Below are 53,149 nucleotides of genomic sequence, written 5' to 3'. Positions count from 1 at the left end.
CGGTGATCGCCTCCAGCCCGGCCACCGCCTCGGGGACGCCGGTGAAACCGGCGGTCAGGTCGGTGCGCACCACCCCGGGCTCGACCGTGTTCACGGTGATCCCCCGCCCGCCCAACTGATGGGCGAGCGAGGGGGCGAGTGCCGCGAGCGCCGCCTTGCTGGCGGTGTAGCCGATCTGCATCGGGGCCGCGATCCGGGTGGCCGCCGAGCCCATGTTGACGATCCGCCCGCCGTCCCGCAGCAGCGGCAGCGCGCGCTTGACCACGAAGAGCGGCGTGCTCAGGTTGACCGCCAGCAGCCGCTCGAACTCCTCCTCGCTGAGCTGCCCGATCGGGCTGACCGAGTGGATGCCCGCATTGTTCACCAGGATGTCCAGGCCGTCCGCGCCGTGCTCCGCCAGCCCGGCGGTCAGCCCCTCGAAGAGCCGGTCCACCGCACCGCTCTCGCCGAACCGGGCCTGCACCGCGAACGCCCGGCCCCCGGCCTCCCCGATCCGCGCCACGGTCTCGGCGGCAGCCGCCTCGTTGCCCCCGTAGTGGACCACCACCAGCGCCCCCTCGCCCGCGAGCCGCAGCGCGACCGCGCGACCGATCCCGCGCGAGCCGCCCGTCACCAGCGCAGTCCTGCCGTCCAGTTCCCCCATGATCGCCTCTCCTTTCGTGATGCCCCGGCCGAATCCGGGCTCCGATCACCATAAATGACGAACGGTCAGCCCGGCCCCCGCCAAAAGTCCACAGCAAGGAGCCCGCCGCGACAGCGTGTTGCCGACCCACCGGAGCAATCGGCAGCACCGGCCCCGCGCCGGACCGGCCGAGGAGCACGCAGGGGAACGCCGTGGCCTACGACGCCGTCGAGTACGTCTTCACCACCGACCAGCGCCACGTGGGGGTTCGCCCTCCGCACCGCGCCTGTCCGGCCGGGCTGCAGACCGAGGCCGGCGTGATCAGCCGGTTCCAGGTCCGGCAGTGGAGCCCCGCCTTCGGCTTCCTCGCGGAGCACCTGGCGGACTGAGCGCCCGCGCAGCCACTGGCGTCGAACGAGCTCCGCGGGAAGCCCGGTCTCGCCGTCGAGGACCTGGATGTGCACGCCCTCGGCCGGGACAGGAGTTTCGCCGCCACCCTCCACGATCAGCGCGCCGACGTGTGGAGCGGGCCCAAGGAGAAGGTCGTCCACAAGGGACCGGGCTCCCCCTTCGGCCGCGATCCGCTCGCCTACCGGACCGACGTGCCATCCCGCTCCGGCGTCGCGGCAGCCGCCACGTGGCGGAGCACCTCCAGGTCCATCGGCGTCAGCTGAACGTTGATGGTTTCCCCGATCCAGACCGTACTGGTGGCCTTCAGGGTGCGGGCTGTCGCTGTCGACCGGACGCCGGCCAGCTCCGTCACCGTGTACGGGGCCGGGATCGTCTCGACGGTCCTCCCCTGGTGCCAGCGCAGCACGGCCTGCCCGTCGGCCGGCGCCTCGAAGAGCAGCACGCCGAGTGCGGGGCGCGGTCCATCGATCCGCACCGCTCGCGCGTACAGGCTCGCGCCGCGGGCGAGGGCCGCGACATCCGCGCGCGCCGAACGCGCCGGAATGCCGCCGATGGCGACGAGCAGCCGGTCGACCCGACGCCGCATCATCGCCGAGGTGGGCTGTGCCCCTGCCACCTGCTGCTGCAGCCGACGCGGCAGCGCTGCCATGACGACGCTCAGCACCAGCAGACCGGTGACGAACTCGATGAGCGTCAGCAACAGCCTGCTCACGTCGTCCACGCCGAACAGGTTCCCCACCAAGGTCCCCACGACGAGCGCCGCCAGAACAGCGCCGTAACCCAAGGTGATCAGTAGTCTCATTGCCACACTCTTCATCTCGTCCATCTGTCAGCGAGCAGTGATGGTAGACGATGCTGGAGCGCGCGGCGTTCGCGCCGGGAGGCCTGGCACTGACTGCCCGTAGCCTGCTGACCTGCCGCCAGAGCGGCGGCCACCAGCGGAAACCGGTTGGCCGGTCGCACGATCCGACTGGAACAATCGCCGCCGTGACAGTGCAAGCGCCCCTGACCTACCGGGCCTTCGGCGCCGCCGGGACGGTCGGAGAGTTCGAGACCCACCTGACCCTCGCCGCGACGGACGCCGAAGCCCTGCCCGACACCCGGCCCGATGCCCTACCGGCCCTCGCCCGCTGGGCGCAGGCGCACGGGCTGAAGTACACCCACATCGTGCTGGCCCGCGGGCAGCACCCCTCGCAGCCGATGCTGTCCTGGAGGGCGGCGGGCACGTTCCAGGAGCAGCTCGACCGGGCCGAGCGGCTGACGGCCGCGCTGCGCACCGACGGCTTCACCCCGGTGCGGGTGAAGTGCGAGGCCGCGCCGTGGGCCCCGGGCGTGCCGTGCAGTGACAGCGAGGCCGAACTCCTCGGCCCGGAGCACTACTTCGAGCACCACCTCAAGGTGCTGCTGGCGCCCGGTGAGCGTGCGGCGCTGGTCCGGGCGGTGGCGGGCCACTGCGCCCACGTGTCCTGGAACGCACGCCGCACCGATCCCACCGGGCGCGGCCAGCAGTTTGTCACCCAGCGCTGCCACGGCGTGGGACGCCGCACCGCCGAGCACCGGCTGGCCGCCCTGACCGACACGCTCGTGGCGGCCGGCCATCCGCCGATCGCGGTGGAGCGCGAGTTCGTGGTGCACGACAGCAACCTCGCCGTGGACGACGGCTGGATAGCCGCCGACGGCTCGACGCCGAAGGACCCGACCCCGTGAACGACCGCTGGCAACTCCTCCCCGACGGCAGCGTGCCGCAGCTGCGGCCCGTCGCGGGCGGCCGCCCGGCCCCCGGCGTGCCGCTGACCCTGCGTCCGGTCCAGGACCCGCGCGCCACCCAGGCCGGCGTCTTCGACCCCGCGCTGAAGGCGCACCCCTACGCCTACCGCGCCGCCGATCCGCGGTTCACCGACCCCGGGCTCGGCGCCGCCTGGTACGCCGCACGGCGCCGGGCCATGGACCTGCTGCTCGCCGCGATCGCCGACTCGCCCTGGGCCGAGGCCCTGGTGCTGCGCGGCAGCGTGCTGCTGCGCGCCTGGTTCGGGGCACAGGCCCGCGAGCCCGGCGACCTGGACTTCGTGGTGGTCCCGCCGCAGTGGCGGATCGAGGAGCCGCGGACCGCCGAGATGCTGGACGGCATCGCGCGGGCCGCCGAGGCCGCGAGCCACGGCCCGGTCCGCTTCACCGCCTCGGAGGCGGTCAGCGAGGACATCTGGACCTACGACCGGGTGCCCGGGCGCCGGTTGCTGCTGCCCTGGCGGGCCGACGGGCTGCCGGACGGCGCGATCCAGCTGGACTTCGTCTTCAACGAGCCGCTGCGGGTGCCCCCGCAGCCGGCCCTGCTGCCCGCCGCCGAGGGGCCCGCCACCGGGACGGCCGGCGCCCGGCTCAACGCCGCTTCCCCCGAGCTGTCGCTGGCCTGGAAGCTGATGTGGCTGGTCAGCGACGCCTACCCGCAGGGCAAGGACCTCTACGACGCGGTGCTGCTGGCCGAGTCCACCCCGCTGCGCTACCAGGTGCTGCGGGACGTCTTCACGGACGGCGAGGCCTTGTACGCCGAGCACCCCGTCGAGGCGTTCACCATCGCGGAGTTGGGCCACACGGTCTCGGTGGGCTGGGAGCACTTCGCGAGCGAGTACCCGCACCTGGCCCGGCCCGCCGAGGACGAGAACGAGAACAACGACAACGACAACGACAACGACGCGGACAACGACGCCGACGACGCATACGACGACGTTCCGTACCAGCTGGTCGACCGCCTCGCCGCGGCGCTCGCCCCCACCTTCGCCGAGGTCGACCCGGCGGCGCTGGCCGATTGGTGGGCCGAGGGCTGGCTGGAGCAGCTGCGCCCGGTGCTGGCGGAGGGCGGGCTGCCCGCCCTGCAGGAGCGGCTCGCCAAGGCGCAGGCCACCTTCGCCCTGGCCCACCGCCTCACCAAGCGCCTCCTCGGGCCCGGCGGCCCCGACGACGCCGCACTCGCCGAGCAGTTGCTGTCCTGCCCGGCCTGGTCGTACTGGGCGGGCCGGCTGCGCGAAGGCGCCCTGACCATGGAGTGGCTGCTCCGCTGAGCGCCGCACCAGGAGGCCCTGGTCACAAATCGCGTGCCCGCAGCCCGCGGGCGCGCTACCCTCGCGGTATGAACGTCACCGGCCGAAGCACCAGCGCGACCGCGCGAGCGACCAGCTCGCCGGTTGCCGCCGCCTGACGTACGTCCCACCCCCACCGGCGACCGGAAACGGTCCGCCGGTGCGTTCATGCCCGCTCCACGCTCCGGTTCCGACGCTCGTGCGGACCGTTCTCCGGTGCCTCCCCGCTCGCACCCGCGAAGGAGCACCCCATGGGCACCGACATGAACACCGGCCTGAACACCGACGTGAACACCAGCATGAACACCCACCTGGACACCGACCGGATCGTCCGCACGTTCGTCGAGTACTACGAGGACCGCGGCCACCGCAGCATCACCGGCTCGACCCTGCTCCCGCCGCCCGGCGACCCGGTGCTCTTCACCACCTCGGGCATGCACCCGCTCACCCCCTACCTCGAAGGCCGCCCCCACCCGCTGGGCCGACGGCTGGTCAACGTGCAGCGCTGCCTGCGCACCACGGATCTCGACGAGGTCGGCGACCGCACCCATCTGACCGTCTTCGAGATGCTCGGCACCTGGTCGCTCGGCGACTACGAGGGCCCGCAGAGCCTCGACTGGGGCTACGGGCTGCTCACCGAGGGGTTCGGCATCGACCCCCGACTGCTGCACGCCACGGTCTTCGGCGGCGACGAGCGGACGGGCCCGGACACCGCCTCCCTGGAGGTGTGGCAGCAGCACGGCGTGCCGGTGGAACTCACCTGTGAGGACAACTGGTGGTCCAACGGTCCCACCGGCCCGTGCGGCCCCGACTCGGAGATCTTCCTGTGGACCGGCGACACCCCGCCGGAGTCGACGCCGACCGGTGACGACCGCTGGGTGGAGGTGGGCAACCACGTGATGATGCGCCACCGGCGGCTCGACGACGGCTCGCTCGTATCGCTCCCCCAGCGCAACATCGACACCGGACACGGCCTGGAGCGGCTCGCCTCGCTGCTGCAGGGCCGGCGCTCGGTGTTCGAGTGCGACGTCTTCGACCCCTGGCGCCGGCTCGTGCCGCCGCTGTGGGAGCTGGACGAACCGTCACTGCGGCTGGTCTGCGACCACCTGCGCTCGGCCGTCGTGGTGATCGGCGACGGGGTGCGCCCGAGCAGCACCGGCCGCGGCTATGTGCTGCGCCGGCTGGTGCGCCGGGTGCTCACCGTGCTGCGGCGCGACGACCCGGGGCGCACCCTGGCCGATCTGCCGCAGGAGCTGGTCCGGCACACCCTGGGCCGCTTCCGCCAGGACGAGGACCCGGAGCTGGTGCGCCGGACGCTGCTCGACGAGGAGCGCCGCTTCGGCCGCCTGCTGGAGCGCGGCCGGCAGGTGCTGGCCCGGCCCCGGTTCCGCGGGCCATTGGGCGAGGAGGACTTCCACTACCTCCACGACACCCACGGCCTGCCCCGCGACCTCGTGCTGCACCTGCGGCCGGGCGTCAGCTGAGCAGGGCCCGCCCATACCAGTCCTGGGCGTCGGCGACACCGGGCAGCACGAAGAAGTAGCCGCCGCCGAAGGGCTGGACGTAGTCGATCAGGGGCTCGTTGACCAGCCGGGTCTGGACGGTCTCGAACTGGCGCTTCACGTCCTGCTGGTAGCAGGCGAAGATGTGCCCGGACTGGATGTTGCCGTTCTGGTCCAGCCCCAGGTCGTAGTTGTAGGAGCGGCGCAGCAGGCGCTGGTCGGCAGTGTCGGGGGTGCGGGGGTTGGCGAGCCGGATGTGCGAGTCGAGCGGGATGACGTTGCCCTTGGGGTCGGCGCCGTAGTCCGGGGTGTCGAACTCGTTGGTGCCGTCCAGCGGTGCGCCGGTGTCGCGGCGGCGGCCGAACATGTTCTCCTGCTCGCTGATGGAGACCCGGTCCCAGAACTCGACGAGCATCCGGATGAGCCGGACGACCTGGTAGGAGCCGCCCTGGGCCCAGGCGGGCTCGGTGGGGTCGTCGACCCAGATCAGCTGCTCGGCGGTGCCGCCGGTGGGGTTGGCGGTACCGTCCTTGAAGCCGAGCAGGTTACGGCCGGTGCCGGAGGGCCGGGGCGGGGAGTTGTAGCCCTCGATCTTCCAGCGCAGCTGCATGGCGCCGCGGGTGTGCTTGGCGATGTCGCGGATGGTGTGGTGGACGGTGTCGGGGTGGTTGGCGCAGATCTGGAGCAGCAGGTCGCCGTGCAGCCAGGCCGGTTCGGGCGAGTCGTTGGGGAAGATGCGCATCGGCGTGAGGTTCTTCGGCTTGTGCCCGCCGAGGCCGAAGCGGTCGTCGAAGAGGCTGGCGCCCACCGAGGTGGTGACGGTCAGTCCGTCGGCCGGTATGTCCGGGCCGAGGACGTCGCTGTCGGCCGGGGGCTGGCCGACGCCCAGGTCCGGGGCCGCGCCGCCGGTGGTGAGGGCGCGGGCCCGGTCGGTGAGGGTGTGCATCAGGTCGGCGAGTGCGCCCTTGTCCTTGGCGGTCACGTCGAAGGCCGCGTAGCAGGAGGCGTTCTGCTTGCCGGACGGGCCGGGGGTGAGGATGCCGGACTGGTGGGCGCCGTGGAAGGGGTAGGAGTCGGCGGCGGCCTGGCCGCCGGCCGCCGCGTGGGCGTCGGCCTGGGCGCCGCCGATCAGCATCCCGCCGGTCAGTGCGGTTCCGGCCGCGCCCGCGGCGGCACCGGAGAGGAATCTGCGACGGCTGACGTCCATGGTTGAGGGCCCGCTCTTTCTTTCGTCTCGTCTGCGTGCTGGTCTGTGGTCCGGCCGCCCGGTGCCCGGGAGGGTCACTGGGCGGAGGGCGGAAGGCTCACTGGGCGGAAGGCGGGACCTCGAGCAGGTCCGGAACCTGGTCGAGCGTTTCCAGGAGGGTGCCGATGGCGGCGTCGACGCGCTGGCGGGCCGCGAGCGGGATCTGCTGCGGGGCGGTCCAGTTGCCGTTGGTCTGGGTGGCGAGCAGCGCGGAGTCCAGTGCGTCCAGCTGCTGGTCGGTCGTCGCCAGGAGTTTGGGGGCCCGGGCGTTGATCAACGGGGTGAGTTCGGCGAGCACGGTCCGGGTCACCTGGACGTCGGCGGAGGTCTCCGGGTAGGCGGCGCCGGCGCCCTCGTCGTCGATCCCGGAGAGGTGGTCGCGCAGCGCGTCCTCCAGGATCTCGTGCGCGCGGGTCGGCAGGTTGGTCGGGTCACCGGCCTCGTCGTCGGTGGTCAGCTTGGCGCTGACGGTCGCGACGTCGGTGGTGAGGGTGTTCGCCACGGGCAGCAGGTCGGCGGCGCTCTGACCGTGCCACAGGCCGTACTCCAGGCGGTGCAGGCCGGTGAAGCCGCTGTCCTGCACGCCGCCGGGCAGCCCGTCCGGGAGGCCGTCGACGGCGGTGCCCTCGTCGCCGAAGCTGTCGTAGGAGGCGCCGACCTTCTCCCAGTCCAGCTGGGCGGTGAGCCAGTCGGTCTTCGCCTTGGCGAGGTCGTTCGCCCGGAGGTCCGCGGTGATGGCCGCCACCGCGCCGGACAGTTGGGTGAGCACGCCCGCGGCGTACTGCTGGTAGGCGGTGTCGGGCGGGGTGAGGTCGTCGACGCTGACCGGCTTCACGGCCAGCGGCGCCGTCCGGCCGGTGTGACCGCTGACCGCCACGGTGGCGGAGGAGGTGGTCCTCCCCGACATCAGGCAGTTGATGGTGTAGGCGCCGCTGCCCAGGGTGGCCGTCATCTGAGCGGTGGTGGCCGGGCCGATCGTCTCGATCTCGGCGACCACCGCGCCGCTGGAGTTGACCAGGTTGATCTCACCGGACTGGCCGGACTTGTTGTCGACCGAGAAGGTCTGCGTGCCGGTGTGGCCGGAGGTCCACTCGTCGGCGCACGTCTTGCGGGTCACCGTGACCGCTTCGACGGCCGCGGCGCTGCCGTCGGGCAGCAGCGCGATCGCGGTCGTGGCGGCCAGCGCGGGCACCACCACCAGCACCCCGGCCACCGTCCACAGGCGGCCGCCGGCCAGGCGCTCCCACCGGTCCGCGCGGGCCGGCTCCGGGGTGGCGGCGGCCGGCTCCGGCGCGGGGGTCGCAGCGGCCGCTCGCGCCGCGGGGGCGGGCGCCGGGCGGCCGGCCCGGACGAACAGCGGGACCACCACGGCCAGGTACACCGCCCAGGCCACGACCTGCAGCACCGTCATCCTCGGTGCCAGGTCGGTGAACCCGGTGATGATCGAGACCCACCACGAGCCCGGGTCCAGGTGTGCGCTCAGGTCGAACGCCACCCAGTGGCTGCCCGGCAGCAGCCCCGCGTCCTGCAGGTCCCCGAGGCCGTAGGAGAGCACCCCGGCGGCGATCACCACCAGCGCGAGCGCGGTCCGGCCGAAGAAGACACCGAGGTTCAGCCGCACCGCCTGCCGGTAGAGCAGCCAGCAGAGCGCCACCGCGCCCGCCAGCCCCAGCCCGGCGCCGACCAGCGGGGCCAGCGTCGAGCCGGAGGCCTTGACGGCCGTCCACAGGAACAGCGTCGTCTCCAGGCCCTCCCGGCCGACGGCGAGAAAGGCCGTCAGCGCCAGGGCGCCCGCGCCGATCGCGCTCGCCCGCTCCACCTCCCCGCGCAACTGCCGGGCGAGATGGGCGGCGGTGCGCCGCATCCAGAACACCATGGCGGTCACCAGGCCGACCGCCAGCACGCTCAGCAGTCCGCCGACCGCCTCCTGCCCCGCGCTGGACAGCACGCTGGTGGAGAACGTCAGCACGGCCGCGAAGGCCGCGGCGACCGTCACCGCGCCCAGCACGCCCAGCCAGACGGGTGCCCGCGACACCCGCCGACCGCCGTCCGCGGTCCGGCGCAGCGCGGCCAGCAGGATACTCACGACGAGCCCGGCCTCAAGGCCTTCGCGCAAGCCGATCAACAGGTTTGGTACCGCCTCAGCCCAGTTCACGGCCGATAAGGTAAGCCATGCCTAACCAGCGCGTCCAGCCTCCGGCAGGGGCAGTCGGAGCACGACCCCGCGCACATTCAGACTACTGCCAACTTGGGCTTCAATCCTGGACGTTGACCGATTTCCCCACGCGCGAACCGGTCACTCGCGAGCCGGATCACCCCACCCGCACCGGCCACCTTGACCGCGACCCGGCGGAACTTTGGGGGAATCTTGAAGATTGAGGTTAGGCTAACCTAACTTCAGGGTCTCGGGCCTGCCGAGCCGCCACGTCCGCCATGGGAGGAGACCGGCATGGGTCACGGCTGGGAGGGCGTCGTCCTCAAGCTGATGCGCGGCAAGGACTACGAGTTCACGGTGACCGGGGTCGAGCAGATCACCGAGCACTACCGGCGGGTGTCCTGCACCGACGGCGGGATGCTGGCGGCGACCGGGGTGCACCCCACGATGTGGGTGCGCCTGTGGTTCGACGACAACGGCCGTCCGCACCAACGGGCCTACACCCTGGTGGAGCCGGATCCCGCGACGGGCACCTTCCACCTGGAGTTCGCGCTGCACGACGGCTGCGCGAGCCGCTGGGCCCGTGCGGCACGACCCGGCGACCGGATCCAGGCCACCGTGCAGGGCACCGGCTTCCCCCTGCCGCACCCGCCGCCGGGACACCTGCTGGCGGTCGGCGACTGCGCCTCGCTGCCGGCGGTCAACTCCCTGCTCGCCGCACTGCCCGGCACACCCGCGCAGGTCTGGCTGGAGACCCAGCACGACACGGACGCCGAGCTGCCGGTCGGGCCGGACGACGGCTCCTGCCGGGTCCGGCGGGTGGCCCGGCGCCGGGGCGGTGCGGACCTGGTGGCCGAGGTCCGCAGCGCCCTGACGGCCATGACGCCCGCCGAACTGGCCGACGCCTACCTCTGGTTCACCTGCGACACCGCCACCACCCGTGCGCTGGCCCAGCTGGCCCGCAAGGAGCTCGGCCTGGCCCGCGGCCAGTTGCACGCCCTCGGCTACTGGCGGCCCTGACCACGGCACCCGGACCGGCCTTCGGGCCGATATCCGGGCCGATATCCGGGCCGACCCCGGCGGCGGTCACCGGCAGCGGTCACCGGAAGTCGCGGCTGCGGGTGCCCGGGGCGAGGGTGAGCGGGGTCAGGCGGCTGGCGACCAGGTTGGCCGCGCCGTCGCGGCGCTCCACGGTGCCGTGGACCAGCAGGCCGGCGTTCTGCAGTGCGGTGCGGCGCTGACGCTCCCAGACGTGCGGCTGGCAGACGACGTTGATCAGGCCGGTCTCGTCCTCCAGCGAGATGAAGAGCACGCCACCGGCCGTCGGCGGGCGCTGGCGGTGGGTCACCAGGCCGCCGACGGCGACCAGGGTGTCGGCAGGGGCGCTCTTGAAGGCGGCGGCGGTCAGGGCGCCGCAACGGTCCAGGTGGGAGCGGGCGTGCTGGACGGGGTGGCTGGTGGCGGAGACCCCGGTGGCCCACAGGTCGGCGATGGTCTCCTCGATCGCGGTCATCGGGGCCAGCTCGGGGGCCCGCAGGCCCGGGGCGGTGCCGGGCAGCATGCCCTCGCCGGTCCGGGTGAGCAGGCCCGCGGACCACAGCGCCTGACGGCGGCTCAGGCCCAGGCTCGCGAAGGCCCCGGCGGTGGCCAGGGCTTCGAGCTCGGGGGCTTCGAGCCCGGTGCGGCGGGCGAAGTCCTCCAGGTCCGTGTACGGCCGGCCCGCGGCGATGGCCTCGGCCTGCTCGGGGCCGAGGTTGCGCACGCTCTCCAGGCCGAGCCGGATCGCCGGTTCACCGGCCTGCGAAGGGCCTGGCTCCAGGGTGGGCGGGGCCGCGCTCCGGTTGATGTCGACCGGGCGGACCTCCACGCCGTGGCGGCGCACGTCGGCGATCAGCGTCTGCGGGGAGTAGAAGCCCATCGGCTGGTTGGCCAGCAACGCGCAGGTGTAGGCGGCCGGGTGGTGCAGCTTGAGCCAGGCGGAGGCGTAGACCAGCAACGCGAACGAGGCGGCATGCGACTCCGGGAAGCCGTAGCTGGAGAACGCCTCGATCTTCCCGTACACGTCCTCGGCGGCCTCCGGCGGGATGCCGCGCTCGGCCATGCCGGTCAGCAGCCGCTCGCGCAGTTCGGCCACCCGCTCGTGGGAGCGCTTGGCGCCCATGGCCTGGCGCAGCCGGTCGGCCTCGGCCGGGGTGAAGCCGGCGCAGTCGATGGCGAGTTGCATCATCTGCTCCTGGAAGAGCGGCACCCCGAGGGTCTTGGCCAGGGCGCGCTCCATGAGCGGGTGCGGGACGGTGGCGGGTTCGCGGTGGTTGCGGCGGCGGATGTAGGGGTGGACGGAGCCGCCCTGGATCGGTCCGGGCCGGATCAGGGCGACCTGCACCACCAGGTCGTAGAAGCTGCTCGGCCGCATCCGCGGCAGCGCGGACGCCTGCGCCCTGGACTCGACCTGGAACAGGCCCACGGTGTCGCCCCGGGCGAGCATCCGGTAGACCTCGTCGTCCTCGGGCGGGATCGTGGCGAGGGTGTAGCGCACCCCGTGGTGACGGGCGATCAGGTCGCAGGCGTCGTGCAGGGCGGAGAGCATGCCGAGCCCCAGGAGGTCGATCTTCACCAGCCCGGCGTGCGCGCAACTGTCCTTGTCCCACTGCAGGACGGAGCGGCCGGGCATCCGGGCCCACTCGGTGGGGCAGACCTCGGCGATCGGCCGGCGGGTGAGGACCATGCCGCCGGAGTGGATGCCGAGGTGGCGCGGCAGCCCGCGCAACTGGCCGGCCAGCTCGCGCACCTCCTCGGGCACCGCCTCGGACGGCGGCGTCTCGTGCCAGCCGGTCTCGCGGCTGAAGCGGTCGAGGTCCCCGGCCGCGTAGCCGAGCGCCCGGGCCGCGTCCCGCACGGCCAGCTTGGGCTGGTAGCTGATCACATTGGCCACCTGGGCGGCGTGGGTGCGGCCATAGGTGTCGTAGCAGTACTGGATGACCTCCTCGCGCCGCCGGTGCTCGATGTCCAGGTCGATGTCCGGCGGCCCGTCGCGCTCGGGGCTCAGGAAGCGCTCGAACAGCAACCCGTAGCGGATCGGGTCGACGGCGGTGATGCCGAGGGCGTAGCAGACCGCGGAGTTGGCGGCCGAGCCGCGGCCCTGGCACCAGATGTCACGGCGGCGGCAGAAGTCGACCAGGTCGTGGACGATGAGGAAGTACCCGCACATCGAGAGCTGTTCGATGACCTGCAGCTCGTAGGCGACCTGCTGGTGGGCCCGGCGGTCGGCGGCGTCGAAGCGGCCGGCGGCGGCCCGCTCGGTGAGGTGGCGCAGCCAGCTGGCCTCGGTGTGGCCCTCCGGGACGGGGAAGCCGGGCAGTTCGGGGGCGAGGGTGGTGAAGTCGAAGGCGCAGGCGCGGGCGAGGTCGACGGTGGCCTGCTGGACGCCGGGCCAGGGGGCGAGGCGGGCAGCCATCTCGGCCGGGGAGCGCAGGTGCGCGGTGCCGGCCGCGGCGAGGTGGGGCTCGGCGTCGGCGAGGCTGCGGCGCTGGCGCAGCGCGGCGAGGGTCTGGGCGAGGCGGGTCTGGGCGGGGGACGCGTGGTGGGCGGCGGTGGAGGCGACCACGGCGAGTCCGGTGCGGGCGGCGAGCGCGGCGAGGGTGTCGTTGCGCTCGTCGTCACCCGGGGTGTGGTGGTCGGTCAGCTCGACGTGGACGTTGCCAGGGCCGTAGCGCTCGGCGAGGGCGCGCAGTTCGCGCTCGGCGGCCGCCGGGCCCTCGACGTCCAGGGCGCGGCGGACGGCGCCCTTGCGGCAGCCGGTCAGGATCGCCCAGTGACCGCCCGCGGCGTCGGGGAGCCGGTCGACGTCGTAGCTGGGGCGGCGCTTGCCGGCGCCGGCCAGGTGGGCGTCACCGATCGTGCGGGCCAGGCGGCGGTAGCCCTCGGCGCCGCGGGCCAGCACCAGCAGGTGCTCGCCGTCCTGGTCGGGGGTGCCGGTCGGTTCACCGGTGGCACCGAGGGTGAGCTCGGCGCCGTAGACGGTGGCGATGCCGGCGCGGCGGGCCTCGGTGGCGAGGATCGCGGCCGCGTACAGGCCGTCGTGGTCGGTGACCGCCAGGGCCTCGGTCCCCAGCCGGGCGGCCTCGGCGACCAGGTCCTCGGGGGCGCTGGCGCCGTCCAGGAACGAGAAGCTGCTGTGGACGTGCAGCTCGGCCCAGGCCGGGACGGGTGTGGGGCGGGCGGAGGCCGGGCGGGCGGGTGCGGGTGCGGCAGGGCCCGGCGGCGGGCCGGGGAACGGGATCACCGTCCGGTCCGCGGCGCTCCGGCCGCCGGTCATCCGGCGGCGCAGCTCGCTCCACGGCAGGTCGGGGTGGTTGGTGAAGCCCATGTCGGCGGTCCTGCTCCGGTGGTGCCACGTGCTGTGCAGTGGTGGCCGAGTGGTGTGCAGTGGTGGTGGGGTGGTGCGCAGTGGTGGTCAAGTGGCGTGCAGTGGTGGTGGGATGCGGCCCGGTCAGCTGTCATATCGGTCAGCTGTCATAGGCGCCCTCGATGCGCCAGCGCCCGCCCTCGACGAGCAGCAGTAAGGCCCGCCCGTCGGAGACCGTCACCTGCAGCCGGGCCATCCGCCGGGCGTCCTCCTCCCACCAGCGCTCGGTCGCCGGCCAGGGGCCGGCCCAGCCGGTCACCTCCAGCACCCGGCCGGCCAGGACGAGACGGGCCGGCGCACCGCACGCCTCGGCCCGGGCGGTCACCGCGACCTCCTGGCCGTCGGCGTCCAGCAGCCGCACCGGCGGCGGCACCGCGGGGACGTGAGCGGGCGAGGGCGTGGGCAGCCGGCCCGGCCAGGGGCCGTCCGCCCGCCGCTCCTGGTGCGCGTCCCCCCACGGCGTGCGCACGACGCGGTCGGCCGGACTGCGCCCGCCCGCCAGTTCCGCCGTCACCAGGCCGGCGTGCCCGAGGATCGCCTGCACCCGGGCCACCGCCCGCTCCACCCGCTCGGTCGTCTCCCGGTCCCCGTCCAGCAGGGACAGCTGCCGGCCCGGATCGCGGACCAGGCCGTCCGGCACCAGCCGCAGCGCCACCACCCCGCCGGCCTCCTCGGCGAAGACCCGGCGGTGCTGCCAGGCCTGCAGCTGCCAGCGCACCCGCTCGGCCACCGCCCCCACCGACAGCAGCCCCTCGTGACGCCAGGCCCGCGCCGCGCACGTGCCGTCGGCGCACTCCACCTCCACCTCGACCCGCTCACAGGCCAGCCCCGCCGCGGCGAGGCCCTCGTGCAGCCGCTCGGCCAGCGCCCGCGCGGCGAACACCAGCGGCTCCGCCAGCAGCGAGGGCTGCTCGAAGCGTTCCTCCACCGTCAGGTCGAGCCCCGGCGGACGGGCGATCACCGGCCTGGCCTGCAGGCCCCGCGCCTGGCGGTGCGCGGCCAGGCCGGCCGCCCCGAACCGGTCCGCCACCGCCCGCACGGGCAGCGCGGCGAACCGGCCGAGCGTCGGCAGACCGAGCCGGAGCAGCAGGTCCGCCAGCCGCGCGTCACCGAGCTCGGCGACCGGGAAGCCGGCCAGGAACCGGGGGCTGTGTCCGGCGGGTACCACCTGCTCGGTCCGGGCGGCCAGCTGCGCGGCGAGCAGACCGTCCGCCACGCCCACCCGGCACTCGTGACCGGCCGCCTCGATCGCGTCGTAGACGCGCTCGACCAGGCGCTCCTCCCCGCCGTGGTAGCGGGCCGGCCCGTCGGCGGGGACCGCCAGCAGCCCCGGCCGCAGCACCTCCAGGCGCGCGGCGAGCGCGCCGACGGCGTCGGCGACCGGCTCGAACTGCTTCGCCTCCTCGTCCACCTGACGCTCGTGGATCTCCAGGCCGGCCACGGTGGCCTGGGCCGTGCGGACCTTCTGGCCGCGGCCGATACCGGCGGCGCGGGCGGCGTCGGTGGCGGCCAGGACCCGGCCGCGCTCGACCACGGCCACCAGCCGCTCGGGCGCCGGGTGCGGACCGAGCACGGCGATCACCGGCCAGTCGGGACACCAGGCGGCCAGCGCCCTGGGCGCCGCGCCGTCACTGATCGCACCGTCGCTGATCGCACTGTTCCTGATCGCGCCGCCGTTGATCCCGCCGTCACTGATCGCACTGTTGCTCATCACACCACCGCCAGCGGAGCACGCGCACCGGTGGCCACCGGGCTGCTGGCCACCGGACTGCCGGCAGTCACCGGAGTGCCGTCGGCCACCGGCCCGGTGCCCGTCACCAGCGGCTCGACCGGGCTGATCGTCCCGTTCTCGTCAGGCAGCCACAGCGCCACCGTGCGGCTCCGGGCCGCGGCACCGCGCCCGGCGGCCGTCACCTGGATCCGGCGGGCCCGCAGCCGGCCGCGGCCCCGGCCCACCCCCGTCCACGACCGGTCGACGACCTCCAGGCACACCTGCGCGCCCGGCCACGGACCGGCCACCAGCAGCACGCACCCCGTCCGACGGGCGACCGCACCGAGCCGGGCCGCCACCGCCCCGCCCACCGGCCCGACCGGACGCACCAGCAGGATCCCGAAGGCGTCCGCCATCGCCGCGACGACCTCCGGCCACCGCTCCCCCGGCGACTCGACCAGCACGAACCGGTCGAGCCGCACACCCAGCTCGGCCGCGGCCACCAGTCCCAGCCCACCCAGCCCGATCGCCCCGCACCAGGTCCCGGCCGCAGTGGCGGCAGAGGCCAGCGTGAGCAGCAGTGCGGTGTCCCCGCCGACCGACACAGCGGTGCCCGGCCGCAGCCCACGCTGCGGCAGCAGCGCCCGCAGGGCAGGCAGCACCGGCACCAGCGGCCCGGGCCGGGCCTGCTGGAGCTGAGGTGCCAGTGCGCTGAGTGATGCCTCCACGAGACCAGGATCGAACATGTGTACGGAAAAGCAAAGCCGGATTTCGCTCTGCTATCGTTCGATCACCCGTTCGAATCAATGTCATACTCGCAGCTCACAGCCACACCCTCGGAACGGCAAGCGTCCCGCCTTGGCGAAGACCCACCGATCCCACCGAACAGGGAGCATCCCCAGGACGAAGCAAGGCGAACACGCAGCGTTATCTCGCCCAAACGCCAACGCCCGCACGCCTGCACGCCCGCACGCCCGCACGCCCGCACGCCCGCACGCCCGCACGCCCGCAGCACCCACCCACCACCGGGCAGGCACAAACACGATGGCGGCCGACCCCGCTGACGCTGGGGTCGGCCGCCACTCCACTGCCGATCACTCCGGACGACTGCTACGCCCGGTCAGACGAGATGGTCGAACACACCGGCCTTGGCACCGAGGATCATGGCCTTGATCTCGTTACGGGTGTAGACCAGCGGCGTCTGCTCAGGGCGCTTGGAGTCGCGGACGGCAATGAACTCGCCGGCCACCCCGAACTCCACGCAGTTGTCATTGCCGCCGCTGAACGGGGACTTCTCCCAGGTGACGCCGGAGAAGTCCAGCTCGGCGGGGTCGGGCTTGGTGGTGCTCACGCCTACAGCTCCTTGAGGCTCCTGTTGATCTGGTTACGGGTCTCGGGTGGACCGAGGGCACGGGCCCGCAGGTGGTCGAAGACCTCGGTGTACCGCTCCACGTCAGCTGACCCCTCGAAGTACACCGAGTTGGGGCCATTCTCCACCCAGACGACGTTCGGATTCGGCGGCGCGAATCCCATGAGCACGAACGCCCCGTCCAGGCCGGGGTGGAAGCCGGCACTGAACGGCATCAGCTGGATGGTGATGTTCATCCGGTCGTCCAGGTCCCCGAACAGCCCCGAGCGGCCCGGTACTCCGAGTGTGCCGAGTGCCACGACCCGGTGCCCCGGTCAGGCGTCTGCCGCGGCTGTGCGGGCCTTGGGAACCGAGCAGTGGCCGTCGGTGGTGGAGCCCCCGTCACGCCTCAGGGCGCGGTACGCGTCCGCACCGCCCTGCTGGCCGCCAAGTCCGCTGGTACCGCGGGGAGCGGCGAGGCGGGTCGCGCCAGCGGCCGCCGCCGCTGACCGACGACGGTGCAGGATCTCCTCGTGCCGGCGGCGAGCCGGGCCGGGCACTGGCACGTCCGAACGGTGCGCCTCACGCGTCCAGTTCCGCCAGCAGTGCCGGGTTCACCCGGCGCAGGATCGTCTCGACGTCCCGGCGCTCCGCCGCCGGCCACAGCACCCGGCGGGCCGCGGCGTACTTCGCGGCCAGTTGCGCTCGCTTGTCCTCGGGCAGGCGGGCGGCGCGGTCCGGGAGCGCGTTGTGGGCGTTGTCGGCGATCTTCACCAGGCAGGCCAGTGGATCGGCGGCCACCTGGCGGATCATCTCGTCGTAGGGCACGCCCGGGCGCTTCGTGACGGCCCGGACCAGGTCCACCACGGCCCGGGGCACGCCGGCGTCGAGGAGGTGGTCGGCGGTCCGGTCCGTGTCCTCGATGACGTCGTGCAGCAGCCCGGCCATCTCCAGGACACTGCCCAGGGGTGCGAGCCCGTGGGCCACGGCGCGGACGTGTTCGACGTAGGGAACGCCGATCTTGTCGACCTGCCCGGCGTGGGCCAGCGCCGCGAGTGCGTCGGCCTCGGCGACCGTCAGAGCTGCCATCTCGGAGTCCCCCTCTTCGCTGCTACCGGGTTCGATGATCCCCGACGAACGGTGTGCCGCGACACCCGGGCATACTGACGCCGTGCCGATAGCCGATGACCAGGAACCACATCCCTCCGAGGAGCCGGGGCAGGGGCCGGAACCGGGACCGGAGCAGGAACCGACGACACCGGATCCCTTCGACGGGCTGGTGCTCGACGAGGACTTCATCCGCAGCGCCTCCGTCAAGGAGCCGGCGGCCAGGACCCGGATGCTCTCGGCGCGCTGGCACCACGAACCCCCGGTGGATCCCGGTGGCCGCCGCTGGTCGACGGGGCCCGCCGGAAAGGCCCGCGCCCGTGGGCGCAAGGAGCGCTCCAGGCCGTGGTACCTGCTGCTGGCCGTGCTGGCCGTGCTGCTCTCCCTGGTCACCATCGCCGTCGGACCGAGCCAAGGGCTGCTGTCCGCGTTCGGCTCCGGCAGCCGCACCCCGTCCCAGGGCAGCCCCGGATCCCCGCGGCCGTCGACGGATGCCGCGCTGCCCGGGGGCGGGGTCTCCGACGGCGGGGAGTGCGGCGTCAAGGGGTTCCACCACTTCCCGCTGCCCGCTGCTCCCGCATCGGCTCCCACCTCGGCCCCCGGCACCACCGGCGTCGCCCCCGTCGCCCTCGCGGAGCCGGTCGGCAGCCCGCCGTCCGGCCCGCAACTCATGCTCGGCTCCTACGGGTTCGGGCCGAGCTCGGCCCACGACCCGGGCCGGTTCACCATCGACCTCCTCCTCGCGCCGGGCGACGGCCTGCAGCCGCTGGACCTGAGCCAGCCGCTGGGCCCCGAGGGCGTGGCCGTGGAGATCGAGGGCCCCGACGGGCTGGTCGCCGGCGCCCACGGCCTGCCCGTCACACTGGACGCCGGCACGCCCCGCACCGCGAGTGGCGCCATCCACATCGGGGCGGCGCACGGCGGGTCCGCCCGGGTGACGCTGCCGGCCCAGGCCCTGTGCCCCGGCATCAACGGTTACGCGGTGCTGCAGCGGCTCTCGCCGCCGGTCGACTCGCACAACACCATCACCGGGCAGCCGTCCTGCACGCTCACCGTCTCGATCTCCGACCCGGCGATCGGCGCGGTGCGCCGGGCGACGGGCTCGGCGGTGCAGGGCGATGTCCTGAGCGCCGACAACCGGCTGCCCCAGTAGGGCACGAGGGTTTCCGGCGCGGGATTTCAGGCCAGTCGGCAGTGCTGGTGCCGGGTGGCACCGAAGCCGGTCTCGTGGTCCCAGACGTGGGTGCAGGCGGGGCACTGCAGGTGGAGCAGACTGCCGGTGTTGGAGAGCAGGTAGCGCCAGTGCTCACCACAGGTGCGCCGCTCCGCGCAGGCCGCGCAGTCGCGCGCGTCGTCGCAGCCGGGGCAGGCCACCCAGGCGCGGCGCCCGGGGTCGGCCTGCGGGTCGATGGGGAGCAGGCCGACCCGCAGGCGTGACGGACGGGTGGACGGGCCGGTGGACGGGCCGGTGACGTCGCTTTGATCGCGGAACATGGGCCCTAAATTAGGTAAGCCTTACCTAATCTGTCAAGGCGGGCGCGCCCGGACTCGCCTCGGCGGTGCGGCACAACCGGAGACCCGAGCGCAAGCCCGGTGTCGACTATGAGAGCCGTTTGTCGTGTTGTGGTCATGTCCAATAGACGGCCTGGTTTGTTTGGAACGCATAAGCCTAAGGTGAGTCATGTTCCGCTGACGGCTGCGCGGTTCCCCCCTCATGCACCTCAACCGCCCTGCTCTGCCGTCCTGTTCGACGTTCGACCGTTCGACCGTGTTCCGTGCTGCCGGCCCTGTGGCCCGGCAGCCGCTTTCTGTGACGCTGCCGGGCTGCCCCCATCCGCCGCCGGGCAGCGCGACCCCCACGAGAGAGAGAACAAACACACGTGTCCAAGAACAAGAGCCTGCGCGGCCGTGCCATCGCGGTCCTGGCGATAGCCGGCGCGCTCGGCGCAGCCGCGATCCCCGCCGCGGTCGCGGCCCCCGCCACCCCGGCCCACGGCCACCACCACTTCGCGCTCGGCGCGCTGCCCGACCCGGCGGCGCAGCAGAGCGGCGGCGCCGCACTGGCCCCGCACGCGCTCGCCCCCGCCGCCACGGTGCCGGCCAGCGTGGACCTCAGCAACTACCTTCCGCAGGTGGGCGACCAGGGCCAGGTCGGCTCCTGCGTGGCGTGGGCCATCGACTACTCGGCCATCGGCATCCTGGAGGGCGAGCAGGGCATCCAGGGCGCTCCGCACGCCCCGATGTACACCTACGCCCAGATCGCCCGGGGCGACGACCAAGGCAGCTACGCGAGCCAGCACTTCAAGATCCTGACCAGCCAGGGCCTGGACACCAAGGCCGACTACTGGCAGGGCGACTTCGACTACACCACCCAGCCCACCGCGGCCGAGAAGACGAACGCGGCCCACTGGAAGCTCTCCGGCTACACCGCCCTGCGCACCGGCAGCTCCCTGCAGAGCGAGATCAAGACCTCGCTCGCCAAGGGCCAGCCGGTGGTCTTCGCCTTCGAGGTGTACCAGAGCCTGGAGGACATCACCCCCGCCACCGCGGCCAACTACTCGTACTACCCGACCAGCGGTGAACTGGCCGGGCAGCCGCTGGGCGGCCACGAGGTGGCCATCGTCGGCTACAACTCCCAGGGCGTGAAGATCGCCAACTCGTGGGGCTCCTCGTGGGGCGCCAACGGCTACTTCACCGTGCCGTGGCGCTTCGTCACCAACCAGATCGAGGAGGCCGACGCGGTCGGCTCGATCGTCAACACCGGCGGCGGCGTCTACTGACCCGCCCGTGGGCCGCGCCCCCGCCGGGGCGCGGCCCACGCTGCTGCCCTCATCCGTCGTGGGCACCCGATCCCGGGGTGTGGGCGCCCACTGCCGGGGCGTCGGTCAGGGCCGCGATGACCTGGGCGGCGACCGCGGGGTCGGTCAGCAGGGCGTTGTGCTTCAGGCAGCCGGTCCGAACGTCAGCGGCGCCGTCCAGTTCGGCGCTCGCGTTCGGGAGGATCTGCTCGTCGCAGGGCGACCAGAACGCGAAGTACCGGACGGGCGCCGGGGTTTCACTGCCGTCGTCCAGGTGGCTGACGACGTAGGAGCCGGGCGTCATGTCGCGGCAGCCCTGGTCCCACAGGCTGCAGGCCCAGGCGAGGTCGGTGCCGTGGTTGGGGCCGCCGAGGGTGACGAGGTTCCTGACCTTGCCGCCGCCCGCGCCGAACTTGGCGTACCAGCGGGCCGAGAGGCTTCCCAGGCTGTGCGCGACGATGTCGACCTGACCGGCGCCGCTCTGCCGCAGCACCTGGTCGACGTAGGCGGACAGCTGTCCCGCCACCGTCTCGTTGGTGGACTGCGAGGTGTCGTAGTCGAACGCGAAGAGCCGACCGGCCGGATAGCCCTGGGCCTCGAACGCGGCCTCCATGGTGCCCCACACGGCCGGCGGGGCGTTGCGGCCGTGGACGAAGACGACCGGAGTCGTGGTGACGTCCTCAGCGGGCACAGCGGCCTCGGCCGGCGCGGCGATCGCCGGACCGGCGAAGGGCGAGGCCAGCAGGGTCACGGCCGCGGCAGCGGCCAGGGCGGTGGTGATGAAGCGGCGCAACGGCGGGCCCTCCCCAGGAGCATGTGACATGCATCCGACAAGCCCATGCTAGAGGGTCCCCCTCACGACCGTGACGAGAAGCCGGAAACCCGAGCACCCGGGCTTCGTGGTTCAAGCCGCAGCCGCCGGCTGCTCGGCCCTGACCCGCCCGGTGCGCACCGCGTCGGCCAGGGCCCGGTGGTCGCGTTCGTTCTGGTCGGCGTAGCTCTCGGCGAAGGTCGCCAGTGCCCGGTCGAAGGTGTCGCTCCGCCCCAGGTAGGCGGCGATGGCGATCCGGTCCCCGGAGCGCGCATGGGCGCGGGCGAGCGTGGCGCCGCAGAACTCGCCGAACGCCAGCAGGCCGGTCGGCGACATCAGCTCCGGCACGGCGATGCCCTTCCAGTCGCGCAACTGGCGGACGTAGAAGTCGCGTTGGCGGCCGTCGATGCCGTGGACCCGCTCCCAGCCGAGGAAGATGTCGCTGGCGGCCTGCATCAACCGCTGCCCGGCCACCACCCGCTCGCCCTGGGTCGCGTACTCGCTCCCGCCGGCGTAGGGGGCGAGCACGGATTGGTCCGCCTCCTTGGCCTGCAGGAACAGTGGGTCCTCGCCGTCCCTGCCGAGCAGCAGGATGATCCAGCACCGCGTACCGACGCTGCCGACGCCCACCACCTTCCGGGCGATGTCGACGATCCGGAACTGTCCGAGCAGCGCTCTGCGGTCGGACTGCAGGCAGCGCCCGTAGCGTTCGAGCAGTTCGCGGAGTTCGCCCTCCAGCACGTCCCGTTCGGCCCCGGGGAGCAGGTCGGCGATCGGCACCAGCAGGGGCGGGTCGGCCTGGATCCGGCGTCTGCCGTCGACCACCTCGGTCAGCTTGTCGAAGGCCTGCAGGCTGTCCCGGGTGTGTGCCTTCGCGATGGCCTTGGACATGCGGCGGCGTTCCCGCTCCTCCAACTGCCCGAACTCCAGGGCGTCCTGCACCTTCGCCATGTCGGCCTGGGCGTACCAGACGGCGAGATTGCCCAGGCCCGCGAACCGGCGCATCGACTCGCGGTACGACCGCACGGTCGCCAGCACGATGGCGGCGCGTTCGGCGTCCGTGAAGCCGTTGGCGCGCCCCGCGATCACCAGGCTGGTGGCCAGGCGTTTGACGTCCCACTCCCACGGGCCGGGCAGCGTCTCGTCGAAGTCGTTGATGTCGAACAGCAGGTGGCGTTCCGGCGAGGCCAGCAGCCGAAAGTTCAACAGGTGTGCGTCGCCACAGAGTTGGGCTCTGATCCCGGAACTCGGCGTGGCGGCCAGGTCGCCGGCCATGATCGCGGCGGCACCCCGGTAGAAGCGGAACGGCGACTCGGTCATCCGGCCGTAGCGGATCGGCACGAGCTCGGGCACCCTGGTGGCCGACTGGCCCTCCAGGACCTGCACCGGATCGGGTCGATGCGCGGCGGGCTCGAACCACGCGTGGCTCGACCGGGGCGCGGCCTCGCGAGCCGCCTTGCCGCGGGCGGCCCGCTGCTCGGGCGTCTGCCATCGCGCGGGGTCGGCGGCCCTGGCTGCTTCGACCGTGGTTGCTTCGATCGTGGCTGCTTCCTGGGTCATCGAAGCACCTCCTGGCTCCGCGCCGCCCGATCGGACCGATCAGCGACGCTCTGGGGGACTCCCTGTCCAGTCTGCTCCGCCCAGTCGCCGCCCGGCAGCCCGCGCGCCCCAGGCCCGTACCGCAGCCCGGCCCACGACGCCCGCTCGCCCAGCCCGGCCCAGCCCAGCAAGGGGTGCGGTCCGCCGGGGCGGCAGCCGGGGGGACGACATCACCCGGACGAGCCCGGACGCCGGGCAGACGGTGACGTTCATCACCGCACGGGACGTGGCCGACGGGCGGATCACACGCGTCGAGCTACTCGACCAGGCTCCCCGGCGGGACACACGCGTCCAGCGGCCCGAGCAGCCGGCCTGAACTCCTCCCCCACCGGCTGGACCCACCGGCTGGGCCCACCCACCCCGGGCCCGCCGGCTGTGCCCGCCCGCACCGGGCGGGCTCCAGTCGCTACAGGTGGTTACCCTGCGGCTCCGGTCAGATCTGCCGGTCCGGGTCGGAGAACGTGAGGCCCCCGAGGCCCACAGCGCGGCGGACCGGGCTCGGCGCCGGCTCCTCCTCGCCGGGCGGCTCGCGGAAGTCCGCGCCCTGCTCCAGCGGCGCCGGGCGGCGCGCAGCGGACTGGGCGGGCACGGAGCTGTCGGTGACGGGCTCGGAGAAGGCGGGCAGCCCGAGGCTGCGGCGGTCAACGGTCATGATCCCCAGTCTGTCAGACCCGGCCGGCTTCCCTCGTCGGGGTCCCGCCCGGGCCGGGTCGGGAGCGGGTCGCGCGGCAGCCGAGCGCCCGGCTGTCGGAACAGCCGGCCACCGGAACAGCCGGGTGTCGGAACAGCCAGCGTCCGGCATCCGGCATCAGGCGGAGAAGGCAGGATTCGAACCTGCGTGGGCTTGCGCCCGACCGGAGCCAGGCGCCCCGGTCCCCGATCAACCACTCCGGGCACCTCTCCCGGGGACCGACCCGCTCCGGCCACCTTGCTCACCGCGGTCCGTCCCTGTGCCACCAACTATGACCCGCCCCACTGACCCGCCACTGACCCCCGGCTGACGTCACCCGCACGCCGGCCTAGCTGCTCCCGGAGGCTGACGGTCGACGACCGCCGCCCTCACCCTCCGCTGCTCCCGGTGTCCGCCAAGTCGCCATCTGCTCACGGAACTTCGGGCAGTCGACGATGTCCTCCCGGCTGCACTGAAGGGCGTGCGTCAGCATCTGGTGGGCGTGTTCGAGGTCGACCATGCGCTGCTCGATCTCGGTGACCTTGGCCCGGATCATCGCCTGCCTGCGCGACCGTTCCTGCTGGAGCTCGCCGATCTCGGCCAGCGACAGCCCGGCCTGCTGGCACTTGCGCAACAGCACGATCCGCTCGGCGGTCTCCGCCGGATAGCGCCGCTGCCCGCCCTGACGTTCGGGCGCCGGCAGCAGGCCGTGGCGTTCCCAGAACCGGACGGCCGAGGCGGGTACCCCGGTGATCTCGGCGAGTCGGCCGATCGTCATACGCACGCCGCACGCCCCTCGTCCCGTCCGCTCTTCCCGTCCGCTTGACTTAAACCTTAGTTCAAGTTGAAGAGTGGTCCGCAGCCGGCCGGCGGCGAATGGAACAGCCGCCGGCAACCGAGTTCGGAGTCACCGACATGACCGACACACGCGTGGAGAACGAGCGGGCCCACCAGCTCGTCGAAGCCGCCGAGAACCTCTTCACGGCCGGGGTGATGTCCCACTCCGGGCACGCCAACCTGAGTGCCCGGCTCGACGGCGGGCGCTTCCTGCTGACGCCGGGGTTCGCCCGCGGGCTGCGGCCCGAGCAGCTGGCGACCGTCGGTCCCGACGGTCAGGTCCTCGCGGGCGCGCTGCAGTCCGTCAGCGCCGAGATCATCGCCATGCACAGCACCGTCTACCGCGCCCGCCCCGACGTGGGCGCGATCATCCACACCCACTCGCCCGCCGCGACGGCCTTCGCGGTGGCCCACCGGCCGCTGCCGTGCCGGACCGAGCCGATGCTGCGCTTCGGGCAGGCCGAGGACGTCCCGGTGGTCCCCTGGGGCCCGCGCGGGTCGGACGTGTCGGTGCGCGGCATCGCCGCCGTCCTGGCAGACCGCCCGACGACGGCCGCGGTCCTGCTGGCCAACCACGGCCTGCTGGTCTTCGGCCCGGACTCGGCAGCCACCGCCCACCTGGTGGTGGCGATCGAGGAGAGCGCCGAGGCCGAGCTCGCCGCGGCGGCGATCGGCGGGGCCGTGGACTTCCCCGACGGCGCCCTGGCGGACGTGCGAGCCGCGATCGCGCGGGTCTCCTGATGGCGGACGACACCCTCCCCCGGCGCACCGAGGCAATCCGGGACCGCTACCGCAGCACGCTCGGAGCCGTTCCGCACGGCGTGGAGGAACGGCTGCGCCTGGCCCAGGACTTCGGCCGCCTCCCCACCGAGGAGGCGATCGCGAGCCTGCGGCACATCGTCCTGGCCGACAGTCCGTTGGGCGCGCGGGTGCAGCAACTGGTCCACTTCGGACAGCTGTTGGCCCTCGGCTGTGCGGACCCCGCCCGGATCCACGCCCGCGGCGCCCTCCACGCGGGCGCCGGCCCCGCCGACCTCATCGGCGTCGCCGAGACCGCACTGATCACCGCGGGCGTCCCGGCCTACGCGCTCGGCATCGACATCATCGCCGGACTCCTGCCGCTGCAAGGCCCCGCGGCAGGCTGACCACCACGGCTTCCCCGACCTCACGGGTCAGAACGCCTAGGCCGCGGGGACCTGGTCCAGGAAGCCGAGCACCGAGGCGATCAGGCCGTCCTCGGTGGCGACCAGGACGTCGAAGCCGACCACCAGCGCCTCGGCGCCGGCCGGACCGAGGTCCCAGGTGAAGCGGCCGATCCGGTGGTGGGCGTCCACCCCGTTCGCCCCCAGGGTGAAGACCAGGCCGGGGAACTGGGCCTGCACGGCGCCGATGGTGGCGTCGATCGCGTCCCGGCCCGCCGCCTCGACCAGCGGGTCGGTGTAGGTCGCGTCGGCGGCCCAGTAGGTGTCGATCAGCTTGCGGCGGGCCTCGGCGTCGGTCTCGTTCCAGGTGGCGAGGTACTGGGCGGCGAGGTCCTGAATGTTCGTCATGTTCCTGCTCCTCTTCGGATTCTCCGTGCTTCGCGGCGTTTCCCGCTGGTCAAAAAGGTAGGCCGGATCCGGAGCGGTGGAATCGGTCACGCATAGGTAGGGCTCGACCCATGCCTGTCGGACCGCGATGGCAGCATGGCGCCAGGACGAACGGTCGACGGAGGGGGACGCCTTGAGCTTCCTGGGGATGTGGTGCCTGGTGCCGATGAAGGCCGAGGCCATCACGCGGTACGCACCGGAGCTTCGGCCGGCCATCGAGGACGAGGCGGCACATCCCACCTCCAAGGACCTCCTCCGGTGGTGGCAGGAGGTGGGAAGCACCGAGGCCTCCCGGCACGATTTCGTCGAATCCGCCGCGCCGTCCGCGCTGGACGAGCGGATCTGTCTCGTCTACGAGGCCTGGAACCACGGCCGCGACGAATCCCTCCCCTACCTCGCCGCCTCCGCCCGCAACTCCTTCCCGGCGGCCGCGCTGGCCTTCGCCCTCGGCCCTGAGCGGTTCGCCCAGCTGCCCGGCTGGTTCGGAGACCTCATCCTGACCCCCGCCCAGGTCCGCGACACCCTCCCCGCCATCGAACACGCCTTCACCTGGAGCCCCCAGAGCCGGCCCCACGCCGAACACCTCCTGACCGCCGCCCTGCGCGACGAGGGCACCCGGGCCGACATCGACACGCTCCTCGACGGAGTCCCCCCGGTATGGCGCGCCGCAGCCGAGGCCGGCCGCGGGCTGCTGGGAGCCCACTTCGTCCCCTGAGCCACCGGCCTGTCCCTGGTCGGCGTCGACTCCACGACCGTCCCCGCCCCGATGATCTGGATCAAAGACCTCACCCGGACAGCCTGTTGGTCACGGCTCCAGCTGCTCCAGCTGCTCCTGGTCGAGGCTGAGGCGTTTGTTGAGGGCCTCGCCCGCGGGCAGGGTGTCGATGAGCCTGTGCAGGAAGTCGAGCAGCGCGTCGGTCTCCAGGCCGTCGGAGGCGGTGTCGATCGAGGTGTAGACGGCCTCTTCGATGCCGGCGACCGTGGTGGCCAGGCGTTCACCCTCAGGGGTGAGGCTGAGTTGGAGGTAGCGGCGGTCCTCGGCGTCGGTGCGGCGCTCGACCAGCCCGGCCGCGACGGCGCGTTCTACCAGCCGGCTGGGGTTGGTGCCGCTCTCGCACACCAGGAGCTGTCCGAGCCCGTTGAGGCTCAAGGTGCCGTGCTGCTGGAGCAGGCGCAGCACCTCGGCCTGCGACGGCGTGATGCCGTGGGGTTTGAGGGCCTGGATCAGCAGCCGGTTGCCTTCGCGTTGGGCTGCCAGGATCGCGTACCGCAGGTGTTCGGCCTTACGCATCGGCGTCCTGTCGGGTGGCCGGCAGGGCGGCGATGAAGTCCGTGACCGCGCCGGCATAGGTGGCCGGGTGGGAGAAGCGGAACATGTGGCCGGTGCGCGGCAGCACGACCTCCCGCGCGTCGGGGATGCCCGCGAGCATGATCTTGGCGGCATTCTCGCCGATCAGCACGTCGTGCGCGGGGGTCAGGATCAGGGTCGGGACCTGGACCCGGCCGAGCACGTCGACGTAGTCGGCCGCGAAGATCGCCGACACGCGCGCACCGTAGGAGGCGGCCGGGGTGTTGGCGAGGAACAGTTCGCGGCTGCGCGCCTCGCTCCAGGGCACCTGGCCCTCGCCGTCGAACGGGGAGGCGAGACGGTGGACATGGGCTCGCAGCGTCAGCTGCCGGTAGATCGGACCGGGCGCCTTGCCCATCACCTGCGCCAGCGCCTTCAGCGGCTTCGAGTCGATCGGGTTGGCCGCGAATCCGCCGGACAGCACCAGGGCGCGCAGTCCCTGCGGGCGGCGAGTGGCGAGCGCGAGCGCGATGTTCGCACCGAACGAGTCGCCGACCAGCACGTAGTCGTCGAGGTCCGCGATCGCGTTCTCGACGTGGTCGGCGTAGCGCTCGATGTCACGGACGCCTTCGGGCAGGCGCAGCGTGCGCTTGGCCGCCTCGCCGTAGGGGGCGAGCTGTTCGGCGCTCCACGGGGCGCCGGAGAGGCAGGGGATGAAGACGAGGGTCGGACTCTTCTCTGCGGTGTTCGCAGTGGTCGCAGTGTTCATGGAGAACATGTTACGCGACATATATGTCGTGACACATGTAAGCTGGGTCATATATCGAACGCGATATCGAACAAGCGGAGCGGCGACGCGGCCGACGACGCCGGACGCGTGCGAGGCATCGCCACTCAGGCGGCGCGGGAAGGCGAGTCGGAATCGGGCAGCCGCCAGTCGAAGAGCATCAGGTCGCCCTCCCAGCCCGGTGACGCGGCCAGCGTGGCGGCGGCGCCGGGGGGCCGCAGGAGGCAGCGGTGGCGCAGGAGTTCGCGTCGTTCGCCGGGGGTCAGGAGCCGCTCCTCGGGGCTGAGGTTCGCCGGGTGGTCGGGGGCGAGGTCGGTGCTGCCGTCGATCGGGCGGTCGCCGGCGACGTTGAGCCGGTCGGCGGTCGGGGTGCGGTAGTCGAGGCGGAAGTCGGTGCGCCACTGCGAGTTGCTGCCCCAGCCCCGGGAGGAGTCGATCGTGGGGCGGTTGCGGCGCCGGAAGGTCCAGTACAGGGGCGAGCGGTCGGCGACGCCGCGCCGGGCGTGCTCGGCACCGGCACGGACCCGCACGCCGGCCCGGCTGAAGAGCAGTCGGCCCAGCATCAGACCGGGCCAGCGGACCTCGGTGATCTCGATCGGGGCGTGCGGGTCGTCGGCCTGCTCGACCTCGACGATCTCGTGCAGGAACGGGTCGAAGGCGCTCCCGTCGAACGGCGTCATCCCCAGCGCGCTGAACAGGGCGAGGTACTCGTACTCGGCGGCGGCGGTGACGGTGGCCGGCCCGGTGGCGGCGGTGGTGGCGGGCCCTGCGGCCGAAGGCTCCTCGGCGGGAGGCTGGAAGGCGAGCAGCAGCCAGTCGCTGACCCGGCTCAGGCCGTAGAGCTCCCAGAGGAGGTCCTGGCCACCGGGCGCCTCCCCCTGCTCGCTCCACCAACCGCTGCACTCGGCCGCCACTGCCAGCCGGGCGCGGTAGTCGCCGTCGGCCCGTGCGAGCCACGGCAGCACGGCCGCCCGGTGCGGGTCGGGACCCTCGTGCCACATCAGCGCCTCGTACAGCTCGCGCGCGTTCACCTCGGAGATCATGGACGCGAGCCTACGGGGCCGGGCGAGACGGTGCGTCAGGCGGAGAAGGCAGGATTCGAACCTGCGTGGGCTTGCGCCCGACCGGGGCCAGGCGCCCCGGTCCCCGATCAACCACTCCGGGCACCTCTCCCCGGGACCGACCGCTCCGGCTGCCCTGCCCGCCGCGGTCCGTCCCTGTGCCACCAACTATGACCCGCCCCACTGACCTGCCACTGACCCGCCACTGACCCCCGGCTGACGTCACCCGCATGACGTCCGGCCGGGTCGGAGCGGCTGCGGGCACCGAAGTCCGGCGAGGAGCAGGTCGACCAGTCGGCGGGGGTCGTAACGCGGGTCGCCGTCGCGTCCGATGCAGAGGTTGCCGATACCGCGCATCAGCTCGTACGCGTGCGCGCCGGGGTGGATCTCGTGCGCGTCGGCCGCGGCGTCGAGCAGGTGGGCGCAGACGGGGACCAGGCGGTCGAGGAAGTAGCGGTGGAGTGCGTCGAAGCCGTCGGCGTCGGACCCGAGCGCGTTGGCGAGCCCGTGCTTCGTGACCAGAAAGCCGACGAAGAGGTCGACCCACTGGCGGAGTGCCGCGAACGGCGAGTCGGTGCCGGCCAGCAGTCTGGGGCCGGCCTCGGCGCAGACCTCGACCTGGTGGCGGTAGACGGCGACGACGAGGTCGGCCCGGGCCGGGAAGTGACGGTAGACCGTCCCCACGCCGACGCCCGCGACGGCGGCGATCTCCCGGATCGGCGCATCGATGCCCGAGCCGGCGAACACCGCGGCCGCGGCGGCGAGCAGGTTGTGCTCGTTGCGCTGCGCGTCGGCCCGCCTGGTCCTGGCCGGCACCTCCCCGGAGGGGACTGCAGCAGGCATCGCACACTCCTCACCGTGGTCTTGTGACCTTTGACAAAGCGGAACCCTGTTCCGTATCGTAAATGGAACAACGCTCCGCTTCAACCTCGGGGCCGGACGGCCCGTGACCGAAGCCGGACGCTCCCCACCACCTCCCCCGCCGCCGACCGACCGCGGCCGGCGGCCGAGGCCCTCGAAGGGACCTGCCCACCATGAGTGAATCCGCCCGCCCCACCGACTCCTTCACCCCGCCAACCCCGCCCACCCCGGTCCTCTCGGTCAGTCCGGTCGTGCTGCCGACGCCCGACCGGGCCGTGGACCTGCAGGTGCGGGTCTCCGCGCCCGTGACCGGGGCCGGCCTGCCGGTCATCCTCCTCTCGCACGGCCAGGGCCACTCGAACCACCTCTCCTCGCTGAACGGCTACGCCCCCCTCGCCAACTACTGGGCGGCGCAAGGCTTCGCGGTGATCCAGCCCACCCACCTGAGCTCCCGGACGCTGAACCTGGACCCCAACACCCCTGGCGCACCGCTGTACTGGAGGTCGCGCGCCGAGGACATGACGCGCATCCTCGACCGGCTCGGCGCGATCGAGGCCGCCGTCCCGCAGCTCCGCGGGCGCCTGGACCACAGCAAGGTCGCCGTGGCCGGCCACTCGATGGGCGGGCACACCGCGAGCCTGCTGCTGGGTGCCCGGCTCACCGACCCCGACGACGGAACGGAGGTGGACCTGGCCGAGCCCCGGATCAAGGCGGGTGTCCTGCTCGCCGCGCCGGGCCGGGGCGGCGACGCGCTCAGCGACTCCGCGACCGGGGTCCTCTCCTTCCTCTCCGCCATGGACTTCTCCCGGATGACCACGCCCACCCTCGTGGTCGCCGGAGACAAGGACGACTCCGCCCACCTGACGGTCCGCGGTCCGGCCTGGCACACCGACCCGTACCAGCTCGCCCCCGGCCCCAAGTCCCTGCTCACCCTGGTCGACGCCGAGCACGGGCTCGGCGGCATCGCCGGATACGACGTCGCCGAGACCACGGACGAGAACCCCGAGCGGGTCGCCGCCGTCCAACGGCTCACCTGCGCCTACCTGCGCACCCAGCTCCACCCCGGGGACCGGTCCTGGCAGACGGCATGTGACGAACTGGCGGCCGGTGCCGACCCGCTCGGCCGGGTCGAGTCCAAGTAGGCCCGCCAGCTGATCACCCCGGACAGCGGACCCTGACGCCGGTCAGGGTCCGTCTCCGGGGCGGTCCGGGGTCGCACGTGATGCGCCGTCCGATCACGAAGGACCAGGATGTTCGCGGGCGTTCGACCGAGGCCCCTGATCACCCCAAGGACACCGATGCACACCCTCAAGCGCCGTCTCACCCCGCTGCTCCTCGCCACCGCCGCACTGGCCTCGGCGAGCGTCCTCCCGGCGGCGGCGGCCGAACCGCACGGCCCGGCACTCACCGCGTCCAGCCCCGCGCTGAACACCACCGCGCTGGACGCGGCCGTGGCACTCGAACCCGGCGACCGGATGAGCGGCCAGGTGGCCCGGGTCGCCACGCCCGACCAGGTGTGGCAGGGCAGTTCCACCGACGCCTTCACCGGCCGGACGATCTCGCCCGACGCGCACTTCCACATCGGCAGCATGTCCAAGACCTTCGTGGCGGTGGTCCTGCTCCAGCTGGAGGCGGAGCACCGGGTCGACCTCGACCAGACCGTCCAGCACTACCTGCCCGGCACCCTGCCCGCTTCCTACCCACCCATCACCGTACGGCAGTTGCTCAACCACACCAGCGGACTGCCCGCGATGAGCTTCGGCAGCCCGAACCCGACCGTCGACCAGGTCCTCGACGAGCGCCTCGACTACTTCACCTTCGACGAGATCATCCGCGCCAGCCTGTTCCCGGCGGACGGCTCCACGCCGCCGCTGCACTTCACACCGGGCACCGAGCAGGAGTACAGCTCGCTCGGCTACCGCGTCGCGGGCGCGGTCATCGAGCAGCTGACCGGCCACTCCTTCTCCGAGGAGGTCACCGCCCGGGTGCTGCGCCCCCTGCACCTGAACCAGACCACCGCGCCCGCGGGCGACCCCCGGATGCCCCGGCCCGCCCTGCACGGCTACGTCACCGACAGCACCGGCCGGCCGGTCGACGTCACCAGGCAGGCCGACGACTCCGGTGCGATGATCTCCACCGCCGCCGACCTCGACCACTTCGTCACCGCGCTGTACGGCGGCAAGCTGCTGGCCACCGCCCAGCTCGACGAGCTGTTCGCACTGCCGCGCGACGGCAACGGAAACCCCGTACCGTACGTGGACGGCAGCGACTGCAACACCGGTCCGGCAACCGGCAAGGCCTGCTACGGCGTTGGCGTCAAGACCATCGCGCTGCCGGACGGCACCGTGCTCTGGGGCAAGACCGGGCACGACCTCGGCTACGCGGGCGCCTTCTTCGCCACGCGCGACCTGCGGCTGCGTGTCGTCTACGACGCGGGCACCGCGACCTCGGACGCCCCCAGCACCCCCGCCCTCGCCAACCGCCTCATCGCCGCCGTCCTCACCCCGCCGCAGAACCCTGCCGGCGCCCACTGACGCGCGCACCCACTGACGCACGCGTGCCGGGCCGGCACCTCGGCGATCGCTCATGGGTTTGTGCGCGTCGATCGTGTTCGTCACAACCGTGCTGACTGTTCATCAGATTGCGCGAACTGGCGATTGTCGGCTGGTTGGGCCGGATGGGCGTGGCTACGCTCGGTCGGGTCGTCCGAAGGGGCGGCGCCCGTTGCGTGCTGGGAGTGGACATGAGTTCTGTAGGCCGGAAGTCCGTCGCGGTGCTGGCCGTGGCCCTGGCATCGCTGGGCGCGGGCAGTGCTGTCACCGCGTCGGCGACCGCCCCGTCGGCGGCGCCGTGCAGCGGGGCGCAGTGCCCCAACCTGCAGCCGACTCGGCTGACGGCCAGCCAGGCCACGTTGAACGTCACCCAGATGCAGCTGGAGAACATCCAGGCGATGGCGTCCGACGCGGTGACCGGGGAGCCCATCCGCGGCGCGAAGGTCGTGTTCGCCACCATGGGCGGCCGTACACTGGGGATGGCCTACACGGACGACACCGGCATCGCCGCGATCGCCGCTCCGGAGGACCTGGGCCCGGGGACCCTGCAGGAGTTGCTGGGCGGCTACGAGGCCGCGCTGGTCGGCGACGGCGTGCACGCCCCGGCCGGGGCCCACGGGGCGATCACCGTCGGCACCGACCAGGGCCCCGGCGTCCCGGGCAACCCGTGCGCCGTCTGCAGCGACCGCGGGCTCAAGCAGGACGTGCTCCCGGTCGACTGGAGCCGGTAGCGGTGCGGCTCTTCCACCGGCGGTCCCGGGCCACCAACCAGGGTGCCCCGGCCCGTCGTTCGCCCGGCACGCGGGAGCCGGGCACGCCGGAGACGGACGTGCGGGAGACGGACGGGCCGGAGACGGGCACGGTGGCCCCGGTCGGCGCGGTCAACGGCTACGCGGTCCTGGAGACGGTGGCCGCGCTGCCGATCAGCACTTGGCGCTACCTCTGGGAGCCCGAGGACGTGCGCCACCTGGGGCCGATGGCCCAGGACTGGCAGGCCGCCTTCGGTTTCAACCAGGACGGCACCACCATCCCCGTGGTCGACGCCCTCGGTGTCGCCCTGGTGTGCGTCCAGGCCCTCAACCGCCGCGTGGAAGAGCTCACGGCCGAAGTGGGCCGGCTGCGGAACACTCATCGCGATCCGGAAGGCAGCACGGCATGACGATCCAGGACACCGCGGCCGAACCGTCCGAGGCGACGGACCAGCCGTCGCCGATCTCCACCGACGCGATCTGGCGGCTTCCGGCGACGGTCTGCCGCATCACGCACCTCCTCGGTGAGCAGACGGCCGGCGCCCTGCTGGAACGCGCCGTCGCCGCCACCGGCGACGCGTTGAAGCCCTCCTTGATCCGGGACCAGGAGCTGGTCCCCGACGTACGCCGGTCCCGCTCCTGCCCGGACTTCGCCGCGCCGGAGCTGCTGACGGCCATCGACGAGGTGTTGGAGGCGGTCGAGCACACCCTTGGCGTCTCCTGCCGGTACACCGAACCCAGTTACGGCCTCAACGTGCACAACGACGGGGACTTCTACCGGCCGCACCAGGACACCAGCGCCGAGTTCGCCCCCAGGCGGCTGCTCACTTTCGTGTACTACCTCCATCGCACGCCCCGGCCTTTCGACGGCGGCGAACTGCGGGTGTTCGACGCCGCGTTGCCGCTGCACACCGCGACGACCGGCGACTGGAGGCAGCAGAGCTGGCGGGACTGGGAGCCCGAGCACGACAGCATCGTGTTCTTCCGCCCGACCGCCTGGCACGAGGTACGGCCGGTCCGTTGCCCGAGCAGGCAGCACGCGGACAGCCGCTTCGCCGTCAACGGCTGGCTGTGCAGCCCCGATCCGAGCGAACCGCCTGCCCCTACCGGTGCATCTGCGGCGGCCTGAGTCCGGCGAACTGGCCGCCGTCGACGGGCAGTACCGCCCCGGTGACGAACGAGGCCTGGCCGGAGCAGAGCCACAGCACCGTCGCCGCCACCTCCCCGACTCGTCCGACCCGCCGCATCGGCGTCGCCCCGGCCGCCAGCAACTGCGCCTGCTCGCCCGCCACTTCGAGACGGTGGGTGAGGATCGGGCCCGGTGCCACGACGTTGACCCGGATCCCCTGCTCGGCGTAGTCCAGTGCCGCGACCCGGGTCAGCGCGATGATCCCGGCCTTGCCGGCGGTGTAACCGGCGAGGTCGGCCACGCCGTGCAGGCCGGCGATCGAGGCCATGTTCACGATCGCCCCGCCCGGCCCGTGCAGCATCGCCGCGATCTGGTACTTCATACCGAGGAACGTGCCGCGGATGTTAATGCGGATCGCGCGGTCGAAGTTCGAGCGCGTACTCGACAGGCTGCAGGGCAACGTCACCGACGGATGACACCCGCGATCCCCCCGGAGCTGCGGGGCGGGCACCCGGCGCCGCTACCAGCGCAGCAGCTCGCCGGTGGCCGCCAGCCGGTCCAGGAGCTGCCGGACGACGGGGCTGGCGCGCGGGTGGTCGCCGTGGGTGAGGTGGGTGATCTCGGCGATCTCTCCGCGGGGTGCCGGCTCGCCCACGCCCTCGCCGGTGAAGCAGAAGGTGCGCACCAGCGTGCCCGCCGGCTTGCCGTCCGCCGGGGCCGCCAGGGTCAGCACGGGTGCGAGGGTGGCGGGATCCAGGGTGACGCCGAGTTCCTCGGCGATCTCGCGTACCAGGGCCTGTTCGTGGGTCTCGCCGGGTTCGGGCTTGCCACCGGGCAGGTAGAACAGCTCGCGGCCGTGGGTGCGGGTGGCGAGGAGCCGGCCGCCGTCCAGCCGGATCCACGCCACCTTCTCGATCACCTCGGGCACGGTCATCGTGCGGTGGGAGCGCCGGCCACGCGACGCTCGCCGCCGTTGTGCTCCTGCCACAGCTTGTACACGTCCACCGCGGCGTCGCGGCCCTCGTAGCGCATCGGCAGCCGGCGCTCGGTGTAGTCCTTGGCGAACTCGCCGTAGAAGGAGTCGAGTTCGAAGTACTTGCGGTCGTCGACGTAGTGCGGCTCGTAGTCCTCGCGAGTGGTGAGGAAGACGACCTGGTCCGGCGAGCAGTAGTACAGCGAGCCCAGGCACATCGGGCAGGGGTGGGCCAGCACGTAGATGGTGGTGCCGGTCAGGTGCTCGGTGCCCAGCTTCGTGCACGCCTCGCGGATGGCGAGGATCTCGGCGTGCGCGGTCGGGTCGTTGGTCTGCGCGACCCGGTTGGGGGACTCGGCGAGGATCTCGCCGTCCTTGACGATGACGGTCGCGAACGGGCGGCCGCCCTCCTCGACGTTCCTGCGGGCGATGTCGATCGTGCGCTGCGCGAAGTCCATGGGGATTCCTTCCGGGAGGGCGGGTGGAGCGGGAGTGCGGGGGTGGGGCGGTGGGGCGGGCCAGCTCCGTCGCGGGCCCGCCCCGGGTACTGCCGATCGGGCGCCTGCCGATCGGGGGCCTGCCGATCAGGTGGATCGGGCAGGCGGTGGATCAGAAGGGCTTGGTCGGCAGGTACTTGCCGTCCAGGGTGATGACGGCGCGCTCGCCGCCCTCGGGGTCGGCGACCTTCTTCACGTCCAGCTTGAAGTTGATCGCGGAGATGATGCCGTCACCGAGCTGCTCGTGGACCAGGGCCTTCAGGGTGGTGCCGTAGACCTGGAGCATCTCGTAGAAGCGGTAGATCGTCGGGTCGGTGGGGATACCGCCGGGGATGGAGCCGCGGGTCGGGATGGTCTGCAGCACCAGCGTGTCATCAGCGTCCAGGTCCAGCAGCTCGGCCACGGCCTCGGCCGAGGCCTTGGGCAGCGGGTGCTGGCCGAGGACGGCGGCGGTGACGAAGGCGACCGACAGGCCCGCGGCGTCGGAGATCTGCTGCCAGGACAGGTCCTTGCGGATCTTGGCATCCACGGCCTTGGCGGCCAGGGCCTGACGAGCGGTGTTGTCGAACTGGGCGTGCACCATGAGAGGAGGTCCTTTCGGGTGGTTCAGAACTGTTGCGGTTCGAAACTGTCGGAGGGATCGGAACTGGCGGGGAGCGGAGTGGGGGTTCAGGCCGCGGCGGCGAAGGGGTTCACGACGTCGAGCTCCTCGACGGCGCCGCTGCCGATGTCGTAGCACCAGCCGTGCAGCGTGACCGTGCCCTGCACCAGGGCGCGGGCCACCGACGGGTGGGTGACCAGGTTCGCCAGCTGGGCGCGGACGTTGCTCCGCACGAGTGCGTCGACCCCGGCCGTGGTGGTGCGGGCCAGCGCGGCGTCCGCGTGGTGCAACCAGTCGGCGATGGTCGGCAGGGCGCCCAGGTCGTGGCTCTCGGCCAGCGCGGTCATCGCGCCGCAGGCGGAGTGGCCGCAGACGACGATGTCGGTGACGCCGAGCACCGCGACCGCGTACTCGATGCTGGCCGCGATGCCGTCGGGGCCGGGTGCGTAGGCGGGGACGAGGTTCCCCGCGGTACGGATGACGAACAGCTCGCCCGGCTCGCTGCCGGTGATCAGCTCCGGCACCACGCGGGCGTCGGAACAGCTGATGAAGAGCGTCGACGGCCGGTGGGTGGTCGCCAGCTGGGCGAAGAGCTCCGCTCTGGCCGGGTAGGCCTCACGCCGGAACCGCGCGACGCCCTCGGTGAGCGGGTGCGTGGTCGTGAGCTTGTGCATGGTCACTCCCTTCGGTGGCTGTCCGCCCCGGTGGGGCTGACGAGATCCACCATGCATGACCAGCAGCTATAGAGTCCAAGACCTCTTGTCAATGCCTTCGATCGATGACATCTATAGTTGGCTCATGGCCCTGGAACTCCGTCACCTGCGCTACCTGATCGCCGTCGCCGAGCACGCGAACTTCACCCGCGCCGCCGAGGACCTGCGCATCTCCCAGCCCACCCTCTCCCAGCAGATCAAGCAGTTGGAGCGCACCGTCGGCGCCCAGCTGCTGGACCGCACCGGCCGCACCGTGCGCCTCACCGACGCCGGCGAGACCTACGTGCACTACGCCCACCGGGCGCTGCGCGACCTGGACGCGGCCGAGCGCGCCGTCCTGGACGTCGCCGACCTCTCCCGCGGCCACCTGCGCCTCGCCCTCACTCCCACCTTCACCGCCTACCTGATCGGCCCCCTCACCGCCGCGTTCCACGCCCGCCACCCCGGCCTCACCCTGGACGTCAGGGAGATGACCCAGGACCGCATCGAGGCCGGCCTGCTGGCCGACGACCTCGACCTCGGCATCGCCTTCGACGGCCCCCACCTGCCCGGGATCACCGCCACCGCCCTGTTCACCGAGACCCTCAGCCTGGTCACGAGCGCCGACCGGCCCGCGGCCGTACAGGGCACGCAGGGCACGCAGGGCACGCAGGGGCCGCTACCCGTACGGGAGCTCGCCAGCCGTCAACTGGCGCTGCTGAGCGGAGACTTCGCCACCCGCGGCCACATCGACGCCTACTTCGCCGGCCATCGGGTGCAGCCGCGGATCACGGTGGAGGCCAACTCCATCCAGGCCCTGACCGAGATCGTCCAGCGCACCGACCTGGCCACCGTGCTGCCCGACGCCATCACCCACGACCACCCCCACCTCTCCCCCCTCCCCCTCGAACCCGCCCTCCCCGCACGGACCGTGGCCCTGCTGCGGCGCGAGAACGCCTACCGGAGCACCGCCGCCCGGGCGTTCACCCGGCTCACCGCCGACCACATCCGCGACCGCGGCTACGCCCCGCCCACGGCGCGGCAGGCCCCCGGCGCGCACGGCGCCGAGGGCCTGCTCGATCCCGGTGAATGACGGTCAACCCAGACTGGCTCGGGCCTGCCGCCGGCTGGTCATCGCACTGCTTCCCTCTGCATCGTGGTGATCACGGCATTCTGGGTGCGGACGAGCGGTGCGCGCGACCGGTTTTGCCACGGCTCAGCCGACGGCCAGCCAAGCCGTGTACCAGGCACGGAAGTCCGGCCCCGGCGTCAGGCCGCCCCAGACGGGGTCGTCGGTCCATACCTGGCCGGCGTTCCTCCCCGTCACGACCAGCCGGGAGAACGTGCCACAGCGCTGCTCCCCGAGCACCAGGCTCCCCTGCACCGAGTACTTGGCGCTGCCCTCCCGGCCCGGCCCCGGCCACGCGTCGGTGTGCGGGAACGGCGCGGCCAGGAAGCCCGCATGGCGGTCCTCTTCGCGAAGCTGGTGCAGGGCGTCCTCCTCGTCCACCTGCTCGTCGAGGCCCAACACCCCGTGGTCCGGGCCCGCTCCGCCGTCGGCGACCTCCTTGAGGAACGCGCGGTAGGAGCCCGGGAGCCGGACACCGTGCTGCCGCTCGAAGGACCGGATCGTCTCCTCCGCCAACGGGGGCCGAAGCCGGTAGCCGTGGCAGTCGGAGCCGAAGCGCCGACGCGCGGGATCGGCCTGGGCCATGGCCTCGACACGGGCATGGATCGAGGCGCTGTCCCAATGCCGGGTGGGGTCGGTGCTGTCATGGGCCACCCGGGAACAGTAGTGGCCGGGCGGCGGCCGCCCTATGATCGCGGTCTTCCGCACCAGGCCCAGGGGGGACCATGGAGATCTTTGCCTTCGAGCGCGCCGAACGGCTCATCACCAGGTTCGGCAGCAGCGGACTCCACGCGACCCGCATCGCCGCCGGCGAAGGCGCGGTGCACCTCACCTGCCTGCGCGTCGAGCCGGGCGGGATCATCGGTACCCACCCGGCCCCCGTCCCGCAACTGCTCCTGTTCATCGCGGGCGAGGGATGGGTCGCCGGGCCCGACGGTGAGCGGATCGCGATCGCCGCGGGTCAGGGCGTGCGCTGGGACCAGGGCGAGGACCACACCTCAGGCACCGGCACCGGATTCACCGCGTTCGCGGTGGAGGGCGCTCCGCTGGAGCTGTTCGCGCCCGAGAACCCCGTCGGCTGACCGGCTCCGGTCGAGGCGGTGGCGGGCCTGCGCGTGGAGTTCGGGCACGAGCGGATCGGTGCACAGTGCGTCGAGTGCGGCTCGGGCTGCCGGCGTGTCAGGGGCCCACGCGCAGGCGGCCTCCTGGACGGCGGGCTCGCAGTCGTGGAGCCCCTCCTCGGTGAAGCCGTCCGCCGTCGCCGAGGGCGCGCAACCGCGCAGACCGGCGAGGATCGCCTCCCGCGCCCGGGAGTGGACGGTCGACTCCCAGGCGCTCACCAGCACTTCGGTCGCAGCAGCGAGGCCGAGCCGCCCCAGCCCCCGGGCGGGTGACTCGGTCGCGCACCAGGCGCCCTGGGCGACGGCCGTGGTGAGGGCGTCCAGCAGGTACGGGCCGTCCTCGGTCTCGCCGAACCCGCAGAGGACCTCGACCGCGAGTCGTTCGAGCACCTCGTCGCCGCTGTCGGCCCAGGCGCGGGCCCGGGGCACGGCGGCGTGGGCGAGCGGGTGCAGGGCCTGGACGATGCCGGGTGTCCAGCCGGCGGCGTTGCGCAGTTCGAGGTCCTCGGCCAGGTCGAGGACGACCGGGTCGCCGCGTCGTCCCAGTTCCCGCAGGGCCAGTTGTCTGCCGCGCGCGGGGCCCTCGGCGACCAGCCGGAGCAGTTCCGCGGCGGCGACGCCCGCGAGGTCGGCTCGGACCGGACGGTGGTGCGCCTGCTCGGCGGTGCCGACGTCGTCGCCGAGGAGGCGTCGGACTCGTGGCCGGACCCGCGCCCAGGAGGTCCACGGCTGCGACTCCCCGTCCGCGGCGGCGGCCAGTTCGGCATCGTCACGCGCGGCCAGGACCTCCGCGTCGAGCCCGGCGCCGAGTTCCGGCACCTCCTCCCAGGCCCTGCTGTACGCGATCGTCTCCAGGGCGAGGGCCCAGTGGCGCCCGTCGACCGCGTAGCGGCGCAGCACCGGCACCGCGTCGGACCGGCCGAGCAGCGGCAGCAGGGTGAGGATCCGCAGGGTGGGCTCGATCCGGTCGGCGTCGTCCCCGGTGAAGGCGAGGAGGTGTGCCTCGATCGGTTGCAGCGGCAGGCCGAGCCGGTGGATCAACCGGGCGAGGTAGGCACTGCGATGCTCGGTCTGCCGGTCCCAGCGGGTGTCGGTGACGGCGCACGCGTACACGAGGTCGGCGGCGGCGCGGGGGTCGCCCAGCGCGGCGGTGGCCCCGAGGCCGCGTCCGCGCTGGAGCAGGCCGTGGAGGGAGGCCGGTTCGGCATACGTGAAGTCGCTCATCGGCACCGAGCATCCCGCGCCGGCTGCCGGGCCACCAGCGGTTTTCGCCGTCGCCATGGGCGTCAGGCGGAGAAGGCAGGATTCGAACCTGCGTGGGCTTGCGCCCGACCGGAGCCAGGCGCCCCGGTCCCCGATCAACCACTCCGGGCACCTCTCCCCGGGACCGACCGCTCCGGCTGCCCTGCCCGCCGCGGTCCGTCCCTGTGCCACCAACTATGACCGGACCCGCTGACGTGACGCTGACCCCCGGCTGACACGCCCCCCTGAGCGCCCCGGCCTGAGCGCACCGCCGGGCGGTACCGTGCCGACGAGCCGACCACCGCCCAGCAGGGAACCGTGCACGTCGCCCGCTGGGGCGCCGCGGAGTTGCAGCATCCGTGCGGCACGCGCCCGGGAGGCGTCACGCGGCGGCGAGCAGGTCCTCGGACAGCGTCCACAGCCGCCTGGCGCCCTCCGGGTCGAGCGCGTAGCGGGCCACGCCCTGGAGGTTGCCGGTGCGGCGGTCGACGGTCGCGCTCTCGTTGCAGTCGACGAAGTAACGGCCACCGATGCCGTCGAGCAGGGGTGAGGTGGCGAGCAGGACCGAGGTGGCGGCGCCCTGTTCGACGGTCTTGATGAGGTCGGCGGAGACCGTGCCGCTGCCGCGCCCTTCGGTGTGGCGCTGGAGGTTGGTGTAGATGGCGCCGGGCATCAGGGCGTTGGCGGTGATGGCGTCGGCGGCCCAGCGGCGGGCGGTCTCGGTGCCGAGGCCGGAGGAGGCGCCGGTGACGACGGCGCGGCGGCCGGTGAGGTCGATGCCGGCGGCGACTTCGGCGGCGGTGCTGCTGAAGCCGAACGGGGTCGTGAGGGCGGACATGATGAACTCCTTTGGCTGCAGAGCACCATGACGCTACCTCATGCGCGCTCCCGCGCCCGGCGGGTCCCGGCACAGGCGTGGGCGGCAGCAAGGGGGCGTACATGCCAGGATTGCGCCCCGGCCGGACTCAGCGCGCCCTACCGGTGGTCACCGGCCGCGGCAATGATGAGCGGACCACAAGTGATGCGACCGGCTCCGCATAGCTGCCCGTAGGCGGTGAACTGCGGTGGAAGGAATCCACGTTGCTGCTTCTCATATCCCCGGACAGCGTCGAGGAGGCCCGCGACTGCGCGAAGGCGGCGGAGCACCTCGACATCGTCGATGTCAAGAAGCCCGACGAGGGCTCGCTCGGCGCGAACTTCCCGTGGGTCATCAGGGAGATCCGCGACGTGGTCCCGGCGGACAAGCCGGTGTCCGCCACCGTGGGGGACGTGCCGTTCAAGCCCGGCACGGTGGCCCAGGCGGCGCTCGGCGCGGCCGTCTCCGGGGCCACGTACATCAAGGTCGGCCTCTACGGGTGCACGACGCCCGACCAGGCCGTCGAGGTCATGCGCGGGGTCGTCCGGGCCGTGAAGGAGTACCGGGCGGACGCGTTCGTCGTCGCCTCGGGCTATGCCGACGCCCACCGGATCGGCTGCATCAACCCGCTCGCCCTGCCCGACATCGCCCGCCGCTCCGGCAGCGACGCCGCGATGCTCGACACCGCGGTCAAGGACGGCAGCCGGCTCTTCGACCACGTGCCGCCCGAGGTCTGCGCGGAGTTCGTCCGGCTGGCCCACGAGGCCGAGCTGCTCGCCGCCCTCGCGGGCAGCGTCAAGGCGGCCGACCTCGGCGCGCTGACCCGTATCGGCACGGACATCGTGGGGGTGCGCGGGGCGGTCTGCGAGGGGGGCGACCGGACCACCGGACGGATCCAGCCACACCTGGTGGCCGCCTTCCGCGCGGAGATGGACCGCCACGCCCGGGAGCACGCGGCCGCTGCCACCACCGCGAGTTGACCGCCGGCATGCCGACACCGCGGCCCCGGCCCACGAACACCACCCGCGGCGGGCACTTCGCCGTCGTCGATCCGGCCACCGGCGAGGTCTTCGACGAGGCCCCCGACCAGCAACCGGAGGAGCTGGACGCCGTCGTCGGCCGGGCCCAGGAGGCCTGGCACCACTGGCGCGCCGATCCCGCCACCCGCACCCGCGCGCTGCTCGCGGCAGCCGACGCCGTCGAGGCGGCCGGGGCCGACCTCGCTCCCCTGCTCACCCGGGAACAGGGCAAGCCCCTGGCCGAGTCCCGCGCGGAGATCGCCCGCAGCGCGGCCCGCCTGCGCTACTTCGCCGGCCTGCACGCCGGGCCCCAGCCGATCGCGGACGGCCGACCGGTGCGCAGCGAGCTCCGCTGGCGAGCGCTGGGGCCGGTCGCCGCGATCGTCCCGTGGAACTTCCCCCTGCAGCTCGCCTCGGCGAAGTTCGCGCCCGCACTCGCCGCCGGCAACACGGTGGTGCTCAAGCCCTCGCCGTTCACGCCGCTGGCCACCCGGCTGCTGGGGTCCGTCCTCGCCGCCGCGCTCCCCGAGGGCGTCCTGACCGTCGTCACCGGTCGCGAACCCCTCGGCGCCCGCCTGGCCGCCCACCCGGGGATCCGTCATGTGACCTTCACCGGCTCGGTGCCCACCGGGCGGGCCGTCGCGCAGGGCGCGGCGGCCTCGCTCGCCCGGGTCACCCTGGAGCTGGGCGGCAACGACGCCGCGATCCTGCTGGAGGACGTGGCGGTGGAGCGGATCGCGGACCGGCTCTTCTGGGCGGCGTTCCGCAACTGCGGGCAGGTGTGCATGGCCGTCAAGCGCGTCTACGTCCCGGCCCGGCTCCACGCGCAGGTGGTCGAGGCCCTCGCGCAGCGGGCGAAGGCCGTCGTCGTCGGCGCCGGGCTCGACCCGGGCACGCAGCTGGGGCCGCTCAACAACGCCCCCCAACTCGCGCGGGTCGAGCGGTGGACGGCCCAGGCGGTGGCCGCCGGTGCCCGAGCCATGGCCGGCGGCCACCGGCTGGACCGCCCCGGCTACTTCTTCGCCCCCACGATCCTGGCCGATGTCCCGCCCGACAGCCCGGTGGTGACGCAGGAGCAGTTCGGCCCGGTACTCCCGGTGCTGCCGTACCGCAACCTCGACGAGGCGGTCGCGGCGGCCAACGGCACCGGTTTCGGGCTGGGCGGCTCGGTGTGGGGAACGGACCTCGACCGGGCCGAGGCGGTGGCCGACCGGCTGGAGTGCGGGACGGCGTGGATCAACCACCACGCCGAACTCTCCCTCGCCCAGCCCTTCGCGGGCATCAAGGAGAGCGGGGTCGGCGTGGCGGGCGGGCCGTGGGGGCTCTACGGGAACCTCAGGCCGTTCGTCGTGCACCGCCCGGAGCCGGGCCCCGAGGAGGAGTGCGGAAGGTGACGATGAGGTTCGGCGCAGCGGTCCTGCGCTCGTACGAGGGCCCGTTCACCGTCGAGCAGGTGGTCCTGCACGAGGGGCCGGCCGAGGGCGAGGTGCTGGTCAGGATCGCGGGCTGCGGGATGTGCCGGACCGATCTCGCGGTCCGGCGCTCCGCGGGGCGCTCACCGCTGCCGGCGGTGCTGGGCCACGAGGGGTCCGGGGTGGTGGTGGAGACGGGCGGTGCGGCCACCGGTCTGAGCACCGGCGACCATGTCGTGCTGAGCTTCGACTCCTGCGGACACTGCCGCAGCTGCCTGGCCGCGGCCCCCGCCTACTGCGACGAGTTCGCCTCGCTCAACCTCTTCGGCGGGCGCAAGCCCCTGGGCGGCAAGGAGCGTGCGGCGCGGTTCACCGACGCGGCCGGGGGCGAGCTGGCTCCCCGGTGGTTCGGCCAGTCCTCGTTCGCCGAGTACGCGGTGGTTGCGGCCCGCAACGCCGTCCGGGTGGACCGCGCGCTGCCCCTCGAACTGCTCGGACCGCTCGGCTGCGGCTTCCTCACGGGTGCCGGAGCGGTCCTCAACTCCTTCGCCGTCGGCCCCGGCGACACCCTCGCGGTCTTCGGTGCGGGAGCGGTGGGCCTGGCCGCGGTGATGGCGGCCTCCGCGGCCGGGGCGGTGACGGTGGCCGTCGACCGGTACACCGAACGGCTGGCCCTGGCCGAGCGGTTCGGGGCGATCCCGCTGCGCACCGCCGCCTCGGCCGACCTGCCCGACCGGATCCGGCGGCTGACCGACGGCGGCGCGCAGTACGCGCTGGACACCACGGCCTCGGTCCCGCTGATCAACGCCGCGCTCCGCTCACTGCGCCCGAGCGGCCACCTCGGCCTGGTGGCCCGGTTGCACGCCGCGCTGCCGCTCGAACCGGGGACCCTGGACCGGGGCCGGCGGATCTCGCACATCTGCGAGGGCGACGCGGTGCCCGGGCTGCTGATCCCACGCCTCACCGGGCTCTGGCAGGCCGGGCGGTTCCCCTTCGACCAGCTGATCCGCCGCTACCCGCTCGCCGCCGTCAACGAGGCCGAACGCGACTGCGACGCGGGGCGCGTGGTGAAGCCCGTCCTGGTCCCGCCGGGGTGGGACGGCTGACCCGGACCGCGCTACGGCCGGGGCTTGTTCGCGAACACCCAGCGGTTGCCGGCCAGTGCGTCGTTCTGTTCGGGCAGCGGGCCGCGTCCGTGCTCGCGGGTGAAGTCGAAGGGGGTGCGGACCGAGGTGGACCAGCCCTTGCCGGCCAGCCAGCCTGCGGAGTCGGGCCGCGGCTCGCCGACGAAGAGGTCGAGCAGGTCGATGCCGATCTGCTGCTTCGTCGCGGTGTAGAGCGTGCTGTCGCGGTGGACCATCAGGTCCTTCTCCAGCTTGACCTCGTAGGCCAGGGCGCTTCCTGGCGCGCTCACCTGGTCCACCGTGTCGATGAGCTGGGTCTCTACGGCATTGGGCAGGTAGAAGAGCAGCCCCTCGGCCAGCCAGACGCTCGGTGCGGCCGGGTCGAAGCCGGCCCCGGTCAGGGCCGCGACCCAGTCGGCCCGCAGGTCGGCCGGGACCGGCACCCGGGCCGCCTTCGGGGTGGCCGACAGGCCGTCCAGCACCTGGTGCTTGAAGGCCAGTACGCCCTCCCGGTCGACCTCGAAGACCACGCGGTCCGGCGGCCAGTCGAGCCGGAACGCCCGGGTGTCCAACCCGGCGCCGAGCAGGACCACTTGACGGGCCCCCGCGTGCACGGAGCGGAGGAGGAAGTCGTCCAGGACCCTGGTCCGCAGACCGAAGTACCGGGCGAATCGCCCCCACAACGGGTTCGCGTCCCCGTCCGGCGCCTGCTGCAGGCGCACCGGCCAGCTCGCGGAGGCCGGGGCGGCGCGCACGAAGTGCTCCGCATAGGTGTCCTGGGCCAGCGTGTCGTGGCGGTGGGTCTCGATCGCGCGTGCCGCGGCGACCAGCAGCGCCGTCACGCCGACGCCCCCGTCCACCCCTTCCACGCCGGTGTTCTGCTGCGCCGTGCCGACCATGTGTCCTCCCGTGGGGGCGAGTTGGGACCACGAAGAGCGAGGAGTGCGAATGACGGACCTGCGAGGAGCCGAGCGGCCGAGGAGCCTCTTCACTGTCCGGCCGACGGTCGCCCCCTGCAGGAGAAGTCCACCGAGTTCACTCGGACGGGTGAATATCAACAGCCCGACCCTGGTCCGCCGTGCTGGTCCGGTGCCCGGTGAGGTCGCCCTCCCGCAGGCCGCAGGACGCACGGCACCACCCGCCGCGGCGTGGAGCTCCTGCGGCCCCTGCGGCCGTGGTCCGCCGCCGTGCACGCCTGCCTGCGGCACCTGGAGGCGGCGCGCCAGCCTTCTGGGCTAACCCGGGTGGCCCATCCGCTGCGCCTCTCGGAGTATCGCAGTCATGGACGTGTATGAGATGCGCGCCGAACACGAAGCCGGGGACCCACAGGGCAGGGTCCTGCACTGGCACATGGTGAGGGACCACAGCAGCCAGGCCATGTGCGGCCGCGAGATCGACCCTGCTGCCGCGACCCAGTCCCCCGACACCTGGGGATCCCCGGCGGCGCAGCCCTTCTGCCACTCCTGCGGGGCCGCCTACCTGCGGCAGGTACCCCAGACCACCGGCAGGCCCCCGTGACGGGCCCGGCCCCGGCTGTCCGCACGAACCGATGGGGTTGTGTCCGCCGATTCCCTGGGAATCAACGGACACAGCCCCGTTCGCCGTTCGACCGCCGGAGGCCGGTTGCCCGCCGGCGGTCGATGTCCCTACGGTGAACCGTGGCCCTGTTCGTCCTGACGCGCCGATCGGCGCTCCCCCCTGCCGCCTGCCTGGACCGGCTGACCGACTGGCCCCGGCACGGCGAGCGGGTGCCGTTCACCCGCGTCTCGACCGCGCGCGGCTCCGGCCGGCAGCCCGGGGACACCGTGCTGGCCAGGACCAGCCTCGGTCCCTTCGTCTTCGACGACCTCATGGAGATCGTCGAACTGACCGTCCCCACCGCCGGATCCGACGGGCTGTGCCGGCTCGCGAAGCGTGGCCGCCCGGTCCGCGGCTGGGCGGAGCTGCGGGTCCGCGCAGGGGGCGGTGCGGCGGGCGGTGCGGCGGGTGGGAGCGTGGTGAGCTGGACGGAGGAGATCGTCCTCCCGTGGCTTCCGGGGTTCCTCGATCCGGTGCTCGCGTGCGCCGGGCGGCTCGTGTTCGGCCGGGTCCTGGACCGCCTGCTGAGCTGACGCCCACGCGGCCGGGGCAGGCGGGCGGGGCAGGCGGGCGGGGAGGGCGGGGAGGGCCTGGCAGCGCGCGGCCGGGTGAGGCGGCCCGACGTCAGGACTGGTGCCACCGGGGCCGGGTAGGCGAGGCTCGCCCGTCACCCGATCCGAAGGAGGGCATGACGATGACCAGTCCCATTCCGCCGCACCGCCCGGTCGCCGAACTCACCGCCGAGGCAGCCGCTTTGATCGCGGCCGCCGAACACAGTGCTCAGCCGGACGGCAAGCCGGGCCTGTCCCAGGCCGGTGAAGTCGTCGAGAGTGTGCAGGCGTTGGCGGCCATGACCGCTCGACTGCCCGAACTCCTCGACCAGCTGGGCTCCTTCCTCAGCAGCGAGCAGGCGGGCGGGCGCCTGGCGCCCGCCGGTCTGGGCTCGGACCTCGATCTGGCCCGCGCCGCTCGCGACTCGCGGGACCGCCTGCTCGACGCCCGCCGGGTGGCCGCCGCCCTGGCCGAGGAGCTTGCGGGGGCCGCCGCCTCGCTCACGGCGGTCGGTACGCCCTGGGCCGCCGCCGTCGTGCGCGGGCCGGTGGGCGGCTGAAGCGGCGCACCGGATCAGCGAACGAAAATCGGCGGGGGTACCCCGTTTGAAGCGCCGATTCGCGGTGAGACGACACCCGAGGCCGTCGCCCGCCCCGCGCGTTCCCCCCGTGCGCGGCGGTGCTACCCGGACGGCCTCGGGCAGCCGCCCCGGGGCCCGGTGGCAGCACCGGCCCCGGGGCGGGACCGCCCCTGCGATCGGCCGGCGGCGCCGCCAGGTCCGGCGCCGCCCTCCCGACGTCAACCGTCCGACCGCCCGCTCGGCCGCACCGCTCCGCACGGTGTCGGGTCGGCGGCGCCAGCCGAAGGAGCTTCCATGTCCGACGTGTCACGGCTACCTGGTGCCTTCGAGCACTACTGGCAGTGGCAGTTGCACGCTGCCTGTCGTTCGGCGGACAGCGGCCTGTTCTTCCACCCGCCCGGCGAACGCAACCCTGCCCACGACGACCGCGACGCCGCCGCCAAGGCGGTCTGTGCGGGCTGTCCGGTCCGCGAGGCCTGCCTGGACCACGCGCTGCGCACCCGGGAGACCTACGGCGTCTGGGGCGGCCTGAGCGCGGAGGAGCGGGCCTCCGCACTGCGCACCCGCCGACGCGGTGTGACCCATCGCCGCCACGTCGCGGCCTGACCCAGGACCTGCCCGGGCGCACCGCGAAACGGCTGCCGGCGTGTGGCCGGCCGGGGTACGGGTACCCCTGAGGTATGGCTGTCCGTGATGAGTCCGTACTGGCCGGCCCGCCGACGGTGGGGGTGGAGGAGGAGTACCTGCTCCTGGATCCGGCCAGCGGGCTGCCGATGCCGATGGTGGAGGCGGTGCGTGCGGCGGCCGGCCTGCACCCCGCCGTGGAGCACGCAGAACTCCAGCACGAGTTGCTCCAGGCACAGATCGAGGTGGCCACCCCGGTCTGCCGGGAGCTCGCCGAGGTCGGTGGTCACCTGCTGCGCCTGCGGCACGCGCTGGCGGCCGCCGCCGAGGGCTCGGGATGCCGGCTGGCGGCGTGCGGCACCGGCCCGTACGCGCCGGCCGCTCCCCCGGCGATCACCGACGCGCCGCGCTACCACTCGATCAGCCGGCAGGTCTCGCGGCTGGCCGACGAGGCGCTGATCAACGGCATGCACGTGCATGTGGGGATTCCCGACCAGGAGTGCGGCGTCGCGCTGCTCAACCGCATGCGACCGTGGCTGCCGATCCTCACCGCGCTGTCCGCGAACTCACCGGTGTGGCACGGCAGCGACACCGGGTTCGCCAGCTGGCGCACGGTGGTGTTCGGCCGCTGGCCGATCAGCGGGATTCCCCCGGTGTTCGCCGGGGCCCAGGACTACGAGGACCGCATCCAGCATCTGCTGGACGCCGAACTGATCCGTGACCGTGGCCAGTTGTACTGGCAGGCCCGGCTCTCGGCGCGCTTTCCCACCATCGAGCTGCGGGCGATGGACGTGCAGTTGCGCGCCGACGAGGCGGTGATGCTGGCCGGGGTGGTCCGGGCACTGGCCGTGACGCTGATGCGCGAGCGGTCCGCCGTGCCCGCATCGCCCCAGTGGCCGCCGGAGGGCCTGGCGGGTGCGGGCTGGCACGCCGCCCGGCACGGCATGGACGGCCAGTTGCACGACCCGCGCACCGGGCTGGCCCGGCCGGCCGGTGCGATCGTCGAGGACATGATCGACTACCTCGCGCCCGCGCTGGCCGAGGCCGGTGACACCCGCGAGGTCGTTCCGCTGCTGGAGCGCCACCTGCGCGAGGGCAACGGGGCCGAACGCCAGCGCCGCAGCCTGGCGCAGACCGGGCGCCAAGGGCTGATCACGATGATCGCGGCCGAGACCTCGGCCTCCTGAACCTGCGGCGAGCCCTACGAAACGACCGAGTGAGGCGACCGAGTGAGGCGACCGAGCCCCACGAGCTGACGGCGGGCGCTACGGCCGGCCGTTGGCGCTATCCGCGGCGGCGGACGGAGGTGGGGCGCAGCGGCAGCTGGTGCACGCCGGTGCTGAGCATCCGGGCCTCGCCCCGATCGCTGATCTCCACGCAGAGGATGCCGCTGCGGTCACGGTAGAGCGGGTGGCCGCCCGGGCCGGTGGCGTCCTGGCGCTGCACCACGACCACGTCGGGGGTGTCCGGACGACCGACAGCGGGAGTGTGGCGGAAGGTCAGCTCGTAACGCTCGTGGGGCATGGAAATCCTTCACTCGTGGGACCGACCGCTGCACCGGCCCAGCCCGGCGCAGCGTGGCGCGGGCGGACCGGGCCCGGCCCGGTCCGCTCAGTGCGGGCACGCTCAGTGCGGGCACGCGGTCGCGACTTGGTCCGCCCCACCCGCGGGTGCCTCGCACGCAGGCACGCGCGGGCGGAGCGGCGAGCCCCGCCTACCCGGCTTTCGCGCGTCCATTCCCCCGGTTCTCCCGGCCGGGCGTGTCGGCCGTCTCCAGGCCCGCTGCGTCCGCGTCGGCCATGTCCGCGCCGGCCACGTGCTCGGCGCGCGCCAGGGCAAGGCGGGGCAGGGCGTGGGGGTGCTCCTGGCGCAGGTAGGCGATCAGCTTCTCCCTGACCAGGCAGCGCAGTTCGAAGGCGTCGCCGGCGTCGCGGGCGGTCATCAGCGCCCGGACCACGATCGTGGACGGGGTGGAATCCACGACCTGCAGTGCGCTGCCCTCGCCGTCCCAGAGGTCGGTCTTGGCCAGCAGCGCCTCGAACTCGGCGCGCAGGGCGTCCACCGGTGTGCTGTGGTCGAGGTGGAGCAGGGCCGTGCCGGTGATCCGGCTGTCACTGCGGGTCCAGTTCTCGAACGGACGCCCCGCGAAGTACGAGGCCGGCATGACGATCCGCCGCTGGTCCCAGGTCGCCACGACGACGTAGGTGAGGGTGATCTCCTCCACGGTGCCCCATTCACCGGCGACGACGACCGTGTCGCCTATCCGCACCATGTCGCCGAAGGCCATCTGGATGCCGGCGAAGACGTTGCCGAGCGTGCTCTGCGCGGCAACACCGGCGATCACCCCGATCAGACCGGCCGAGGCCAGCAGGCTGGTGCCCAGGGTCCGCACGGCGGGAAACGTCATCAGCATGGCGCCCAGTGCGATCACGGCGATGGCCGCCTGACTGACCCGGCGCAGCATGCTCGCCTGGGTACGGGCCCGGCGCACCTGGCTCGCGCTCTGCCGGCGCACCGAGAACCGCACGCTGGTGTCGATCAGCAAGGCGACCAGGCGCGCCGCCAGCCAGGCGCACGACCCGAGGCAGAGCAGCACGAGCAGGTGGCGGGCCGCGTCCTGCGGCGCCGGGGCAAGGCCGGCCCAGCCCGCGCCCGCCAGCATCAGGCTGGTGCCGATGGTGAGGATGAAGGGCCTGCGGCACCGGCGCAGCAGGGACAGCGGGGTGCTCTCGGGGCGCTGTGAGGCCACACGGCGGGCGACCGTCACCACAGCCTGGTTGATGGCGAATGCCACGAGCATCGCGCAGGCCGCCACCGCGACCGTCCGCAACAGGCTCCATGAAGTCACGCCGAACTCTCCTCACCTCTGAACCTCTGAACCTCTGAAAGCGTTGTGCCGTCGCCCGATCGGAGGCTCGTCTGCCCGTCCAGCCGGGGAGCATGCGCGCAACGGGAGCCGCGCCGGGAGCCCGGTGCGGCTTCCCGGCGCCCGACCGGTCGGGGAGCTGCGGTGGACACGGTCCGGCAGACTGGTACACGGAGGCGAGCGCCATGCGACCAGAGATCACCGTCGGCCTCGACGGTTCCGCCGAGAGCCTGTCCGCCGCCCGTTGGGCGGCACGCGAGGCCGAGCTGCGAGGGTTACCGGTACGGCTGCTGCACCTGTGGATCCTTCGCGCCATGACGGCGCAGAACGTCCCGGCCGAGCACCCGCAGGCCCTCGCCGCACAGCGCCTCCTCCAGGACGCGGAGAGCGACCTGCTCGCGCGCTACCCCCATGTGCCCGTCATCACCGAGCTGCTGCCGGCCGACTCCCCCGCGGCGCTGCTGCCCGGCGCGCCCAACGCGGAGATGCTGGTGCTCGGCTCCCAGGGGCTGGGCGGCGTGCAGGGCTACGTGCTCGGCTCGCTCGCCCTGCACGCCGTCGCCCAGAGCGAACGGCCCGTGGTGCTGGTGCGCGCGCACGAGGAGCCGCAGGGCCCCGGTGCGGTCGCCGCGCCGTCCGGCCCGGTGGCGGTCGGCGTGAGCCTGCGCCCCGGCTACGAGCGCGTGCTGGCGTTCGCCTTCGGCGCCGCCGCCCGACGCCATGTGCCGCTGCTGACCGTCCACGCCACCCCACATCGGCGGGCGGCCACCGGCCGGGAGCAGGTGTCGGAGGAGTCCGCGCTCCAGGCCGACCGGCAGGAGCTGCACGATGCCCTGCTCCCCTGGCGCGAGAAGTTCCCCGCCGTCCACGTGGTGGAGCACCTCAGTCACGAGAGTCCGCCCCGAGCGGTGGTGGACATCGCCCCCGGCGCGGGCCTGCTGGTCGTGGGGCGCGGCGGCAACCGCACCGGCCTGACACCCCGGATCGGCCCAGTGACCCATGCCGCCATCCACCACGCGGCCTGCCCGGTCGCCGTCGTGCCGCACGACTGACCGTCACCTCCTGACCGTCACGCATTGACCCTCAGCCGCCGCGTCCGGCCGCCCTGACAGCCGCAGCCCGGACGCGCGTCACGCGGGCCGGCGGGGAGGGGTGACCTGCCGCCCGCTGCGCGGCGACTCCCCCTACCTGGAGAGCGCGGTCGCGGCCGTCCACCGCCCGGACACCTCGGATGCCGCCGTGGAACAGGTCCCGAAGCGGCTCACAGCCTTCGATCAGTAGGCCAGTTTCTGAACGGATGCCAAAATGAAAGGCGCCAGGCGAGTTTGGGTGTAGAATCTGAAGTACCGAAGGCGGGCGGCCTCCGGAACCCGGCATCACGGTGATGCCGACGGACCGCCCATCACAGGGGGAGACGACCATGACGTACCAGATCGACGCTGCCCGGGCCACCATCGACGAGCGCCTGCGCGAGGCCCAGACCCTGCGCCTGGCCCGCGCCGCCCAGCTCAGGAACCGCGCGGAGCGCACCGGTCAGCGCGCCCGCCGGGCCCTGACCAGCCTGCTCGGATGAGCACCCCAGTACCGATCCCGACCTCAACGGGCCGTCACCGAAAGACCGGTGACGGCCCGTCCCGTTCGAGGCCCGGGCGGACGGCGGGGGCAGCACGACCGGTGGCATGAGCGGAGGCGGGCACTACCCTGCTGCGGTGGGCAGTTCGACCCGGCCCCGCCCGCGCCGACCACGCAGGAGCTGCTGTGACCGACCCCCGTGTCCTGACCGTGCGCCCCTCCCCCGAGCAGTACGCCTGGACCTTCGGCGGCGCCCGGCCGCTGGCCACCGTCGCGCCCGGCACCGTGCTGGACCTGTTCACCGAGGACTGCTTCGGCGGCCAGGTCACCTCGGAGAAGACCCTGGTCTCCGAGGTCTGCCGGTTCCCGTTCCTCAACCCGCAGACGGGCCCGTTCTTC

At 73.3% G+C, this 53,149-nt stretch carries 60 protein-coding genes and 3 tRNA genes (2 of these 63 only partly in view); 29 read left to right on the top strand and 34 right to left on the bottom strand.

The genetic code is table 11. From position 1 onward, the window contains the following. Positions 1-643, bottom strand: partial view of an SDR family oxidoreductase gene (locus tag OG294_RS38570; RefSeq protein WP_327071235.1) — the 5' portion only. 137 nt of this gene lie to the left of the window's left edge; the window shows 643 of its 780 coding nt (coding positions 1-643); its start codon is at positions 641-643; its stop codon lies beyond the left edge, outside the window. A gap of 191 nt (positions 644-834) precedes the next feature. Here OG294_RS38570 and OG294_RS38565 point away from each other — a divergent pair, with 191 nt between their 5' ends. Beyond that, a complete protein-coding gene (locus OG294_RS38565; RefSeq protein WP_327071234.1) occupies positions 835-1,011 on the top strand; it encodes a hypothetical protein in 177 nt (58 codons plus the stop codon). Between the two features lie 200 nt (positions 1,012-1,211). On the opposite strand, the gene OG294_RS38560 is transcribed toward OG294_RS38565, so the two are convergent. Further along, a complete protein-coding gene (locus tag OG294_RS38560; RefSeq protein ID WP_327071233.1) occupies positions 1,212-1,859 on the bottom strand; it encodes a hypothetical protein in 648 nt (215 codons plus the stop codon). 161 nt (positions 1,860-2,020) lie between these two features. On the opposite strand from OG294_RS38560, the gene OG294_RS38555 reads away from it, so the two are divergent. The 3 genes from OG294_RS38555 (at position 2,021) to OG294_RS38545 (ending at position 5,591) form a co-directional block, all read left to right on the top strand. Then, the gene (locus OG294_RS38555; protein ID WP_327071232.1) at positions 2,021-2,740 is read left to right on the top strand and encodes a hypothetical protein; all 720 of its coding nucleotides are present in this window, start codon (positions 2,021-2,023) and stop codon (positions 2,738-2,740) included. Next, positions 2,737-4,089, top strand: a complete 1,353-nt coding sequence (locus OG294_RS38550) for a nucleotidyl transferase AbiEii/AbiGii toxin family protein (RefSeq protein ID WP_327071231.1) — start codon at positions 2,737-2,739, stop codon at positions 4,087-4,089. Before OG294_RS38555 ends, OG294_RS38550 begins: the two co-directional genes overlap by 4 nt. A 317-nt stretch (positions 4,090-4,406) precedes the next feature. Then, a complete protein-coding gene (locus tag OG294_RS38545; RefSeq protein WP_442789391.1) occupies positions 4,407-5,591 on the top strand; it encodes an alanine--tRNA ligase-related protein in 1,185 nt (394 codons plus the stop codon). Here the strand turns inward: OG294_RS38545 and efeB are convergent. Continuing rightward, positions 5,584-6,816 (bottom strand): iron uptake transporter deferrochelatase/peroxidase subunit, encoded by a 1,233-nt coding sequence (gene efeB / locus OG294_RS38540; protein WP_327071230.1) that lies wholly within the window; start codon positions 6,814-6,816, stop codon positions 5,584-5,586. The two genes, OG294_RS38545 and efeB, sit on opposite strands and share 8 nt — an antisense overlap. Positions 6,817-6,913: 97 nt before the next feature. After that, positions 6,914-8,941, bottom strand: coding sequence for an FTR1 family protein (locus OG294_RS38535; RefSeq protein WP_442789292.1), 2,028 nt, complete (start codon positions 8,939-8,941; stop codon positions 6,914-6,916). 363 nt (positions 8,942-9,304) lie between these two features. Between OG294_RS38535 and OG294_RS38530 the strand changes: the two genes are divergently transcribed. Beyond that, positions 9,305-10,030 carry a siderophore-interacting protein gene (locus OG294_RS38530; RefSeq protein ID WP_327071228.1) on the top strand — a complete coding sequence of 242 codons (726 nt, stop codon included), beginning with the start codon at positions 9,305-9,307 and terminating at the stop codon, positions 10,028-10,030. 79 nt (positions 10,031-10,109) lie between these two features. Here OG294_RS38530 and OG294_RS38525 read toward each other — a convergent pair whose 3' ends face one another. From OG294_RS38525 to OG294_RS38500, 6 genes are all read right to left on the bottom strand, one after another. Next, positions 10,110-13,376: an error-prone DNA polymerase gene (locus OG294_RS38525; protein WP_327071227.1), complete on the bottom strand. Its 3,267-nt coding sequence runs from the start codon at positions 13,374-13,376 to the stop codon at positions 10,110-10,112. A gap of 139 nt (positions 13,377-13,515) precedes the next feature. Next, positions 13,516-15,126, bottom strand: coding sequence for a DNA polymerase Y family protein (locus tag OG294_RS38520; protein WP_327071226.1), 1,611 nt, complete (start codon positions 15,124-15,126; stop codon positions 13,516-13,518). Further along, complete coding sequence (locus OG294_RS38515; protein WP_327071225.1) at positions 15,126-15,854, bottom strand: hypothetical protein; 729 nt, start codon at positions 15,852-15,854, stop codon at positions 15,126-15,128. The genes OG294_RS38520 and OG294_RS38515 overlap by 1 nt, the downstream gene beginning before the upstream one ends. A gap of 392 nt (positions 15,855-16,246) precedes the next feature. Continuing rightward, entirely contained in the window at positions 16,247-16,477 is a 231-nt protein-coding gene (locus tag OG294_RS38510) for a DUF397 domain-containing protein (RefSeq protein ID WP_327071224.1), read from the bottom strand. Between the two features lie 2 nt (positions 16,478-16,479). Next, positions 16,480-16,794 (bottom strand): Scr1 family TA system antitoxin-like transcriptional regulator, encoded by a 315-nt coding sequence (locus OG294_RS38505; protein WP_327071223.1) that lies wholly within the window; start codon positions 16,792-16,794, stop codon positions 16,480-16,482. Between the two features lie 262 nt (positions 16,795-17,056). Then, positions 17,057-17,563, bottom strand: a complete 507-nt coding sequence (locus OG294_RS38500; protein WP_327071222.1) for an HD domain-containing protein — start codon at positions 17,561-17,563, stop codon at positions 17,057-17,059. Between the two features lie 82 nt (positions 17,564-17,645). Here OG294_RS38500 and OG294_RS38495 point away from each other — a divergent pair, with 82 nt between their 5' ends. Beyond that, positions 17,646-18,734, top strand: a complete 1,089-nt coding sequence (locus tag OG294_RS38495) for an SCO2583/SCO2584 N-terminal domain-containing protein (RefSeq protein ID WP_327071221.1) — start codon at positions 17,646-17,648, stop codon at positions 18,732-18,734. Between the two features lie 26 nt (positions 18,735-18,760). On the opposite strand, the gene OG294_RS38490 is transcribed toward OG294_RS38495, so the two are convergent. After that, the gene (locus tag OG294_RS38490; RefSeq protein ID WP_327071808.1) at positions 18,761-19,000 is read right to left on the bottom strand and encodes a hypothetical protein; all 240 of its coding nucleotides are present in this window, start codon (positions 18,998-19,000) and stop codon (positions 18,761-18,763) included. Between the two features lie 461 nt (positions 19,001-19,461). On the opposite strand from OG294_RS38490, the gene OG294_RS38485 reads away from it, so the two are divergent. Then, complete coding sequence (locus tag OG294_RS38485; RefSeq protein ID WP_327071220.1) at positions 19,462-20,361, top strand: C1 family peptidase; 900 nt, start codon at positions 19,462-19,464, stop codon at positions 20,359-20,361. A gap of 49 nt (positions 20,362-20,410) precedes the next feature. Here the strand turns inward: OG294_RS38485 and OG294_RS38480 are convergent, their stop codons facing one another. From OG294_RS38480 to OG294_RS38460, 5 genes are all read right to left on the bottom strand, one after another. Continuing rightward, positions 20,411-21,172 (bottom strand): esterase/lipase family protein, encoded by a 762-nt coding sequence (locus tag OG294_RS38480; RefSeq protein ID WP_327071219.1) that lies wholly within the window; start codon positions 21,170-21,172, stop codon positions 20,411-20,413. A 111-nt stretch (positions 21,173-21,283) separates the two neighbouring features. Next, complete coding sequence (locus OG294_RS38475) at positions 21,284-22,750, bottom strand: DUF2252 domain-containing protein (protein ID WP_327071218.1); 1,467 nt, start codon at positions 22,748-22,750, stop codon at positions 21,284-21,286. Positions 22,751-23,222: 472 nt separating this feature from the next. After that, positions 23,223-23,441 carry a hypothetical protein gene (locus tag OG294_RS38470; protein ID WP_327071217.1) on the bottom strand — a complete coding sequence of 73 codons (219 nt, stop codon included), beginning with the start codon at positions 23,439-23,441 and terminating at the stop codon, positions 23,223-23,225. A 161-nt stretch (positions 23,442-23,602) separates the two neighbouring features. Continuing rightward, positions 23,603-23,692 (bottom strand) — tRNA-Arg (locus OG294_RS38465). A gap of 116 nt (positions 23,693-23,808) precedes the next feature. Further along, entirely contained in the window at positions 23,809-24,237 is a 429-nt protein-coding gene (locus tag OG294_RS38460) for a MerR family transcriptional regulator (RefSeq protein ID WP_327071807.1), read from the bottom strand. A gap of 137 nt (positions 24,238-24,374) precedes the next feature. Here OG294_RS38460 and OG294_RS38455 point away from each other — a divergent pair, with 137 nt between their 5' ends. Together OG294_RS38455 and OG294_RS38450 are read left to right on the top strand one after the other, a co-directional pair. Continuing rightward, positions 24,375-25,037 carry a class II aldolase/adducin family protein gene (locus tag OG294_RS38455; protein ID WP_327071216.1) on the top strand — a complete coding sequence of 221 codons (663 nt, stop codon included), beginning with the start codon at positions 24,375-24,377 and terminating at the stop codon, positions 25,035-25,037. Continuing rightward, positions 25,037-25,441 (top strand): carboxymuconolactone decarboxylase family protein, encoded by a 405-nt coding sequence (locus tag OG294_RS38450; protein WP_327071215.1) that lies wholly within the window; start codon positions 25,037-25,039, stop codon positions 25,439-25,441. The genes OG294_RS38455 and OG294_RS38450 overlap by 1 nt, the downstream gene beginning before the upstream one ends. A 36-nt stretch (positions 25,442-25,477) precedes the next feature. Here OG294_RS38450 and OG294_RS38445 read toward each other — a convergent pair whose 3' ends face one another. After that, positions 25,478-25,846 (bottom strand): nuclear transport factor 2 family protein, encoded by a 369-nt coding sequence (locus OG294_RS38445; protein WP_327071214.1) that lies wholly within the window; start codon positions 25,844-25,846, stop codon positions 25,478-25,480. Between the two features lie 172 nt (positions 25,847-26,018). Between OG294_RS38445 and OG294_RS38440 the strand changes: the two genes are divergently transcribed. Beyond that, the gene (locus tag OG294_RS38440) at positions 26,019-26,600 is read left to right on the top strand and encodes a hypothetical protein (RefSeq protein WP_327071213.1); all 582 of its coding nucleotides are present in this window, start codon (positions 26,019-26,021) and stop codon (positions 26,598-26,600) included. A 90-nt stretch (positions 26,601-26,690) separates the two neighbouring features. On the opposite strand, the gene OG294_RS38435 is transcribed toward OG294_RS38440, so the two are convergent. From OG294_RS38435 to OG294_RS38415, 5 genes are all read right to left on the bottom strand, one after another. After that, positions 26,691-27,176, bottom strand: a complete 486-nt coding sequence (locus tag OG294_RS38435) for a MarR family winged helix-turn-helix transcriptional regulator (protein WP_327071212.1) — start codon at positions 27,174-27,176, stop codon at positions 26,691-26,693. Next, on the bottom strand, positions 27,169-27,942 hold the full coding sequence (locus OG294_RS38430) for an alpha/beta fold hydrolase (protein ID WP_327071211.1): 774 nt from the start codon (positions 27,940-27,942) through the stop codon (positions 27,169-27,171). The genes OG294_RS38435 and OG294_RS38430 overlap by 8 nt, the downstream gene beginning before the upstream one ends. A gap of 125 nt (positions 27,943-28,067) precedes the next feature. Further along, positions 28,068-29,003 (bottom strand): hypothetical protein, encoded by a 936-nt coding sequence (locus tag OG294_RS38425; RefSeq protein WP_327071210.1) that lies wholly within the window; start codon positions 29,001-29,003, stop codon positions 28,068-28,070. A gap of 40 nt (positions 29,004-29,043) precedes the next feature. After that, positions 29,044-29,133 (bottom strand) — tRNA-Arg (locus OG294_RS38420). Positions 29,134-29,243: 110 nt separating this feature from the next. Next, on the bottom strand, positions 29,244-29,864 hold the full coding sequence (locus OG294_RS38415; protein WP_327071209.1) for a TetR/AcrR family transcriptional regulator: 621 nt from the start codon (positions 29,862-29,864) through the stop codon (positions 29,244-29,246). A 191-nt stretch (positions 29,865-30,055) separates the two neighbouring features. Here OG294_RS38415 and OG294_RS38410 point away from each other — a divergent pair, with 191 nt between their 5' ends. The 5 genes from OG294_RS38410 (at position 30,056) to OG294_RS38390 (ending at position 34,312) form a co-directional block, all read left to right on the top strand. Next, on the top strand, positions 30,056-31,024 hold the full coding sequence (locus tag OG294_RS38410; RefSeq protein WP_327071208.1) for an alpha/beta hydrolase family protein: 969 nt from the start codon (positions 30,056-30,058) through the stop codon (positions 31,022-31,024). A gap of 156 nt (positions 31,025-31,180) precedes the next feature. Beyond that, positions 31,181-32,416, top strand: coding sequence for a serine hydrolase domain-containing protein (locus OG294_RS38405; RefSeq protein WP_327071207.1), 1,236 nt, complete (start codon positions 31,181-31,183; stop codon positions 32,414-32,416). Positions 32,417-32,625: 209 nt separating this feature from the next. Continuing rightward, complete coding sequence (locus OG294_RS38400; protein ID WP_327071206.1) at positions 32,626-33,165, top strand: hypothetical protein; 540 nt, start codon at positions 32,626-32,628, stop codon at positions 33,163-33,165. A gap of 2 nt (positions 33,166-33,167) precedes the next feature. After that, positions 33,168-33,593, top strand: a complete 426-nt coding sequence (locus OG294_RS38395; protein WP_327071205.1) for a tail fiber domain-containing protein — start codon at positions 33,168-33,170, stop codon at positions 33,591-33,593. Then, on the top strand, positions 33,590-34,312 hold the full coding sequence (locus tag OG294_RS38390) for a 2OG-Fe(II) oxygenase (protein WP_327071204.1): 723 nt from the start codon (positions 33,590-33,592) through the stop codon (positions 34,310-34,312). The genes OG294_RS38395 and OG294_RS38390 overlap by 4 nt, the downstream gene beginning before the upstream one ends. Here OG294_RS38390 and OG294_RS38385 read toward each other — a convergent pair. The 5 genes from OG294_RS38385 to OG294_RS38365 form a co-directional block, all read right to left on the bottom strand. Further along, a complete protein-coding gene (locus OG294_RS38385) occupies positions 34,287-34,778 on the bottom strand; it encodes an SDR family NAD(P)-dependent oxidoreductase (RefSeq protein WP_327071203.1) in 492 nt (163 codons plus the stop codon). The genes OG294_RS38390 and OG294_RS38385 overlap by 26 nt on opposite strands. A gap of 54 nt (positions 34,779-34,832) precedes the next feature. Continuing rightward, positions 34,833-35,246 (bottom strand): NUDIX hydrolase, encoded by a 414-nt coding sequence (locus OG294_RS38380; RefSeq protein WP_327071202.1) that lies wholly within the window; start codon positions 35,244-35,246, stop codon positions 34,833-34,835. Continuing rightward, positions 35,243-35,743, bottom strand: coding sequence for a nucleoside deaminase (locus OG294_RS38375; RefSeq protein WP_327071201.1), 501 nt, complete (start codon positions 35,741-35,743; stop codon positions 35,243-35,245). Before OG294_RS38375 ends, OG294_RS38380 begins: the two co-directional genes overlap by 4 nt. 151 nt (positions 35,744-35,894) lie before the next feature. Further along, on the bottom strand, positions 35,895-36,365 hold the full coding sequence (cynS, locus tag OG294_RS38370) for a cyanase (protein ID WP_327071200.1): 471 nt from the start codon (positions 36,363-36,365) through the stop codon (positions 35,895-35,897). 86 nt (positions 36,366-36,451) lie between these two features. Further along, positions 36,452-37,057: a carbonic anhydrase gene (locus OG294_RS38365; protein WP_327071199.1), complete on the bottom strand. Its 606-nt coding sequence runs from the start codon at positions 37,055-37,057 to the stop codon at positions 36,452-36,454. Between the two features lie 124 nt (positions 37,058-37,181). Here OG294_RS38365 and cynR point away from each other — a divergent pair, with 124 nt between their 5' ends. Then, complete coding sequence (cynR, locus tag OG294_RS38360) at positions 37,182-38,168, top strand: transcriptional regulator CynR (RefSeq protein ID WP_327071198.1); 987 nt, start codon at positions 37,182-37,184, stop codon at positions 38,166-38,168. A 123-nt stretch (positions 38,169-38,291) separates the two neighbouring features. Here cynR and OG294_RS38355 read toward each other — a convergent pair whose 3' ends face one another. Continuing rightward, positions 38,292-38,858 carry an SMI1/KNR4 family protein gene (locus tag OG294_RS38355; protein ID WP_327071197.1) on the bottom strand — a complete coding sequence of 189 codons (567 nt, stop codon included), beginning with the start codon at positions 38,856-38,858 and terminating at the stop codon, positions 38,292-38,294. A 71-nt stretch (positions 38,859-38,929) separates the two neighbouring features. Here OG294_RS38355 and OG294_RS38350 point away from each other — a divergent pair, with 71 nt between their 5' ends. Beyond that, a complete protein-coding gene (locus tag OG294_RS38350; protein WP_327071196.1) occupies positions 38,930-39,286 on the top strand; it encodes a hypothetical protein in 357 nt (118 codons plus the stop codon). Here OG294_RS38350 and OG294_RS38345 read toward each other — a convergent pair. From OG294_RS38345 to OG294_RS38335, 3 genes are all read right to left on the bottom strand, one after another. Then, positions 39,203-40,549 carry a hypothetical protein gene (locus OG294_RS38345; RefSeq protein WP_327071195.1) on the bottom strand — a complete coding sequence of 449 codons (1,347 nt, stop codon included), beginning with the start codon at positions 40,547-40,549 and terminating at the stop codon, positions 39,203-39,205. The two genes, OG294_RS38350 and OG294_RS38345, sit on opposite strands and share 84 nt — an antisense overlap. Positions 40,550-40,616: 67 nt before the next feature. Continuing rightward, positions 40,617-40,706: transfer RNA gene (locus tag OG294_RS38340), tRNA-Arg, on the bottom strand. Between the two features lie 243 nt (positions 40,707-40,949). Next, complete coding sequence (locus tag OG294_RS38335) at positions 40,950-41,405, bottom strand: hypothetical protein (RefSeq protein ID WP_327071194.1); 456 nt, start codon at positions 41,403-41,405, stop codon at positions 40,950-40,952. Positions 41,406-41,647: 242 nt separating this feature from the next. Between OG294_RS38335 and OG294_RS38330 the strand changes: the two genes are divergently transcribed. From OG294_RS38330 to OG294_RS38320, 3 genes are read left to right on the top strand one after another with little or no spacing between them, the layout of a single operon-like run. Continuing rightward, positions 41,648-42,403, top strand: a complete 756-nt coding sequence (locus OG294_RS38330; protein ID WP_327071193.1) for a (5-formylfuran-3-yl)methyl phosphate synthase — start codon at positions 41,648-41,650, stop codon at positions 42,401-42,403. An 8-nt stretch (positions 42,404-42,411) separates the two neighbouring features. Beyond that, positions 42,412-43,836: an aldehyde dehydrogenase family protein gene (locus tag OG294_RS38325; protein ID WP_327071192.1), complete on the top strand. Its 1,425-nt coding sequence runs from the start codon at positions 42,412-42,414 to the stop codon at positions 43,834-43,836. Between the two features lie 2 nt (positions 43,837-43,838). After that, on the top strand, positions 43,839-44,960 hold the full coding sequence (locus OG294_RS38320; protein WP_327071806.1) for an NAD(P)-dependent alcohol dehydrogenase: 1,122 nt from the start codon (positions 43,839-43,841) through the stop codon (positions 44,958-44,960). An 11-nt stretch (positions 44,961-44,971) separates the two neighbouring features. Here OG294_RS38320 and OG294_RS38315 read toward each other — a convergent pair whose 3' ends face one another. Continuing rightward, complete coding sequence (locus OG294_RS38315; protein WP_327071191.1) at positions 44,972-45,877, bottom strand: class I SAM-dependent methyltransferase; 906 nt, start codon at positions 45,875-45,877, stop codon at positions 44,972-44,974. Positions 45,878-46,259: 382 nt separating this feature from the next. On the opposite strand from OG294_RS38315, the gene OG294_RS38310 reads away from it, so the two are divergent. The 5 genes from OG294_RS38310 (at position 46,260) to OG294_RS38290 (ending at position 49,499) form a co-directional block, all read left to right on the top strand. After that, a complete protein-coding gene (locus OG294_RS38310; protein ID WP_327071190.1) occupies positions 46,260-46,496 on the top strand; it encodes a hypothetical protein in 237 nt (78 codons plus the stop codon). 140 nt (positions 46,497-46,636) lie between these two features. Continuing rightward, positions 46,637-47,089 (top strand): SRPBCC family protein, encoded by a 453-nt coding sequence (locus OG294_RS38305; protein ID WP_327071189.1) that lies wholly within the window; start codon positions 46,637-46,639, stop codon positions 47,087-47,089. Positions 47,090-47,250: 161 nt separating this feature from the next. Next, positions 47,251-47,667 (top strand): hypothetical protein, encoded by a 417-nt coding sequence (locus OG294_RS38300; RefSeq protein ID WP_327071188.1) that lies wholly within the window; start codon positions 47,251-47,253, stop codon positions 47,665-47,667. Between the two features lie 315 nt (positions 47,668-47,982). Continuing rightward, positions 47,983-48,294 carry a WhiB family transcriptional regulator gene (locus OG294_RS38295; RefSeq protein WP_327071187.1) on the top strand — a complete coding sequence of 104 codons (312 nt, stop codon included), beginning with the start codon at positions 47,983-47,985 and terminating at the stop codon, positions 48,292-48,294. Between the two features lie 74 nt (positions 48,295-48,368). Then, a complete protein-coding gene (locus OG294_RS38290) occupies positions 48,369-49,499 on the top strand; it encodes a carboxylate-amine ligase (protein ID WP_327071186.1) in 1,131 nt (376 codons plus the stop codon). 97 nt (positions 49,500-49,596) lie between these two features. Here the strand turns inward: OG294_RS38290 and OG294_RS38285 are convergent, their stop codons facing one another. Together OG294_RS38285 and OG294_RS38280 are read right to left on the bottom strand one after the other, a co-directional pair. Then, positions 49,597-49,836, bottom strand: coding sequence for a DUF6296 family protein (locus OG294_RS38285; RefSeq protein ID WP_327071185.1), 240 nt, complete (start codon positions 49,834-49,836; stop codon positions 49,597-49,599). A gap of 190 nt (positions 49,837-50,026) precedes the next feature. Next, on the bottom strand, positions 50,027-51,160 hold the full coding sequence (locus OG294_RS38280; RefSeq protein WP_327071184.1) for a mechanosensitive ion channel family protein: 1,134 nt from the start codon (positions 51,158-51,160) through the stop codon (positions 50,027-50,029). A 203-nt stretch (positions 51,161-51,363) separates the two neighbouring features. On the opposite strand from OG294_RS38280, the gene OG294_RS38275 reads away from it, so the two are divergent. The 4 genes from OG294_RS38275 to OG294_RS38260 all read left to right on the top strand — a co-directional run. Beyond that, entirely contained in the window at positions 51,364-52,230 is an 867-nt protein-coding gene (locus tag OG294_RS38275) for a universal stress protein (protein WP_327071183.1), read from the top strand. Positions 52,231-52,330: 100 nt separating this feature from the next. After that, positions 52,331-52,459 carry a hypothetical protein gene (locus tag OG294_RS38270; protein WP_327071182.1) on the top strand — a complete coding sequence of 43 codons (129 nt, stop codon included), beginning with the start codon at positions 52,331-52,333 and terminating at the stop codon, positions 52,457-52,459. A 139-nt stretch (positions 52,460-52,598) separates the two neighbouring features. Continuing rightward, on the top strand, positions 52,599-52,751 hold the full coding sequence (locus OG294_RS38265) for a hypothetical protein (protein ID WP_327071181.1): 153 nt from the start codon (positions 52,599-52,601) through the stop codon (positions 52,749-52,751). Between the two features lie 185 nt (positions 52,752-52,936). Continuing rightward, on the top strand, positions 52,937-53,149 hold the start of the coding sequence (locus OG294_RS38260) for an acetamidase/formamidase family protein (protein WP_327071180.1). The gene runs 810 nt beyond the window's last position; the window shows 213 of its 1,023 coding nt (coding positions 1-213); the start codon lies at positions 52,937-52,939; its stop codon lies beyond the right edge, outside the window.

The organism is Kitasatospora sp. NBC_01302, assembly GCF_035976515.1.
Taxonomy (GTDB): domain Bacteria; phylum Actinomycetota; class Actinomycetes; order Streptomycetales; family Streptomycetaceae; genus Kitasatospora.
Note: the sequence above shows the minus strand (reverse complement) of the source record. Positions and strands in the feature narration are given on the sequence as shown.

Excerpts from the sequence above, each read along its gene's own strand:
- OG294_RS38475 (WP_327071218.1), bottom strand. The coding sequence starts at position 22,750 with ATGACCCAGGAAGCAGCCACGATCGAAGCAACCACGGTCGAAGCAGCC.
- cynR (WP_327071198.1), top strand. The coding sequence starts at position 37,182 with ATGGCCCTGGAACTCCGTCACCTGCGCTACCTGATCGCCGTCGCCGAG.
- OG294_RS38335 (WP_327071194.1), bottom strand. The coding sequence starts at position 41,405 with ATGTCCGCCCTCACGACCCCGTTCGGCTTCAGCAGCACCGCCGCCGAA.
- OG294_RS38455 (WP_327071216.1), top strand. The coding sequence starts at position 24,375 with ATGACCGACACACGCGTGGAGAACGAGCGGGCCCACCAGCTCGTCGAA.
- OG294_RS38430 (WP_327071211.1), bottom strand. The coding sequence starts at position 27,942 with ATGAACACTGCGACCACTGCGAACACCGCAGAGAAGAGTCCGACCCTC.
- OG294_RS38275 (WP_327071183.1), top strand. The coding sequence starts at position 51,364 with ATGCGACCAGAGATCACCGTCGGCCTCGACGGTTCCGCCGAGAGCCTG.
- OG294_RS38525 (WP_327071227.1), bottom strand. The coding sequence starts at position 13,376 with ATGGGCTTCACCAACCACCCCGACCTGCCGTGGAGCGAGCTGCGCCGC.
- OG294_RS38410 (WP_327071208.1), top strand. The coding sequence starts at position 30,056 with ATGAGTGAATCCGCCCGCCCCACCGACTCCTTCACCCCGCCAACCCCG.
- OG294_RS38390 (WP_327071204.1), top strand. The coding sequence starts at position 33,590 with ATGACGATCCAGGACACCGCGGCCGAACCGTCCGAGGCGACGGACCAG.
- efeB (WP_327071230.1), bottom strand. The coding sequence starts at position 6,816 with ATGGACGTCAGCCGTCGCAGATTCCTCTCCGGTGCCGCCGCGGGCGCG.
- OG294_RS38520 (WP_327071226.1), bottom strand. The coding sequence starts at position 15,126 with ATGAGCAACAGTGCGATCAGTGACGGCGGGATCAACGGCGGCGCGATC.
- OG294_RS38345 (WP_327071195.1), bottom strand. The coding sequence starts at position 40,549 with ATGAGCGACTTCACGTATGCCGAACCGGCCTCCCTCCACGGCCTGCTC.
- OG294_RS38560 (WP_327071233.1), bottom strand. The coding sequence starts at position 1,859 with ATGGACGAGATGAAGAGTGTGGCAATGAGACTACTGATCACCTTGGGT.
- OG294_RS38375 (WP_327071201.1), bottom strand. The coding sequence starts at position 35,743 with ATGGACTTCGCGCAGCGCACGATCGACATCGCCCGCAGGAACGTCGAG.
- OG294_RS38470 (WP_327071217.1), bottom strand. The coding sequence starts at position 23,441 with ATGACCGTTGACCGCCGCAGCCTCGGGCTGCCCGCCTTCTCCGAGCCC.
- OG294_RS38295 (WP_327071187.1), top strand. The coding sequence starts at position 47,983 with ATGTCCGACGTGTCACGGCTACCTGGTGCCTTCGAGCACTACTGGCAG.
- OG294_RS38380 (WP_327071202.1), bottom strand. The coding sequence starts at position 35,246 with ATGACCGTGCCCGAGGTGATCGAGAAGGTGGCGTGGATCCGGCTGGAC.
- OG294_RS38285 (WP_327071185.1), bottom strand. The coding sequence starts at position 49,836 with ATGCCCCACGAGCGTTACGAGCTGACCTTCCGCCACACTCCCGCTGTC.
- OG294_RS38290 (WP_327071186.1), top strand. The coding sequence starts at position 48,369 with ATGGCTGTCCGTGATGAGTCCGTACTGGCCGGCCCGCCGACGGTGGGG.
- OG294_RS38500 (WP_327071222.1), bottom strand. The coding sequence starts at position 17,563 with ATGGCAGCTCTGACGGTCGCCGAGGCCGACGCACTCGCGGCGCTGGCC.
- OG294_RS38400 (WP_327071206.1), top strand. The coding sequence starts at position 32,626 with ATGAGTTCTGTAGGCCGGAAGTCCGTCGCGGTGCTGGCCGTGGCCCTG.
- OG294_RS38265 (WP_327071181.1), top strand. The coding sequence starts at position 52,599 with ATGACGTACCAGATCGACGCTGCCCGGGCCACCATCGACGAGCGCCTG.
- OG294_RS38310 (WP_327071190.1), top strand. The coding sequence starts at position 46,260 with ATGGACGTGTATGAGATGCGCGCCGAACACGAAGCCGGGGACCCACAG.
- OG294_RS38425 (WP_327071210.1), bottom strand. The coding sequence starts at position 29,003 with ATGATCTCCGAGGTGAACGCGCGCGAGCTGTACGAGGCGCTGATGTGG.
- OG294_RS38460 (WP_327071807.1), bottom strand. The coding sequence starts at position 24,237 with ATGACGATCGGCCGACTCGCCGAGATCACCGGGGTACCCGCCTCGGCC.
- OG294_RS38530 (WP_327071228.1), top strand. The coding sequence starts at position 9,305 with ATGGGTCACGGCTGGGAGGGCGTCGTCCTCAAGCTGATGCGCGGCAAG.
- OG294_RS38545 (WP_442789391.1), top strand. The coding sequence starts at position 4,407 with ATGAACACCCACCTGGACACCGACCGGATCGTCCGCACGTTCGTCGAG.
- OG294_RS38320 (WP_327071806.1), top strand. The coding sequence starts at position 43,839 with ATGAGGTTCGGCGCAGCGGTCCTGCGCTCGTACGAGGGCCCGTTCACC.
- OG294_RS38350 (WP_327071196.1), top strand. The coding sequence starts at position 38,930 with ATGGAGATCTTTGCCTTCGAGCGCGCCGAACGGCTCATCACCAGGTTC.
- OG294_RS38405 (WP_327071207.1), top strand. The coding sequence starts at position 31,181 with ATGCACACCCTCAAGCGCCGTCTCACCCCGCTGCTCCTCGCCACCGCC.
- OG294_RS38435 (WP_327071212.1), bottom strand. The coding sequence starts at position 27,176 with ATGCGTAAGGCCGAACACCTGCGGTACGCGATCCTGGCAGCCCAACGC.
- OG294_RS38415 (WP_327071209.1), bottom strand. The coding sequence starts at position 29,864 with ATGCCTGCTGCAGTCCCCTCCGGGGAGGTGCCGGCCAGGACCAGGCGG.
- OG294_RS38315 (WP_327071191.1), bottom strand. The coding sequence starts at position 45,877 with ATGGTCGGCACGGCGCAGCAGAACACCGGCGTGGAAGGGGTGGACGGG.
- cynS (WP_327071200.1), bottom strand. The coding sequence starts at position 36,365 with ATGGTGCACGCCCAGTTCGACAACACCGCTCGTCAGGCCCTGGCCGCC.
- OG294_RS38365 (WP_327071199.1), bottom strand. The coding sequence starts at position 37,057 with ATGCACAAGCTCACGACCACGCACCCGCTCACCGAGGGCGTCGCGCGG.
- OG294_RS38325 (WP_327071192.1), top strand. The coding sequence starts at position 42,412 with ATGCCGACACCGCGGCCCCGGCCCACGAACACCACCCGCGGCGGGCAC.
- OG294_RS38450 (WP_327071215.1), top strand. The coding sequence starts at position 25,037 with ATGGCGGACGACACCCTCCCCCGGCGCACCGAGGCAATCCGGGACCGC.
- OG294_RS38300 (WP_327071188.1), top strand. The coding sequence starts at position 47,251 with ATGACCAGTCCCATTCCGCCGCACCGCCCGGTCGCCGAACTCACCGCC.
- OG294_RS38445 (WP_327071214.1), bottom strand. The coding sequence starts at position 25,846 with ATGACGAACATTCAGGACCTCGCCGCCCAGTACCTCGCCACCTGGAAC.